Annotated in this window: 53 protein-coding genes (1 of these 53 running past the window's edge); 20 read left to right on the top strand and 33 right to left on the bottom strand. The window is 68.4% G+C overall.

Annotation, left to right across the window (positions count from 1 at the left end; all coding sequences use genetic code 11):
* Both LFM09_RS21580 and LFM09_RS21575 read left to right on the top strand, forming a co-directional pair.
* On the top strand, window positions 1-984 hold the end of the coding sequence (locus LFM09_RS21580) for a S8 family serine peptidase (RefSeq protein ID WP_414098320.1). It extends 1,836 nt beyond the left edge of the window; 984 of the gene's 2,820 nt are visible here — the last part of the coding sequence; its start codon lies beyond the left edge, outside the window; the stop codon is at window positions 982-984.
* Between the two features lie 30 nt (window positions 985-1,014).
* A complete protein-coding gene (locus tag LFM09_RS21575) occupies window positions 1,015-2,169 on the top strand; it encodes a metallophosphoesterase (RefSeq protein ID WP_414098319.1) in 1,155 nt (384 codons plus the stop codon).
* On the opposite strand, the gene LFM09_RS21570 is transcribed toward LFM09_RS21575, so the two are convergent.
* Both LFM09_RS21570 and LFM09_RS21565 read right to left on the bottom strand, forming a co-directional pair.
* Entirely contained in the window at window positions 2,156-2,686 is a 531-nt protein-coding gene (locus LFM09_RS21570) for a histidine phosphatase family protein (protein WP_414098318.1), read from the bottom strand. The two genes, LFM09_RS21575 and LFM09_RS21570, sit on opposite strands and share 14 nt — an antisense overlap.
* Window positions 2,683-3,603, bottom strand: coding sequence for a hypothetical protein (locus LFM09_RS21565; protein WP_414098317.1), 921 nt, complete (start codon window positions 3,601-3,603; stop codon window positions 2,683-2,685). Before LFM09_RS21565 ends, LFM09_RS21570 begins: the two co-directional genes overlap by 4 nt.
* Window positions 3,604-3,784: 181 nt before the next feature.
* Here LFM09_RS21565 and LFM09_RS21560 point away from each other — a divergent pair, with 181 nt between their 5' ends.
* Entirely contained in the window at window positions 3,785-5,200 is a 1,416-nt protein-coding gene (locus LFM09_RS21560; RefSeq protein ID WP_414098316.1) for a BTAD domain-containing putative transcriptional regulator, read from the top strand.
* On the opposite strand, the gene LFM09_RS21555 is transcribed toward LFM09_RS21560, so the two are convergent.
* On the bottom strand, window positions 5,130-5,882 hold the full coding sequence (locus tag LFM09_RS21555; RefSeq protein ID WP_414098315.1) for an FHA domain-containing protein: 753 nt from the start codon (window positions 5,880-5,882) through the stop codon (window positions 5,130-5,132). The two genes, LFM09_RS21560 and LFM09_RS21555, sit on opposite strands and share 71 nt — an antisense overlap.
* An 87-nt stretch (window positions 5,883-5,969) precedes the next feature.
* Between LFM09_RS21555 and LFM09_RS21550 the strand changes: the two genes are divergently transcribed.
* Together LFM09_RS21550 and LFM09_RS21545 are read left to right on the top strand one after the other, a co-directional pair.
* Window positions 5,970-7,706, top strand: a complete 1,737-nt coding sequence (locus tag LFM09_RS21550) for a serine/threonine-protein kinase (RefSeq protein ID WP_414098314.1) — start codon at window positions 5,970-5,972, stop codon at window positions 7,704-7,706.
* Window positions 7,707-7,798: 92 nt separating this feature from the next.
* On the top strand, window positions 7,799-8,911 hold the full coding sequence (locus tag LFM09_RS21545) for a hypothetical protein (protein WP_414098313.1): 1,113 nt from the start codon (window positions 7,799-7,801) through the stop codon (window positions 8,909-8,911).
* Here the strand turns inward: LFM09_RS21545 and LFM09_RS21540 are convergent.
* The 5 genes from LFM09_RS21540 to LFM09_RS21520 all read right to left on the bottom strand — a co-directional run bounded on the left by LFM09_RS21540 (window position 8,889) and on the right by LFM09_RS21520 (window position 13,452).
* Window positions 8,889-10,067 (bottom strand): MFS transporter, encoded by a 1,179-nt coding sequence (locus LFM09_RS21540; protein ID WP_414098312.1) that lies wholly within the window; start codon window positions 10,065-10,067, stop codon window positions 8,889-8,891. The genes LFM09_RS21545 and LFM09_RS21540 overlap by 23 nt on opposite strands.
* Before the next feature lie 64 nt (window positions 10,068-10,131).
* Window positions 10,132-11,484: a gamma-glutamyltransferase gene (locus LFM09_RS21535; RefSeq protein ID WP_414098311.1), complete on the bottom strand. Its 1,353-nt coding sequence runs from the start codon at window positions 11,482-11,484 to the stop codon at window positions 10,132-10,134.
* Window positions 11,485-11,554: 70 nt separating this feature from the next.
* Window positions 11,555-12,343, bottom strand: a complete 789-nt coding sequence (locus LFM09_RS21530; RefSeq protein WP_414098310.1) for a hypothetical protein — start codon at window positions 12,341-12,343, stop codon at window positions 11,555-11,557.
* Between the two features lie 171 nt (window positions 12,344-12,514).
* The gene (locus LFM09_RS21525; RefSeq protein WP_414098309.1) at window positions 12,515-12,814 is read right to left on the bottom strand and encodes a response regulator transcription factor; all 300 of its coding nucleotides are present in this window, start codon (window positions 12,812-12,814) and stop codon (window positions 12,515-12,517) included.
* A gap of 23 nt (window positions 12,815-12,837) precedes the next feature.
* The gene (locus LFM09_RS21520; protein WP_414098308.1) at window positions 12,838-13,452 is read right to left on the bottom strand and encodes an RNA-guided endonuclease InsQ/TnpB family protein; all 615 of its coding nucleotides are present in this window, start codon (window positions 13,450-13,452) and stop codon (window positions 12,838-12,840) included.
* Window positions 13,453-13,632: 180 nt separating this feature from the next.
* On the opposite strand from LFM09_RS21520, the gene LFM09_RS21515 reads away from it, so the two are divergent.
* Entirely contained in the window at window positions 13,633-14,229 is a 597-nt protein-coding gene (locus LFM09_RS21515; protein WP_414098307.1) for a DedA family protein, read from the top strand.
* On the opposite strand, the gene LFM09_RS21510 is transcribed toward LFM09_RS21515, so the two are convergent.
* The 3 genes from LFM09_RS21510 to LFM09_RS21500 all read right to left on the bottom strand — a co-directional run bounded on the left by LFM09_RS21510 (window position 14,133) and on the right by LFM09_RS21500 (window position 17,645).
* Window positions 14,133-15,362 carry an MFS transporter gene (locus LFM09_RS21510; protein WP_414098306.1) on the bottom strand — a complete coding sequence of 410 codons (1,230 nt, stop codon included), beginning with the start codon at window positions 15,360-15,362 and terminating at the stop codon, window positions 14,133-14,135. The genes LFM09_RS21515 and LFM09_RS21510 overlap by 97 nt on opposite strands.
* A gap of 10 nt (window positions 15,363-15,372) precedes the next feature.
* Window positions 15,373-16,584 carry an MFS transporter gene (locus LFM09_RS21505; RefSeq protein ID WP_414098305.1) on the bottom strand — a complete coding sequence of 404 codons (1,212 nt, stop codon included), beginning with the start codon at window positions 16,582-16,584 and terminating at the stop codon, window positions 15,373-15,375.
* A 365-nt stretch (window positions 16,585-16,949) separates the two neighbouring features.
* Window positions 16,950-17,645 carry a carbonic anhydrase family protein gene (locus LFM09_RS21500; RefSeq protein ID WP_414098304.1) on the bottom strand — a complete coding sequence of 232 codons (696 nt, stop codon included), beginning with the start codon at window positions 17,643-17,645 and terminating at the stop codon, window positions 16,950-16,952.
* Window positions 17,646-18,028: 383 nt separating this feature from the next.
* Here LFM09_RS21500 and LFM09_RS21495 point away from each other — a divergent pair, with 383 nt between their 5' ends.
* On the top strand, window positions 18,029-18,379 hold the full coding sequence (locus tag LFM09_RS21495; protein ID WP_414098303.1) for an MmcQ/YjbR family DNA-binding protein: 351 nt from the start codon (window positions 18,029-18,031) through the stop codon (window positions 18,377-18,379).
* On the opposite strand, the gene LFM09_RS21490 is transcribed toward LFM09_RS21495, so the two are convergent.
* Both LFM09_RS21490 and LFM09_RS21485 read right to left on the bottom strand, forming a co-directional pair.
* Window positions 18,376-19,554 (bottom strand): YncE family protein, encoded by a 1,179-nt coding sequence (locus tag LFM09_RS21490; protein ID WP_414098302.1) that lies wholly within the window; start codon window positions 19,552-19,554, stop codon window positions 18,376-18,378. The genes LFM09_RS21495 and LFM09_RS21490 overlap by 4 nt on opposite strands.
* 11 nt (window positions 19,555-19,565) lie before the next feature.
* Window positions 19,566-20,429, bottom strand: a complete 864-nt coding sequence (locus LFM09_RS21485) for an MBL fold metallo-hydrolase (RefSeq protein WP_414098301.1) — start codon at window positions 20,427-20,429, stop codon at window positions 19,566-19,568.
* Between the two features lie 83 nt (window positions 20,430-20,512).
* On the opposite strand from LFM09_RS21485, the gene LFM09_RS21480 reads away from it, so the two are divergent.
* The 3 genes from LFM09_RS21480 (at window position 20,513) to LFM09_RS21470 (ending at window position 23,338) form a co-directional block, all read left to right on the top strand.
* Window positions 20,513-21,337 (top strand): LysR family transcriptional regulator, encoded by an 825-nt coding sequence (locus LFM09_RS21480; protein ID WP_414098300.1) that lies wholly within the window; start codon window positions 20,513-20,515, stop codon window positions 21,335-21,337.
* 64 nt (window positions 21,338-21,401) lie between these two features.
* On the top strand, window positions 21,402-22,790 hold the full coding sequence (locus LFM09_RS21475; protein WP_414098299.1) for a fatty acid desaturase: 1,389 nt from the start codon (window positions 21,402-21,404) through the stop codon (window positions 22,788-22,790).
* A complete protein-coding gene (locus LFM09_RS21470; RefSeq protein ID WP_414098298.1) occupies window positions 22,787-23,338 on the top strand; it encodes a TetR family transcriptional regulator in 552 nt (183 codons plus the stop codon). The genes LFM09_RS21475 and LFM09_RS21470 overlap by 4 nt, the downstream gene beginning before the upstream one ends.
* Here LFM09_RS21470 and LFM09_RS21465 read toward each other — a convergent pair.
* The 5 genes from LFM09_RS21465 to LFM09_RS21445 all read right to left on the bottom strand — a co-directional run bounded on the left by LFM09_RS21465 (window position 23,335) and on the right by LFM09_RS21445 (window position 26,502).
* Window positions 23,335-23,727: a hypothetical protein gene (locus tag LFM09_RS21465; protein ID WP_414098297.1), complete on the bottom strand. Its 393-nt coding sequence runs from the start codon at window positions 23,725-23,727 to the stop codon at window positions 23,335-23,337. The two genes, LFM09_RS21470 and LFM09_RS21465, sit on opposite strands and share 4 nt — an antisense overlap.
* A 41-nt stretch (window positions 23,728-23,768) precedes the next feature.
* Window positions 23,769-23,918 carry a hypothetical protein gene (locus LFM09_RS21460; protein ID WP_414098296.1) on the bottom strand — a complete coding sequence of 50 codons (150 nt, stop codon included), beginning with the start codon at window positions 23,916-23,918 and terminating at the stop codon, window positions 23,769-23,771.
* Window positions 23,866-24,192: a MarR family transcriptional regulator gene (locus tag LFM09_RS21455; RefSeq protein ID WP_414098295.1), complete on the bottom strand. Its 327-nt coding sequence runs from the start codon at window positions 24,190-24,192 to the stop codon at window positions 23,866-23,868. The genes LFM09_RS21460 and LFM09_RS21455 overlap by 53 nt, the downstream gene beginning before the upstream one ends.
* Before the next feature lie 10 nt (window positions 24,193-24,202).
* The gene (locus tag LFM09_RS21450) at window positions 24,203-25,900 is read right to left on the bottom strand and encodes a hypothetical protein (protein ID WP_414098294.1); all 1,698 of its coding nucleotides are present in this window, start codon (window positions 25,898-25,900) and stop codon (window positions 24,203-24,205) included.
* A gap of 71 nt (window positions 25,901-25,971) precedes the next feature.
* Window positions 25,972-26,502 carry a class I SAM-dependent methyltransferase gene (locus LFM09_RS21445; protein ID WP_414098293.1) on the bottom strand — a complete coding sequence of 177 codons (531 nt, stop codon included), beginning with the start codon at window positions 26,500-26,502 and terminating at the stop codon, window positions 25,972-25,974.
* 67 nt (window positions 26,503-26,569) lie between these two features.
* Here LFM09_RS21445 and LFM09_RS21440 point away from each other — a divergent pair, with 67 nt between their 5' ends.
* The 3 genes from LFM09_RS21440 to LFM09_RS21430 are packed head-to-tail and all read left to right on the top strand — an operon-like array spanning window position 26,570 to window position 28,782.
* Window positions 26,570-27,745: an SGNH/GDSL hydrolase family protein gene (locus LFM09_RS21440; RefSeq protein ID WP_414098292.1), complete on the top strand. Its 1,176-nt coding sequence runs from the start codon at window positions 26,570-26,572 to the stop codon at window positions 27,743-27,745.
* A complete protein-coding gene (locus tag LFM09_RS21435; protein ID WP_414098291.1) occupies window positions 27,742-28,200 on the top strand; it encodes a hypothetical protein in 459 nt (152 codons plus the stop codon). Before LFM09_RS21440 ends, LFM09_RS21435 begins: the two co-directional genes overlap by 4 nt.
* 36 nt (window positions 28,201-28,236) lie before the next feature.
* Entirely contained in the window at window positions 28,237-28,782 is a 546-nt protein-coding gene (locus LFM09_RS21430; protein ID WP_414098290.1) for a DUF4232 domain-containing protein, read from the top strand.
* Between the two features lie 20 nt (window positions 28,783-28,802).
* Here the strand turns inward: LFM09_RS21430 and LFM09_RS21425 are convergent, their stop codons facing one another.
* From LFM09_RS21425 to LFM09_RS21390, 8 genes are all read right to left on the bottom strand, one after another.
* Window positions 28,803-29,732 (bottom strand): hypothetical protein, encoded by a 930-nt coding sequence (locus LFM09_RS21425; RefSeq protein WP_414098289.1) that lies wholly within the window; start codon window positions 29,730-29,732, stop codon window positions 28,803-28,805.
* On the bottom strand, window positions 29,732-31,747 hold the full coding sequence (locus LFM09_RS21420; RefSeq protein WP_414098288.1) for a PQQ-dependent sugar dehydrogenase: 2,016 nt from the start codon (window positions 31,745-31,747) through the stop codon (window positions 29,732-29,734). Before LFM09_RS21420 ends, LFM09_RS21425 begins: the two co-directional genes overlap by 1 nt.
* A 142-nt stretch (window positions 31,748-31,889) precedes the next feature.
* Complete coding sequence (locus LFM09_RS21415) at window positions 31,890-32,828, bottom strand: LamG-like jellyroll fold domain-containing protein (protein ID WP_414098287.1); 939 nt, start codon at window positions 32,826-32,828, stop codon at window positions 31,890-31,892.
* Window positions 32,828-34,852 carry a PQQ-dependent sugar dehydrogenase gene (locus LFM09_RS21410; protein ID WP_414098286.1) on the bottom strand — a complete coding sequence of 675 codons (2,025 nt, stop codon included), beginning with the start codon at window positions 34,850-34,852 and terminating at the stop codon, window positions 32,828-32,830. The genes LFM09_RS21415 and LFM09_RS21410 overlap by 1 nt, the downstream gene beginning before the upstream one ends.
* An 86-nt stretch (window positions 34,853-34,938) precedes the next feature.
* Entirely contained in the window at window positions 34,939-36,687 is a 1,749-nt protein-coding gene (locus tag LFM09_RS21405; protein WP_414098285.1) for a toll/interleukin-1 receptor domain-containing protein, read from the bottom strand.
* Between the two features lie 4 nt (window positions 36,688-36,691).
* Window positions 36,692-37,483, bottom strand: a complete 792-nt coding sequence (locus LFM09_RS21400; RefSeq protein WP_414098284.1) for an ABC transporter ATP-binding protein — start codon at window positions 37,481-37,483, stop codon at window positions 36,692-36,694.
* Between the two features lie 11 nt (window positions 37,484-37,494).
* The gene (locus tag LFM09_RS21395; RefSeq protein ID WP_414098283.1) at window positions 37,495-38,502 is read right to left on the bottom strand and encodes an ABC transporter substrate-binding protein; all 1,008 of its coding nucleotides are present in this window, start codon (window positions 38,500-38,502) and stop codon (window positions 37,495-37,497) included.
* On the bottom strand, window positions 38,499-39,320 hold the full coding sequence (locus tag LFM09_RS21390) for an ABC transporter permease (RefSeq protein WP_414098282.1): 822 nt from the start codon (window positions 39,318-39,320) through the stop codon (window positions 38,499-38,501). The genes LFM09_RS21395 and LFM09_RS21390 overlap by 4 nt, the downstream gene beginning before the upstream one ends.
* A gap of 114 nt (window positions 39,321-39,434) precedes the next feature.
* Between LFM09_RS21390 and LFM09_RS21385 the strand changes: the two genes are divergently transcribed.
* Entirely contained in the window at window positions 39,435-40,571 is a 1,137-nt protein-coding gene (locus LFM09_RS21385) for a mandelate racemase/muconate lactonizing enzyme family protein (protein WP_414098281.1), read from the top strand.
* On the opposite strand, the gene LFM09_RS21380 is transcribed toward LFM09_RS21385, so the two are convergent.
* Genes LFM09_RS21380 through LFM09_RS21360 form a run of 5 tightly spaced genes read right to left on the bottom strand, consistent with a single transcriptional unit; the run spans window position 40,547 to window position 45,315 of the window.
* Window positions 40,547-41,239: a phytanoyl-CoA dioxygenase family protein gene (locus LFM09_RS21380; protein WP_414098280.1), complete on the bottom strand. Its 693-nt coding sequence runs from the start codon at window positions 41,237-41,239 to the stop codon at window positions 40,547-40,549. The two genes, LFM09_RS21385 and LFM09_RS21380, sit on opposite strands and share 25 nt — an antisense overlap.
* A gap of 6 nt (window positions 41,240-41,245) precedes the next feature.
* On the bottom strand, window positions 41,246-42,229 hold the full coding sequence (locus tag LFM09_RS21375; RefSeq protein ID WP_414098279.1) for an ABC transporter ATP-binding protein: 984 nt from the start codon (window positions 42,227-42,229) through the stop codon (window positions 41,246-41,248).
* Window positions 42,229-43,050 carry an ABC transporter permease subunit gene (locus LFM09_RS21370; RefSeq protein WP_414098278.1) on the bottom strand — a complete coding sequence of 274 codons (822 nt, stop codon included), beginning with the start codon at window positions 43,048-43,050 and terminating at the stop codon, window positions 42,229-42,231. The genes LFM09_RS21375 and LFM09_RS21370 overlap by 1 nt, the downstream gene beginning before the upstream one ends.
* Window positions 43,047-43,943 (bottom strand): carbohydrate ABC transporter permease, encoded by an 897-nt coding sequence (locus LFM09_RS21365; RefSeq protein ID WP_414098277.1) that lies wholly within the window; start codon window positions 43,941-43,943, stop codon window positions 43,047-43,049. The genes LFM09_RS21370 and LFM09_RS21365 overlap by 4 nt, the downstream gene beginning before the upstream one ends.
* Window positions 43,936-45,315, bottom strand: coding sequence for an ABC transporter substrate-binding protein (locus LFM09_RS21360; RefSeq protein WP_414098276.1), 1,380 nt, complete (start codon window positions 45,313-45,315; stop codon window positions 43,936-43,938). The genes LFM09_RS21365 and LFM09_RS21360 overlap by 8 nt, the downstream gene beginning before the upstream one ends.
* A 134-nt stretch (window positions 45,316-45,449) precedes the next feature.
* Here LFM09_RS21360 and LFM09_RS21355 point away from each other — a divergent pair, with 134 nt between their 5' ends.
* From LFM09_RS21355 to bla, 5 genes are all read left to right on the top strand, one after another.
* Window positions 45,450-46,568, top strand: a complete 1,119-nt coding sequence (locus LFM09_RS21355; protein ID WP_414098275.1) for an alpha/beta hydrolase family protein — start codon at window positions 45,450-45,452, stop codon at window positions 46,566-46,568.
* 18 nt (window positions 46,569-46,586) lie between these two features.
* Entirely contained in the window at window positions 46,587-50,096 is a 3,510-nt protein-coding gene (locus tag LFM09_RS21350) for a BTAD domain-containing putative transcriptional regulator (RefSeq protein WP_414098274.1), read from the top strand.
* Window positions 50,097-50,130: 34 nt separating this feature from the next.
* Entirely contained in the window at window positions 50,131-50,811 is a 681-nt protein-coding gene (locus tag LFM09_RS21345; RefSeq protein WP_414098273.1) for a GntR family transcriptional regulator, read from the top strand.
* A gap of 241 nt (window positions 50,812-51,052) precedes the next feature.
* Window positions 51,053-54,967: an amino acid adenylation domain-containing protein gene (locus tag LFM09_RS21340; protein WP_414098272.1), complete on the top strand. Its 3,915-nt coding sequence runs from the start codon at window positions 51,053-51,055 to the stop codon at window positions 54,965-54,967.
* Window positions 54,968-54,976: 9 nt separating this feature from the next.
* Window positions 54,977-55,870 (top strand): class A beta-lactamase, encoded by an 894-nt coding sequence (gene bla / locus LFM09_RS21335; protein WP_414098271.1) that lies wholly within the window; start codon window positions 54,977-54,979, stop codon window positions 55,868-55,870.
* On the opposite strand, the gene LFM09_RS21330 is transcribed toward bla, so the two are convergent.
* Together LFM09_RS21330 and LFM09_RS21325 are read right to left on the bottom strand one after the other, a co-directional pair.
* Entirely contained in the window at window positions 55,863-56,264 is a 402-nt protein-coding gene (locus tag LFM09_RS21330; protein ID WP_414098270.1) for an ATP-binding protein, read from the bottom strand. The two genes, bla and LFM09_RS21330, sit on opposite strands and share 8 nt — an antisense overlap.
* 82 nt (window positions 56,265-56,346) lie before the next feature.
* Complete coding sequence (locus LFM09_RS21325) at window positions 56,347-56,742, bottom strand: ATP-binding protein (RefSeq protein WP_414098269.1); 396 nt, start codon at window positions 56,740-56,742, stop codon at window positions 56,347-56,349.
* Window positions 56,743-56,826: 84 nt separating this feature from the next.
* Here LFM09_RS21325 and LFM09_RS21320 point away from each other — a divergent pair.
* Window positions 56,827-57,357 (top strand): 2'-5' RNA ligase family protein (locus tag LFM09_RS21320; protein ID WP_414098268.1); only part of this gene is annotated, 531 nt, incomplete at its 3' end.

Raw genomic sequence — 57,357 nt, 5'->3', positions numbered from 1 at the left:
GACGAGGTCTACGCGGCTCCCGGCAGCGCGGAAGGCATGATCTTCACCGCCGTCCACTTCGTCAGGAACGTCCCCGGCAGCACGACCTGCGGCGGAGACACGAGCCCGTGCGCGATCGCGGTCACCAGGGAGAACGGGCTGACCGCGACTTTCCCGGCCATCAAGGACGGCGACCTGGCCAAGGTCACGGCCACGATCGGCAAACCGGCCACGAGCGGTCAGTGGATCGTCTTCGCGGAACACCCGCTGTCCACCCCACCGTCGGGCGACGCCGCGGAGAACGTCCAGTTCCCCGGCAAGCACACGACCTACTACCACTCCAGCGGCGACGTCGAGTGGTGGTCGGGCCAGGTGCTGGACGGGGCAGTCGTGCAGGCGCAGACCTGGCGTCCCTACGCCAACAGCCAGTCGTACGAGGAGAAGTGGAGCCACGGCGCGCTCGGCCCGGCTGTCACCTCGACCCGGCACGACCGCCGCGGCAACGTGATCACGGTGGACCTGGCGTTGCTGACCGACTCGACACCAGGCCACTACGGCGCGGCCGAGGAGGGCCGGACCGAGTTGCGCCGCAACGGCAAGCTCGTCGACGGCACCCAGTACGCGGACGGCGGCACGTTCCAGGTGCCGCCGGAGAAGGCCCGCTACCGCCTGGAAGCCACCACCAAGACCGTCCAGACGGCCTGGGAGTTCGACTCGGCACACAGCACCGGAGCACTCCCCCTAACCGCAGTCCGCTTCGAGGACCGCAGCGGCACCAACATCCCGTTCCGACTCGACAAGACGCCCACGGCCGGTCGAACCAAGAAGCTGACCGTGGACGTGTCCTACGACGACGGAGCGACGTGGCAACCGGCGTCGTACGTGCTGCTCGGCGACCGCGGACTTCTGCTGAAAGTGAAATCCGGCCCGGTCTCGCTCAAAACACGTGTGATGGACGTCTACGGCAACTCGGGCGAACAAACCCTCATCCGTGCGTTGACATAAATTGGATGTGAGAACTCAGGAGGATGAGCGATGACGACCACCGCGACCCGACCCCGCATCACGGTACGGCGGGTGGTCTTCACGCTCGTCCTCCTGACGGTCACCACGCTGCTGTTCTGGGTGCCGTTCGAGGGCCTGTTCGCGGCCAGCGCGGAGTGGCCCGACCCGGTCCGCCCGATCGCCGCGGTGATCTTCGCCGGCGCAGCGATCGCGATGATCGTGTTGTTCACGCAGAGGAACAGCGACCGGGCCGCACGCATCTCCCAGTTCCTGCTCGGCTTCGTGTGGATCGCGTTCGTCTGGACGCTCATCACCGACGTCGTCAGGCTCGCCCTGGTCGTCGGCGGCGTGGAGAACCCGTTCCGCTCCCGCCTGATCGCCGTGATGCTGGCCCTCCTCATCGCCACGATCACCGCGTACGGCGTCTACGAGGCCATGCGCGTGCCGCGGATCAAGCGCCAGAACGTCACGATCCCGCGCCTCGACCCGGCGTTCGACGGCCTGACCGTCGCGGTCATCACCGACACCCACTACGGCGCCATCAACCGCGCGAAGTGGTCCAAGGGCATGGTCGACGCGGTCAACAAGCTCAACGCCGACGTCGCCGTGCACGTCGGTGACATCGCGGACGGCACCGCCGAGCAGCGCCTCGAACAGGCCACCCCGCTCGGCGACGTCAACACCGAGCACCGCTTCTACATCACCGGCAACCACGAGTACTACTCCAACGCGCAGGGCTGGATCGACCTGATGACCCGCCTGGGCTGGAAGGCGCTGCACAACGAGCACGTGACGCTGGAGCGCGGCGACGCTCGCCTGGTGTTCGCGGGCATCGACGACATCACCGCCGACCACTCCGGCGAGCCCGGCCACTCCGCCGACCTCGCCCAGGCGTTGCACGGCACCGATTCCACCGCACCGGTCGTGCTGCTCGCACACCAGCCGTCGGAGATCAAGAAGGCCATCGAGGCCGGCGTCGACCTGCAGCTGTCCGGCCACACGCACGGCGGCCAGATCTGGCCGTTCCACTATCTCGTGCGGCTGCAGCAGCCGGTGGTCGCCGGGCTGAGCCGCCACAGCGACCGCACGCAGCTCTACACCAGCCGCGGCGCCGGCTTCTGGGGTCCGCCGATGCGCGTGTTCGCGCCCAGCGAGATCACCTTGCTCACGCTCAAAGCGAGTTGAGGTGCCCGCTGTCGTTGAACCGCACCAAAGCCGGTGACTTGCCCGTCGTGTAGCGGATGACGGTCAACGCCGCGTTGTCGTGGTTCAGCGTCAGCCACCGCTCGGGCGGCGCGTCCAGCGCGTCCCGCACCAGCCAGCTGATCAGGAACGAGTGCGTCACGACCAGCACCGGACCGTCGCCGGGCCGGGCGAACCGCGTCTCGGCCTCGTGCGCCAGAGCCGGCCCGCGCGTGCGCTCGGACTCGGGGAACTGGTCGAAGAACTCGTCGTGATCAGGGACGAAGTGCGGCACGAAGTCGTCCGCGGCGGCTTCAGCCCGGCAGGGCACCTTCAACACCGACGCGATGATCGACGCGGTTTCCACGGCACGAGGTAGCGGACCGTGGTGCACCGCCGCGAAACCCGTGCCCCGCAAGCGTTCCGCGAGCAGCTCGGACTGCTTGCGGCCGCGTGCGGTCAACCTCGATTCGTCCTTCGTCGCCTCGCCGTGCCGGACCAGATGCAGTTCACGCGTCACGCCGTGCAGTCTGCCTTGATGGCGCTGGCGGCGTGATGGGCGTAGGTCGGTCCGCTGCTGTTCCAGTCCTGACCTCGGCTGACGAGCTGCACCGTGAGATTTCCGCTGGCCTTGAACTTGCCGGCGCTGACCCACTGACCGCGCTTGTCGACCTGCTTGATCGCGAACGACGCCATCGGGGTGCCGCCGACACCGTTGCGGTCGAAGACGAAGTACACGGTCGGGTTACCCCCGACCTCCTGGAGGTTGCCGTTGGGCACGTGCACCGACACGTCGCACGTGCCGGACGCGGCGAACGTGTAGAGGCCGTAGGCGGAGGTGTCGTCGCGGCGGGCGTCGCCGGACATCGGGATCGACACGTACGTCGAGCCGCACTTGCCGTCGCCGTGGTCGACCCAGCCCTTCTGGCCGTCGCGGTACGAGCCGACGCTGGAGTAGCTGCCGCAGCCGGGGCCCGCGGTGAACGACTTCGCACCGCCAGGTGGGTTGCCGTTGTTCGGCGGCTGCTGCTGCACCGGCTGAGTCGTCGTCGGCGGGATCAGACCGAGCGCGGACGACGCGAGCGTCGGGTTCATGCTGTTCGACGGCGCCGCCGACGACTCGTCCGGCAACGGTTCCGGCGGCGTGATGAGGCCGGGGATGTAGCTGTGCGAGGGCTGCGCGACGTCGGTGGTGTTCTCGCCGGACCCGCCGCTGAACGTCAGGACCGCGATTCCAGTGAGGGCGAGCAGTGCGGCGACGAGGGCGATCGCGGCGACGCGCGGCCTGATGGGGTGGCCCGGCGGCTTCTCCTCCGGAGCCGGTGCATCGCCCGCGCTCGCCCAGCGTTCGGCGCCCCTGGCGCGAGCAGCCGCCATCAACTCCGGGTCGGGAACCCGGATGCGGTCGGTCGGTTCGTCGGGGAACTGGGTCGGCACGGAGCGCAGTGTGCCAGCACGTCAGGACCACTCGAACGCGTGGTTCTTTCACGAACGTGTCGTTTGGACTCAATTAACCGCACGCCGTGTAGGCCGGTGCTCACTTTCGTCTACGTTCCGTCACGGGACCGGTCCCCACCGGCCCCCGCAATCCTGACCCGTGAGTCAGGGGAGGCGGGGCATGAGGTTCGGCGTGCTGGGCACCGTGGTGATGTGGCACGAGGGGCGCGAGATCTCGTTGAGCAGTGCCCATCAGCGAACAGTGTTAGCTGCGTTGTTGTTGCAGCACAACCGTGTTGTGCCGCTCGAGAAGTTGATCGACGCGCTGTGGGATTCCGCGCCGCCGCCGACCGCCCGCAACATCGTCCAGGGCTGCGTCTCGCACCTGCGCACACTGCTCGCGCCGGACCCGGAAATCAGGATCATGCACCGGCTTCCTGGTTACGTTTTGGAGACGCCTGCAGAACGCCTTGATCTCACGGCGTTTCGGACCCTCGCAACCGATCCAGAACACTTGCGAGAGGCACTCACGTTGTGGCGCAACGACCCTCTCGCCGACGTACCCGGTCTGCACGCGCAACGCGCCGCCCTGAACGAGGAACGACTAGGGGCGCTGGAACGCTGTCTCGATCACGAGATCCGGGCCGGCGCACACCGTGAGGCCATCCCCGAGCTCACGGCCTTGGTGCGCGCACATCCGTTGCGGGAAGGCCTGCACGGGCTGCTGATGCGCGCGTTGCACCGGGCGGGGCGCGGGAGCGAGGCGCTGCAGGCGTTCCACGACGCGCGCCGCGTGCTGGGCGACGAGACCGGTTCCGAGCCGGGGCCTGAGCTGCAGACGGTGTTCCAGCAGATCCTGCAGCCGGCCTGCCGGATCCTGCCGCGCCAGCTGCCCGCCGCACTGCCGGGATTCGTGGACCGGCGCGTCGATCTCGGCGACGGACCGGTCACGGTGATCACCGGCCAGCGAGGCCTCGGCAAGACGGCGCTGGCGTTGCACTGGGGGCATCGGCAGGTCTGCCCGGACGGACAGCTGTTCGCCGATCTCACATTGCGCAGCTCGTTCGAGTCGTTGCACGGCATGGTGTCCACGTTGATCGACAGTCCATTGCCGACTGATGAACACGCGCTCGCCGCGTTGTACCGGAGTCTGCTGGCGGGCAAGCGGATGGTGGTCGTGCTGGACAACGCCCAGTGCGCGGAGCAGGTGATCCCGTTGCTGCCGGGCACCCCCACGTGCCGGGTGCTGATCACCAGTCGCGATCGGATGGACGCCTTGGCGATCAGCCATCACGCGACGCGCGTGCGGCTCGGGCCGTGGTCGGACAGCGAGTCGCGTGACCTGCTGGTCGCCCGGCTCGGGCCCGACCTGGTCCGGTCGGAGCCGCGCGCGACGGCGGAGCTCATCCGGTTCTGCGCCGGAAACCCGCGGGCGCTGGCAACGGTGGCGAGCCGGGTGCGGCCGCACCTCCCGCGCACCGCCGCCTGCCGGGACGCGGAGAGGTGGGCGCTCAGGACCGTGACGATCAGGACAGGGCGTCGATCAACGCCAGATCTGGTGGGACCAGCGTCGTCGACAGCACAAGTTCCCGCATGAGGTTGTCGTTGAGCGCGTTGCCGACGGGCTCGCCGACCTCTTCGCGGACGAGCCCCGCCACGCCCTCGCGCGACAACCGCGCCCGCACCGCCGCGACCATGTGCTCGACCTTCTTGTGGCTCCACGCCTCCTCTGGCCGGAGCTCGGCCATCACCTCGGCGACGTGCTGGCGGGCCAACGGCTGAGGGTTCGCCTCGTGCATGAGGTAGCGCTGTCCGAGCACGACGAGGAGCAGCCGTTCGTCGTCGGTCAACCTCCAACGGCGCGGAGGCTCCGTCACGGCACCGTGCGGGACGGCGGGCTGGCCGCCATCGGGACCGGCCACGAACAGCTCCAGCAGGTGCTCGCGGTCGCGTGTGCCGCGGATGAACAACGGCGTGTAGCCGTCGGCCAGCGGTACCGCGTCCTCCTCCGGGAACAGCCACCGCGACTTCGGCAACCGGATCGGCAGCCGGCCGAGGTTGCTCACCCACCAGGCACCGTCGCGGCACGTCAACGCGCCGTGCCGGCGTGACACGCGCAGGTCGCTCTCGCCGACGCAGATGTCGACCTCTGGCCGGTTCCGGCCGAACACCACCGTGTGGCCGTCGACCGGAGCACTGTTGACCCGGCCCGTGACCGCCAGCGCGACGATCCCGCCGGGCACCGTCTTCGGCACCTGCCGTGCCAGGCTCTCGTACACCACGGCTCCCCTGGAACATTCTCGTCCGAACAAATTTCTCGCAGTGTGCACCCATCTGCCGGGGACCCGTCCCTAAGATCCCAGTTCGTGGTTGGGCGCACTATCGCGGAGCGATATCGGCTCGAGGAGCACCTCGGCTCGGGTGGCATGGGCGAGGTCTGGCGAGCGACGGATCTTCAGCTCGACGAAACAGTCGCGCTCAAGCGGCCCAGGGAGGGCGACGCACGGCACGAGGCCCGCATAGGCGCCGAGCTGAGCCATCCGAACGTGATCACGGTGCACGGCACGGTGACCGACGGCGCCGAGCAGTGGCTGGTGATGGAGTACCTGCCGTCGCGGTCGCTGTCGGAGATCATCGAGGCGGACGGCCCGATCACCCCGCAGCGCGCCGCGAAGATCGGCGCGCAGCTCGCGGACGCGCTGGCCGCCATGCACGAGAAGAACATGGTTCATCGCGACGTGAAGCCCGGCAACGTCCTGGTCGCCGACAACGACGTGACGAAGCTCAGCGACTTCGGCATCTCACGCTGGGCCGAGCAGACGCGCGTCGGTGGCGGTGACGTGGCGGGCACCGCCGCCTATCTGGCGCCGGAGGTCGCGGACGGACACGAGGCCCGGCCGGCGTCGGACGTCTTCGCGTTGGGCGCCACTCTCTTCGCCGCCGTCGAGGGCACTTCGCCGTGGGGCTCCCCGGACGCCGGGTCCTCGGAACAGCTGCGGCGTGCCAAGGCCTACGACATCACGCCCGCGCGGCACTCCGGGCCGTTCGGTGATCTGCTGGCGCAGCTGATGCGGCAGAACCCGCAGGAGCGCCCGGCCACCGAGAACGTGCGGGCGATGCTGGAGGGGGCCGAGCTCCCGAACCCCAAGCGCCGCAAGGCGATCATCATCGGCGCGGCACTCGTCACCGCGGCCGCCGTGGCCGTCGCGGCGGTGTTCTACCTGCAGCCCACCAGCGGCACCATGGGTGACGCGTACTCGATGAACGTGTGCGGGCTGGCGAGCAACGACGTCCTCGGGCGATTCAACGCGCACAAGGTCACCACCGACGAACTGGACTCGTACTACTTCGACAGCTGCATGACGTGGATGGCGTTCAGCGCCCAGGACGAGGACGACGCGGTCCGCGTGTCGTACGAGGTCAAGCTGTTCGCCCCGTTCGAGCCTCCCGAGCAACGGGGAGAGCTCGGCCAAGTCACGCGCACCGAGTCCACGGACACGATGTGCGCGAACAGGATCAAGCTCGTCGACGGCAACGCCGTCAACGTGTGGGCGGAGCACATCGGTGGTCCCTCCCGCCCGCTGTGCGACATCGCCGACGCCGCCGCCGCGAACGCCCGCGCCGTGCTGGCGGACGGACAGATCCCCCGGCGTGGCGAGCCGTGGCCTCGTGCGTCGCTGGGCGGCGTCAACGTGTGTCACCTGTTGGAGCGTTCTGACGTCGCGGACCAGCTCGGCGTCGAGGCGGCGCCCTATCCCTACGCGGAACGCCCGCTGGGCAGTTGCGGCTGGGACGCGAACCCTCGCCAGATCGTCGTGCAGTCCACCAGGGAAGGGCCGCTCGACCCGGCGAAGGACGGCGAACACGTCAACGTCGGCGGTGGCCGGCTGGCCTACTTCGAGACCAAGGCACGAGACGACGACAACTGGCCGAACAGCTGCGCGGTCGACATCGAGCAGCGGGTCGCCCGGGAGAAGGACCCGAAGAAGGTCGAGATCCTGACCGTGATCCTGTCCGACTCGAAGGTCATCGATCCGGAAGTGCTGTGCCCCGGCGCGATCAAGCTGGCGAACGCCGCAGCCTCCCGACTCCCCCAGCCCTGAGCCTTCTCGCCCCACGAACCCCGCCCCCGGCTCCCCGAGCCATAGGCCCCTGTGTCTTCCCTCTGCGCGGCGCCGCGCCTAGGGTGCCCGCCATGCCCTCAGGTAGACAGGCCGTCGTGCTGCTTGCCGCCCTCGTGGCGGGTTGTGGCACGACGATCGCTGGTTCCCCGGTAGCAGGACCGTCGTCACCGCAGACGTCGTCGTCTCAGACCGTGTCCGTCGTGACGACGACGCCACCGCCGTCGAGCAGCAGCGTTCCTCCGTCGAAGCCCGTGCAACCTCCGCCTGCTCCTCCCGCGTTGTTCGGCAACCCCAATGGCACCGCCGCGGTCCCACCGGAGGCCAAAGGCGAGGACACCTCCAAGCCCACCCGCGTGATCGGCACCGGCACGCCCGCCTCCTGCACCTCTCAGGCCGTCACGGACGCGCTCGCCGCCGGCGGGGTCATCACCTTCAACTGCGGGCCGCAGCCGCACACCATCCCGCTGGCCGCGACCGCCAAGGTCCGCACGCGGACGATCCTCGACGGCGGCGGCCGGATCACGTTGAGCGGCCAGGGACAGCGCCGCGTGCTCGACCAGAACGGGCCGCGGCTGGTGGTCCAGAACATCACGCTCGCCGACGGCAACTCGACCGGCGACGCCTCCGACGGCGGGGGCGGCGGCGCGATCATGGTGCGCGGCGGTCAGCTCAAGGTCGTGAACTCCCGTTTCGCCAACAACAAGTGCGACACCAACGGCCCCGACCTCGGCGGTGCGGCGATCCGCGTCACCGACTGGGCCCAGAAGGTGCCGATCTACGTCGTGAGCAGCACGTTCGAGGGTGGTGTGTGCTCCAACGGCGGAGCGCTCAGCAGCATCGGCGCGACGTGGGTCGTGCTCAACTGCCTGATGAAGGGCAACAAGGCCATCGGCAAGGGCGCCAACCCGGCGCGCCCAGGCACGCCGGGTGGTGGCAGCGGTGGCGCGATCTACAACGACGGCAACACGTTCACGCTGCGGATCGCCGGCTCGTTGATCGAGGACAACCAGGCCAACGAGGGCGGCGGCGCGGTGTTCTTCGTCAGCAACGACAAGTCGGGCTCGATGTCGGTCGAGGGCTCCACGCTGCGCCGCAACCCGAGCCTCGGTTTCGAGACCATCAAGGGGATCTTCTACCTCGGCACGGGCGAGAAGCCGAAGGTCACTGCCTCGACGATCCAGTGAGCCTGCCCGCCACGAGCAGCAGCACCAGCCCGAGCACACACATCGTGAAGCTGAAGCCGTAGACCCAGCGGAAACCCAGCTGCTGGGAGACGCCGAGCAGCGCTCCCGCGATCATGCCGCCGACGATCTGGGTGTTGCTGAACATCGTCGTGGCGTGGCCGGGGCGGCCGGGGTCGAGGCTCTGGAAGTAGGTGATGCCCACACCCATGATCAACGAGATGACGGTGGCGTGCAGCAGCTGCGCGGCCATCACCTGCCAAACGGAGTCGGTGAACACCATCAGGCCGTGGTAGCTCAACGAGATCGCAGCGCCGATGAGCACGAGCTTGTGCTGCGACATCCGGTTGGCCAGGGAGCCGAACCACAACATCATCGGGATCTCCAGCGCCGCGCACAGGCCCATCGCGAGGCCGGCGTCACCGGCGGTGCCGTGGAGTTCCGTCGTGATGAACAACGGCAGACCGCCGACGGCGAGAGAGATCGCGCCCTGCAGGAACGTGAACGCGACCGAGGCCACGTACATCTCGCCACGCGCGGACCCACCCGCTTCTTCTGTCTTCTCCTCTTCCGGCACCGCGGTGGGGACCGGCAGGGTGAGGGCGAGCACTGCGACGCCGAGCTGGAGCAAGGCCGTGGAGGCGAAGAGGCCCACCCAGCCGGTCTTCGCGACGAGCAGCGCGGCCACCGGCGGCCCGGCGACCCACGCGACGGAGAGCAGCGTGCGCAGGACGCTGACGACCATCGACGGGCCCTTGGAGACCTGCCGGCCGTACGCGAAGAGCTGCGGCAGCAACGATCCCGTGATCGCCACGAAGATCACCGCGGTGCCGAGCAGGAACCAGTAGTCGCGCAGCACGGTGAACAGGCCGTACCCGATCGCGCCCGCGACACCACCCGCGGCGAGCATGAACCGGCGCTGCACCCGGCCGTCGGACAGTCTGCCCATGATCGTGCTGGCGACCACCTGCGCGAGCGGGCTGACGATCAGGAAGAAGCCGAGCTGCAGCGGCGTGACCTTGACCTCGGACGTGAGGAACAGCGAGAAGAACGGCAACGCGAACGCCATCGACACGCCAGACACGACGCTGATGACGGAAAGCTGGAGGAAGGTGCGGGAAAGGAGTGGAGAGGAGGGTCTCTCCCGAAGTGCCGTCACCCGCTCATCGTGCTTGTTGACCGGTCAATCAGGAAACTAAATTTCCCATTATGCGGGCAACATCTCACACGATGACGACAGCGCCGTCCCTGCGGTGATCTCCACCACCCCTGAGCAGGCCGGATCCGGTCATCTCGACCACCTGGCAACCGCCGAAGAACATGCTCGGCGCGCGGAAATACGTCACCGGGAGTTCGCTTTCCGGTCGAATTCCCGGTTCGACGTGCAAATGATCTCCACCGAGGTGCAGCCGGGGTGCGTCGACGGCGTCCTGGGCGGGCATGCCGCGGTCGAGGACGTTCACGAGCACCTGCAGGATCGCGCCGCAGATCCGGCTGGAACCCGCGCTGCCGAGCACGAGCTCCGCGCCCCTGTTGTTCGTGACGATGGTCGGCGACATCATCGACGGCAGCCGGTCGCCGGGCACGTGGCTGAAGAACCCCTCGGGCGACAGGTCCTCCTCGCCCATCATGTTGTTCAGGTGCACGCCGGCGATCGAGATGCCCGAGCCCGCGCCGTTCGTCGTCGTGACCGAGCAGGCCGTGCCGTTCGCGTCGAGCACCGAGATGTGCGTGGTGGAGCCCAGCCGGTTCAGGTGCGTCTTCGGGGCGGCCATCGCGCGGATGAGGTCCTGCTGCGACGGGTTGTCCGGCAACGCTTCCAGCATCTGCGCGAGGAGCGCGCCGCCGGCCGCGGGTGGCGGGTTCGTGTGGATGTCGCGGCCGCGGTGCCGCACGTGCAGCGGTTCGCGTTCGACGACCTCGTAGGCGGCGAGGTCCGCGCGGGTGAGGTCGCCGCCGTTGCCGCGGATGGTGTCGGCGATCTCCGCCGCGATGTCGCCGGTGTAGAACGGGGCGGCGCCGTCCTGGCCGAGCCGTTCGAGCGCCTCGGCGACCTCGGGCTGGACGAGGAGATCGCCTTCCTCGAACGCGGTGAGGCCCGCGCTGTGGGCGAGCGGCAGCAGCAATGAGGTGACGTAGGCCTGGTAGCGGTTGATCCGGTGGCCTTCGCGGGCGTGTTTCGCCGCGATGGCCACGAGTTCGTGCAGCGGCGCGGTGCCGTAGGTGACGGCTTTCGCGGCACCGGCGGGCATGCCGAACGCGGCGACGGACGACGGTCCGACGTGGAACTCCTGCTGCGCGTCGCCGAAGTGGACGGTGATCGGGTCGAGCGGAGCCCTGTCACCGTTGGCGTCGCGACCCGGCGCCTCGGCGGAGAAGTCCAGCAGCACAGGGGTTTCGCCGGCCGGTGCGATGAGCATGTACCCGGCGGCGCCGAGACCGGTCAGCAGCGGCTCGGTGACGCACGACGTCAGCATCGCCGCGACGGCCGCGTCGACCGCGTTGCCCCCGGCGCGCAGCATCGCTGCGCCCGCCTGTGCGGTGAGCGGGTGGCCCGCCGCGATCGCGCCTCGCACCGTCGACCTCCATGAAGAGAAGGCAATCAACGGTAGACCTGCACACGATCAGCGGGCCACCCGGTACCACTTACTTCTTGGTCGCCGTGTAGTTCCTGAAGTTGATGTAGGTGTCGAGGATGTCCGACGACGCGCTCTCGACCGAGCGGTAGATGCCCCACTTCGGCCGGACGTAGTCGCCCTCGTCCGGGATTCGCACGCCGGAACGCTTGCCCTGCACCGCGATCGGCGCGCTCGCACCGGTGCCGTTGCGCAGCACGAAGCCGACCGTGCCGCTGGAGCCCGGCGTGATCGTCCACTCGACGGTGACCCACTTGTTGCGCAGCGGGGCCAGGTTCGTGGAGGCGATGTCGGGCGCACCGGACGTGGCGAACGCGCGCGCTCGGATCGTTTCGGTGCTACCGCTGCGGCTCAGGGACAGGGTCGTCCACGGGCCGCCGTTGGTGCTGGGCGTCTTGGTCTGGAAGATGTGCGTGAACTTGCTCGTGCCGTGCAGCGATGACGGCATGTACATCTCGTACGAGATGACCCACGTCTCGCCGTTCTTCATCTTGATGGCGCCGCCAGGGCCGACCATGCCCTTGGACTCGGTCCGCTGACGGTCGCCGCCACCGGTGGTGTCGCGGTCGTTCTTCCAGATGTTGAACCGGTAGTGGGTGCCGCCCTCGACGACGATGTACTTGCCCTTGCGTTCGGGGAACTTGTTGCCGCGGTCGACCTCGATGCCCTCGAACGCCTTGAGGCCGTCGGTCGCGGGGTTCGGTGACCACGCGGGGGCGAGGGCCGACGCGGGGTTCACGGTGATGAGCATCAGGGCAGCCGCGGTGAGTGCAGCCCTGCGGGTGATGCGCGATTCCATCGTTCGGCGCGTCCTTCCTGGCGGCGTAACGACAGGGGGAGCACATCGGGCGGCGGAGCGATGTCCTTACGTAGACGAAGGTAGGAGGTCTCGACCAGCGATGTCAACGAAAGTCACGCAACTTGACTTCCGTTTACATGATTCATCGGATTAGTTCGGCTGGAATCGCGATCATTCCTCATAACCCGTTCCCGTTCGGTTCCCGAGCGCGAGCCGGACCGCGTCCGCGCGGGAGTGCAGGCCGGCCTTGGCGAACAGGTTGTTGATGTGCGTCTTCACCGTGGCCTCGCTGATGAACAGCCGCCGGGCGATCTCGCCGTTGCGCAGACCCTCGCCGATCAGGTCGAGCACCTCGCGTTCGCGGGCGGTGAGGTCGAAGCCGGGTTGCTCGACGGGTTTGCGGCTCGCGAGGTCCAGCAACCGCAGCTGCACCGCGGGGTCGAGGATCGCGTTGCCCAGCACGATCGTCATGACCGTTTGACATCCTCTCCGTCCTAAAGGGCGGAGATTCCCTCCACGCTGCGCGTGGGCCGCGCGGCGTCCGGGCGGGTTACCGCTTCGCGGCGCGGTGCCGGCACACGTGCTGGTCTTACCTGCGCTCCACGGTCGTTTGAGTTGTCCGCCTGTCCGGCGGCCAACACGTTCCTGGCGGCGTTGATGTCCCGGTCATGGGCGCTGCCACATGGGCACGTCCACCACCGCACGGACAGCGGCTTCGGCCCGTCGATCCGTCCGCACTCCGAACAGGTCTGTGATGTGGGCGTGAACCGGTCGATCCGGGCGAAGGCGCGTCCGTATCGGGCCGCCTTGTACTCCAGCATGCCGGTGAAACCGGCCCAGCCCGCGTCGTGCACGGACTTCGCGAGCTTCGTACGGCCCAGGCCGGCTACGCACAGGTCCTCGACGTACACCGCTTGGTTGTCGCGGATGATCGCCGTGGACAGCTTGTGCTGCCAGTCCCGCCGCGTGTCGGCCACCTTCGCGTGCGCGCGGGCGACCTTGATGACGGCCTTCTTGCGGTTGTTCGAACCCTTGACCGTGCGACTGACCGACTTCTGCAATCGCCGCAGCCGGCGTGCCGCCTGGCGCAGGAACCTCGGCGCAGCCACCTATACCTGCTGCTGCTGAACTTCCCGCAAGGTCACGATCTCGAAGCTGGTCAACCCCCTCCGCACGGGCCTTCACCACCGGACTGAAGCCCGACGCACTGGCCCGCACTACAGGTAGCGGGGTGGAGATCCGTCTCCACCCGAGGGTTGAGGGCTGGGGCAAAACGGGTAGATCAGATCATGGACTGGATCACGCGGCTCATGGAGGCACTCGGCTCCCCCGGCGCGGGCCTCGCGGTCGCGCTGGAGAACGTGTTCCCACCGGTGCCGAGCGAGGTGATCCTGCCGCTGGCGGGGTTCACCGCCGGTCAGGGCAAGATCTCGCTGATCGCCGCGATCCTGTGGACCACCGCGGGTTCCGTCGTCGGCGCTCTGCTGCTGTACGGGCTGGGCGCGTGGCTCGGCCTGGAACGGATGCGCCGGATCGCCGACAAGCTGCCGTTCGTCACGGTGTCCGATGTGGACAAGGCGGACGAGTGGTTCGACAAGCACGGCACCAAGGCCGTGTTCGTCGGGCGGATGGTTCCGGTCGTGCGGAGCCTGATCTCCATCCCGGCCGGGGTGTCCGGGATGCCGATCGCGAAGTTCACCCTCTACACCGCGGCGGGCAGCCTGGTGTGGAACACCGCGCTGATCCTCGCCGGGTACGCGCTCGGCGAGAACTACCAGCTGGTCGACCGCTACCTGGGCTGGGTGTCGACCGTGGTGCTGGTGGCGCTGGCCATCGCCATCGGCTGGTTCGTGGTCTCCCGCGTCAAAGCGGCGCGCCGTTCGTAGAACACCGACGCCACCGCGATCGCCAGACCTGCCAGCGAAAGCCCCACGCCGACCCACGCCGTGGACGTGTAGCCCCACCCCGCCGCGATGGCGAGACCACCCAGCCACGCGCCCGCGCCGTTCGCGACGTTGAGCGACGAGTGGTTGGACGAGGACGCCAGCGACGGCGCGTCCGGGGAGGCGTCCATGAGCCGGATCTGCAGCGCTGCCGCCAGGATCTGCACGACGAACCCGAGCAAGAACAAGAAGACGAACATGAAGAACGGGATGCTCGCCGTCAGCCCGAACAGCACCAGGATCACGCAGACCGCGATCAGGCCGCCGAACACCGAGCCCATCGCGGAGCGGTCCACGAACCGGCCACCGAACGTCGCACCGAGGGTCATGCCGAGCCCGAACACCGCGAGCATCCACGGCACGATGCTCGCGGGCAGCCCGGCGACCTCGGTCGTCAGCGGGGCGACGTAGGAGTAGACGGCGAACATGCCGCCGAAGCCGATCATGCCGGTGAAGATCGCGAACCACACCGTCGGACGACCGAACGCGCGGACCTCGCCCTTCATCGACGCGCCCTCGACCTTCGGGACCCGCGGCACCCACGCCGCGATCGCCGCCGCCGTGATCAGCGCGATCACCGAGACCGCCAGGTACGCCGTGCGCCAGCCGATCTGCTGGCCCGCCGCCGTTGCCAGCGGTACGCCGACGAGGTTCGCCACAGTCAGTCCAACCATCACGCGCGCGACGGCTGTGCCCCGCCGTTCGGGAGCAACGAGCGTGGCGGCGACGACCGCCGCGATGCCGAAGAACGCGCCGTGCGGCAGTCCGGCGACGAACCGTGCGAGGAGCAGGAGGGTCTTGTCCTGGGCGGCCGCCGACAACCCGTTGCCCAACGCCACCGCGAGCATCAGGCCGATCAGCATGCCCTTGCGCGGAAGCTTCGCGCCGAGCACCGCGATCAGCGGCGCACCGACGACAACTCCGGCGGCGTAGAGGCTGATGGCGTGGCCGGCCTCGTAGTCCGGGATGCGGAAGGTCTCCGCGATCTGCGGCAGCAGGCCCATCGTCGCGAACTCGGTCGTACCGATGCCGAACCCGCCGAGCGCGAGCGCGGTCATGGCGCGGGTCGTGTTCAAGGCTCCCCCATCAGTTAGCGACAGGAACGATTTTACGGTCGTTCTGACGCGCTTCAGAAGCCTTCTGACCAGTGCGACTGCTCACACGCCGCTCCAGCAGCACGGACACGATCGCAACCACGAGGCCGCCGGTCGCCAGCAGGGCACCGATCCAGTTCGGGGCCGTGTAGCCGAGGCCGTTCTCAATGGCGAGCCCTCCGAGCCACGCACCACCGGCGTTGCCGAGGTTGAACGCCGCGATGTTCGCCGCCGAGGCCAGTGCCGGCGCGTTCTTCGCGGTCTGCATGACGCGCATCTGCAGCGGCGGCACCGTCGCGAACCCGGCCGCGCCGAACAGCACGATCGTGATGGCGGCCAGCGGCATCGAGTGCGCGGTGAACACGAACGCCGTCATGACCACGACCAGCGCCGTGAGGATGACCATCACGCTCTTCATCACCGACCGGTCGGCCGCCTTGCCGCCCACCAGGTTGCCCGCGAACAGCCCCACGCCGAACAGCACCAGCAGCCACGTCACCGCTCCCGACGAGAAGCCGGCAACCTCGGTCATCATCGGCGCGATGTAGGTGAACGACGCGAAGACTCCCGCAAACCCAAGAGCGGTCATCAGCAGTGCGAGCCACACCTGCGGGTTGCGGAACACGGCCAGTTCGCTGCGCACGTTGCTGGGCTGCTGTTCCTGCCGTGGCACTAGGAACAGGATGCCGAGCAGACCGATCACACCGAGCGCGGTGACAGCCCAGAACGTCGAACGCCAGCCCAGTTCCTGCCCGAGCGCCGTGCCCATCGGCACGCCCAGAACGTTCGCCACGGTCAGACCGGTGAACATCAACGCGATAGCACTCGCCTTGCGTTGCGGCGCAACGAGGTCCGCGGCGACGACCGATCCGACGCCGAAGAACGCACCGTGCGCCAGCGCCGCGACGACCCGGCCGCTCATCAGCACGCCGTACGTCTCGGCGAGGGCGGAGACCATGTTGCCCGCGATGAACAGGCCCATCAACGCCGTCAGCATCTTCTTGCGCGGCAGACGTCCACCGAGGACGGTCAGCAACGGCGCGCCGATGACGACACCGAGCGCGTAACCGGAGATCAGCAGGCCCGCACTGGGGATGGAAACGCCCAGGTCGTTGGCCACCTCGGGCAGCAGGCCCATGATCACGAACTCGGTCGTGCCGATGGCGAAGGCGCTGATCGCGAGGGCGAGCAGAGCGACAGGCATGTCACACAGTCCTTGAAGTCGTAGGTTGTCCGCGTGGGCAATAGTTGCATACGCGGGCAATTGCAAGCGACTCCTGAATCGGTGAAGCTCGTCACGCGCTTGGTTCGGCGACGCACGCGGCGAGGGACTGGCGGTCGTCGGCGCGCAGAGGCGCCGACCTCGCCGCAGCCCGGCGCACCCAAGGACGACGACGCAGCCGAGGACACAGGTGGTGAGGGATGGCCGGCCGCCAACGAGCAGTTCGCACCAGCCGTCGGTGGCACAGGGACGAGTCAGGCGACCTTCAACGACCCCTGCCGTCGCCCCGACATGCGCAAAAGGCCGGTCCCGTGGCGTCGGGACCGGCCTCCTTGCGTGGCGCTAGCTCAGATTCGCGGGACCTCGACGAAGGTCCGGCCGTTGAGCGGCTGCGTCGCGCGGGCATTGCCCGAGGTGAACAGCCCCTTGAAGCGCGCGATCGTCGCGGCCGTGACGTGCTGCTCGCCGGTGAGGTACCACTCGACACCCTCGGTGAACGGCGCCGTGGTGAGCGAGCCGGTGTAGTGCAGCGTGTGGTGGTTGAGCGGCAGCAACCGGTTGAGGCTGATGGGCTCGATGTCCACCGGGTCACCGCACTCGGGCGCGAGCTTCGCCAGGACGTCGTCCACGACGGAGTGCGAGCCGACGACCAGCGGCACGCCGACCACCAGCAGCTTGCCCGCCGCGCTGCGGTGCACGAGGTGCATCTCCAGCGGCGTGTTGCGACCGCCGAACTGGTGCTCGGACGGCGTGTGGAAGTGGAACTGCACCAGGTCGTACCTGGTGCCGGCGACGGTGACGTGGCCAGAACCGGGCTGGACCTCCGCCTCCTCGGTCTCCTCGTGGTCGCGGGTCGTGCAGCCGTCCGGCTTGTCCGTGTCCTTGCGGATGTACTTCAGTTCGAGCGCGGAGGTCCCGTACGTGACGTCCAGCTTGGGCGCGTTCGGGTCGAACCGGATCGCGTTGGCCGTGACGTTGACAGGGCTCTGCTTCGGTGTCCCCGACTCAGCCGTGCCGACCGCGAAGAAGGACGCGGTGAGCACCAGCGGAAGTAGAGCCGGAAGGGACCGTCTTAGGTTCATTGCTCCACTTTTCACCCGAACGAGTGAAATGGGGAAGTGGAGTGTGGTCGCGCTCTCACCTTACGAAATAATTCCCGCGTCTTGATTGGTTCACGACACCTATCAAACGTTCCGGAACTGAACCGCTCCAGCCGCGCGAGCTGCAGTAAGCGCAGGTCAGATCACCCTCATTCGACGCTTGCCCCAACAACAACTGACTGACCAATCAGGATTACCGGACTTGTACCGGGAATTGACGAACCTCCCCGCTTTTAACCCCCATTGTCCGATTCGCACCCATTGGCCGGATTCGAATGGAACGAATCGGACTCGACGACGATTACCGTCCGTGATCTACTCGCCCGATGGTCACCGTCGCCGACGTCCGCGCCGTGGCACTGTCGCTACCGCGCACCACCGAGCACCTGATCCGCGACCGCGTGAAGTTCCGCGTGGGCCAGATCGTCTACGCGGCGCTGTCCCGCGACGAGACCGTGCTGGGCTTCGGCTACCCGCGCGAGGAACGCGAGGCCCTGGTCGCCAGCGACCCGGTCAAGTTCGCCTTCCCCAGCCAGTCCGACATGCGCTTCCAGTGGGTGCACGCCTCGATGGCCGAGCTCGACGTCGAGGAGATGACCGAGCTCGTCATCGGCGCTTGGACGATGGTCGTGCCCAAGAAGGTCATCCGCGAGCACCTCGGTGAGGACTACCTTTAGTCAACACTGAAGCTATTGAGCACACCATCGCTGAGCGAGACGAACGTGCCGTCGCGGTGTGCGGTCGGCCGAAACCCCTGCACCAGACCGATTCGCGCACCGCGATCCGGATCCCAGACCTCGAACCCGTCCGCGCCGCTGACGTACAACAGTCCTTTGTGGCCCCACATCGGGCCGACCGGGCCCGCGAACGGTTCTCGCTTGCGCCCGCTCGGCACCTCGTGCAGTTCGACGCCGTCGAGCATCGCCTCGTCGTCCTCGCCGATGCGCTGGATCGCCACCAGGTCCGCCGACAGCCAGGCGACCGGCTGATCCCACGCGTACCAGCGCTGGCTCAGCGAGTGGCGGGGCGGTTCACCACCGTCCACGAGCCACGCCTCCAGGTCGAGGACGGACGGCAGGCCGGCAGGACTCCACGCCCAGCTGTCGTCCAGCACCCGGCGGCCACACGGGCTGAGCGTGAGACGTCCGTGGAACAGCACGCCCTCCGGCTCCCGCTCCGTCAGCACCGCGCCGGACAGCAGGTCGAAGACGTCGAGCCGGTTCCAAGCTGTCGCCGCGACCACCCGTTCATCTGGCAGGAACGCGATCGGGAACGGCGTCCACTCAACGTGATAGTTCCCGCGGTCCAGCTCCAGCACGACCGCTCCTGACCGCAGATCAACGATGACGGCCCGCTGCCCGTGGTCGACGACCACCGCCGCGTAGCAGCCATCGGCAGACGTGTGCAACGCGAGCAAGGGCGCCCGTCGGCCCGATCGTTCAACCTCAATCTCGATGGGCGCTTCACACACGAGACCCTTGTCCAGGTCCACAAGCCCGTCGGCAGTCAGCGCAAGCCAACCGTGCGGCAACGGCGCGAGGCACCTGTCGTTCAGCAGATGCACCCGGCAATGCCGTGATGTGAGGCTGCCCCGCACCTCGCCGTCCTCGTGCCGGACTTCGGGCGTGCCCTTCCACCCGAGCGCGTCGCCCGAGTCCGCGGCCCGCTCGACGCATCCCTCGCACACCGTCATCAGCACCGGCGCGTCGACGCACTCCTCGCACGCGAGGTCGAACCGCACCATCGACCCGGTGAGCAGTCGGTAGTACCCAGGCGGTTCCTCCGCCACCAGGTGCTCGCACATCCGCGACGCCCCGGCCTCGGCCGCGTGGCCGCACTCGAGCAGTCTCACGAAGATCGAGACTACTCAGCACACAGGCACCCCACCCCGCGTTCGATCCACTCCCGCCCGGCCCACTCGGGGTACCGCTCGATCAACACCGCCCGCACCTCCGCCACGACCTCGTCCAGAGCCATCGCGGAACGCCGCCGCCAGGTCTCGTCCCGCAGCTCCCGCAGGTAGTCCCGCACCCCCTGCAGCACCGCAAGATCCCCCACCGACCCGTGTCCCGGCACCACGACCCGAGGTGAGCCGGCGATCAACCGGTCCATCACCGAGATCCACTCCACCCCGGACACGTCGGTGTCGTGCGGCGGGAACCAGGGAAAGATCGCGAACTGGCCGGTCTCGGCCAGGTCCCCGGTGAACAGCACGCCGGCGTCCGGCACCTCGATCACCTGATCCCCCAACGTGTGCCCGCGCCCGGTCGGCCGCAGCACCACGGCCCGCCCACCGAGATCGAGCTCGCAGACCCCGTCGAACACCACGTCCGGCACGGGCACGGAGACGTCCGCCAGCCGATCAGCCACGAAACCACCGAACCCTCGGAACATCTCCAGATACCCGGCCCCCTTCCGCGACAGATCAGCAGCCTGAGCCCGGTTCACCACGTACGAGGGAAACACCGAGGCACCGAACGCGTGCTCCGGATGAAAGTGCGTCGTAGTCAGGTGAACACGCCGCCCAGCAGCCACCTCCAACGCGAACGCGAGCACCTCGGACGCGTTGGCGACACCCAGCCCGGTGTCCACGACCAGCACAGCGTCGCGCCCCAGGACAACACCGACGTTCGGCACCAGCCCGACGTCCCGGTTCGGGATCACCAGCACATCGGCGGCCACCTCGACGGCGCCGGAAACGTCCACAACGGGGTCAGGAAGGTTCATGCCCCCGACTCCACCGCCACACCACACAGCACGTCCAAGACCAACAAGGACTCGCCGATACCGGACGAGTATCGTCGCTGATCATGGAGCTGCGGACGCTGGGTTATTTCATCGCGGTCGCCGAAGAGCTGCACTTCGGGCGCGCCGCCAAACGACTCCACATGAGCCAGCCGCCGCTGAGCCGGGCGATCAAGCACCTCGAGAACGACCTCGGCGTGAGGCTGCTGCACCGCTCCCCCGCCGGCGTCACGCTCACCGAGGCCGGACAGACCCTGTTGCACGAAGCCAAAGCGCTGCTCGACCACGCCGACCGCATCCGCGCCAAGCTCGCCAGGACCACGATCACCGTCGGCATGCTCGCCGGCCACGGACCACCCCAGCTCGCCACGGCGTTCCGGCAGCAGCACCCGCACGTCGAGATCCGGATCCGCGAGACCGACCTGACCGACCCGACCTGCGGCCTGCGCACCAACCAGGTCGACGTGGCGCTGACGCGCGGGCCGTTCGACGAGACCGGCCTGAAGACCAGGATCCTGCGCCATGATCCGGTCGGCGCGGTCCTGAGAGCCGACGATCCGCTCGCACGAAGAGACCACCTCACCACCGAAGACCTCGACGACCGGGTCTGGTTCCAGTTCCCGGAAGGCACCGACGAGATCTGGCGGAGCTACTGGAACGGCGGCAGACCGCGCAAAGGCCCGACCGTTCGCGGCGTTCAGGAGTGCGTGCAGTCCGTGCTGTGGAACGGCACCGTCGGCCTGGCACCGCTGGGCCACGACCTCGGCGACGAGCTCACGGTCGTGCCGCTCGTGGACCTGCCACCGAGCCCGGTCGTGATCGCGTGGACCAAGGACGATCCGCTGACCAGGGCGTTCGTCGAAGCGGCAGTCAGAGCACTTTACATCTAGCCGCCACTTGTCAAATGGCTTTACAACTCCTACCGTTTTGTAAAGCCCGACGAGAGGAGCGACGATGACCGGCACCGTCACACCCGGCTCGACCGAGCAGTGGAAGGACAGCAAGCGCTACCTGTGGCTGATCGGCCTGGTGGTCCCGTCGCTGGCCTTCGTCGCACTGGGCCTGCACGACCTGACCGGCTGGGGCGTCTGGCTGTGGATCGGGCCGATCGTCGTGCTGGTGATCGTTCCGGCCATCGACCTGATGGCGGGCCTGGACCGCTCGAACCCGCCCGACGAGCTCATCGAGGCGCTGGAGCAGGACCGCTACTACCGGTGGATCACGTTCCTGTTCCTGCCGATCCAGTACGCGGGCTTCGCGCTGGCGTTTTACGTGATCGCGACCGGCGATCTGTCCGTTGTGGACAAGATCGGGCTCGCCATCTCCATCGGTGCCATCGGCGGGATCGGCATCAACACCGCGCACGAGCTGGGGCACAAGAAGGAGAGCCACGAGCGCTGGTTGTCCAAGATCGCGCTGGCGCAGAGCTTCTACGGCCACTTCTACATCGAGCACAACCGCGGTCACCACGTCCGCGTCGCGACGCCGGAGGACCCGGCCAGCGCACGGGTCGGTGAGAGCTTCTACCGGTTCTGGCCGCGCACCGTCGGCGGGTCGATCAAGAGCGCGTGGCACCTGGAGAAGAAGCGGTACGGCCGGCGCGACAGGCATCCGTACCGCATCGGCAACGACGTGCTCAACGCGTGGCTGATGTCGGCGGTGCTGTGGGGAGCGATGATCTGGTGGCTCGGCGCCGGCATCCTGCCGTACCTCGTCCTGCAGGCCGTGGTCGGCTTCTCGCTGCTGGAAGTCGTGAACTACATGGAGCACTACGGGATGCTGCGGCAGAAGGTCGGGGTGCCCGGCCGGGTCCGGTACGAGCGGGTGAACCCCAGCCACAGCTGGAACTCCAACAACATCGCCACGAACGTCCTGCTGTACCACCTGCAGCGGCACAGCGACCACCACGCCAACCCGGTGCGGCGCTACCAGACCCTGCGGGACTTCGAGGAGTCTCCGGTGCTGCCCACCGGGTACGCGGGGATGATCCTGCTCGCGCTGGTGCCGCCGGTGTGGCGCCGCGTGATGGATCCCCGCGTCCTCAAGCACTTCGGCGGCGACATCAGCCTGGCGAACATCCACCCGCCGAAGCGAGAACGTGTGCTGGCCCGCTACCCACTACCAGCAGCAGCCGAGCACCACACCGCTGCGGAAGCGACCCTCGAACAGGACGCCACCGGTGGCCGTTGCCCGGGCTGCGGCTACGTTTACGACGCCGCGCTCGGCGCTCCCCGCGAGGGGTTCCCGGCCGGAACCCCGTGGTCGGCCGTCCCCGACTCCTGGTGCTGCCCGGACTGCGGGGTGCGGGAAAAGGTCGACTTCGTCTCCATCGGAGCCACATGACGCCACTGCGCGACGCGATCCTGGCGGTCACCGCCAAGCTCATCACGGACCAGGGCTGGCAGGCGGTCACCATGTCGCGGCTGGCCGCCGAGCTGAACGTGAGCCGGCAGACCGTCTACAACGAGGTCGGCGCCAAGCCCCAGCTGGCGGAGGCGGTCGTGCTCGCCGAGCTCGACCGCTTCCTGAAACTGGTGACCGACGCGTTCGACGAGCACCCCGGCGACCTGCTCGCCGCGATCCACGCCGCCGTCCGGAACGTGCTGGAGTTCGCGCAGGACAACACCTTGCTGCACGCCGTGGTCTCCGCGACGCACGGGGCGAACACGGAGCTGCTGCCGCTGCTCACCACCCACACCGACGGCCTGCTGGACACCGCGAAGACCGCGGTGTCGCGCTGCCTGCAGGCCTACGAGCTGCCGATCTCCGAGCTCGACATCGTGGTCGACCTGCTCGTCCGGCACGTGCTCAGCCACGTGATGCAGCCGTCGGGCACGCCCGCGGACACCGCCGACGCCGTGACGTGGGCAGCGGCCAAGCTGCTGGCCTAGAAGTCGTCGCCGCTGGTCAGCTCGTGCTCGATGGCGTCCGCGCGGGCGACCAGCAGGGCGAGCGGGCGCTCGAACTCCTCCCGGATGTCCATGTCCTCCAGCGGCGCCAGGTGCTTGAGCAGCGCGAGGCCGTCCACGACCGCCGCGCCGCCGATCTCCGGCGCGCCGCACAGTTCGAGCAGGCGCTGCAGATCGATCTCGGCAGCCCGGCCGACGGGTGAGGAGATCTCGACCCAGGCCTTGCCGTCCAGGTCCGGCAGGTGGTGCACGGAGACCTGCTGCGTCCGCTCGCCCGCGGTGGCGAGCCGGAAACGCAGCCAGTCGCCGGTCTCCTCCAGCACCTCGTGCCGGACCCGGACATAGTTGATCACTTCGGTCCACGACGTCACGCCGGACACCGTAGCGTTGAGAACCGCCGGAAGCGCGGCTTTCAGCGTGCGGCACGACCGCCTGTCGACAAGGCGAGCGACCGCAGGAACGGCGCCCGGTCGGCCTGCGGCAACCGGCCGAGCACCTCGTCGAACAGTTCACCGAGCACCTCCGAGGTGGCGGCGACCAGCTCGCGGCCCTCGTCGGTCACGTTGACGACCTGGGCGCGACGGTCCTTTTGCGACGGACTGCGTCGCCAGGCCGTCCTTCTCCAGCGCGTCGACGAGGTGGACCATTGCGGACTTGTCGAGGCAGGCGCGGCCGGCGATCTCGCCCTGCGTCTTCTCGCCCTCGTCGGCGCACGTCAGCACTGTCACGGCCCGTGGTGTGGTGCCCTCCAGCCGCTGAGCCGCCAGCAGTTCGACGTCGCGGCTCAGCAGCTGGAGTTGGACGACCAGATCACCGGTGGTGCGGGCAGTGCTCATGCCCCGAGCGCTAGCCGCGGCTGTAACCCCACCTGGTGCGGCTCAGTGCGTCCTCGACGCCGGTGAAGCCCTCGTTCGGCACGAAGTGGTCCTCGCCGAAGTCCATGTCGGTGTCGTCGGCGTTGCCCCCGATGCCGTCCGCGCCGACCGCGAACATCGCCGCCGGGTTGCCACCCTGGTCCATCAACGTGTCGTGCTCGTTGAACTGGTGCTGGTGCCACGAACCGGAAAGGTGCCCCAGCTCGTGCGCCGCGATGTTGCCCAGCGCCCGGCCGACGAAGCGGACCTTGTCGCTGCCCGGCTTGACGTACGTGTTGAGCGAGACGGGCGAGCCCGCGGGTGAGCTCAGCAGGTCGAGCTGCACCAACCCGGTCTCCTCGTGCCCGAAGTTGCCGGGGTCGATGGACTGGGCGATGGCCACGGTCTCCACGCCGGACTCGGCGATCGTGCCGCCGATGACGAGACGGCTGACGTTCTTCTGGCCCCACGGGTCGGCGTGGTCGCGGCTGTTGAGCAGCTTCACCCCGTACTTCCCGTGCAGCGCCAGGTTCTCCCGCACGGTCTCGAACGCGACGGACACGACCGCGTTCTCGTCGGCCGCGGAAAGTCCCCAGTTCGCCAGGAACTTCGAGAGCGGCGACAGCTGCTTCTCCCCCGGCACACCCCACACGCTCGTGTCGACGAGAGCACCGTTGAAATCCACGAACACCGTCTGCAGACCGGCCTTCTCGCTGCCGGGCCGGAACGCCTTGACCGTCAGCTCGTAGCGGCCCGCGCCGTCCTCGACGCCCACCGAGTAGCGACCGTCGCGCGGCGCCACGAAGTCCGCGACCGCGTTGCCGCCGCCGGGCAACGGGCTCTCCTTCGGGTACACGCCGGAGAAGTCCTGCTGGGAGCCCATCACCAGGCGTCCCCTGGTGTCGTGCACGACGACCTTCCGCGCCGCACCGGCGACGGATGCGCCGATCACGTCGCCCGCCTTGAGGTCGACGGCGAAGAAGTCCTTGTCCCCCTTGCCTTCGCCGGCCGCGAGCGTCAGTTCGTAGGTGCCTGACGTGTTCTGCGTGCCGGTGACGCGCACGTAGAAGTCGGCGCCCGCGGTCAGCTCGACGTCGAGCCGCGCGTCGGTGCTCACGCCGACCGTGTCGTTGGCCGCGATCTCCTTGCCGGCGGCGTCGAACACCGTGAGAACGGTGTCGAGGTCACTGCCGTCGGTGCGGGTCGCGATCGTCGTCAGCCCTGCGCCGCGCAGCTTGTAGTAGTCCTGGTCTGCGCCGGCGATCTTGCCGGTCGTGCGGATCGCCCGGTGCGTGGTGCCGACCCCGGAGTCGCTCGCGGTCGCTGCGCTGTCGTTGGGTTCCGCGAACTCGGCGACGTTCGGCATGGTCGGGTCCGCGAGCAGCGATCCCGTGAAGACAGCGCTGCGGTGCTTGCGGAAGTCCGTCGACTCCGCGAGCCATGGGTTGTCGTTGCGACCGCGCTGGGCCGCCGGTTCCCGTTCCGCGTAGGTGTATCCGGGCGCGGCGGCGCTCAAGACCCGCGCCCTGGCCTTGGCTTCCCGCGCCTGTGCGGCCTTCGCCAGGTCGACCCTGCCCGGATCCGCCAGGAACGCGAGCAACGGGTCGGGCTGGACCGGTGCCGGCGCGGCGACTGCGGTCTGCCCGCTCAGCACCAGCGCGGTGACGGCGATCGCTGACAGTAAACGCATGCATCCCCCTGGTAGTAGATCAAGCTAGACCTACACCGTCAGAAGGACGCAAGACCAGGGTTCTGGCCCAATCAAGACAGGTGGACGGACACCGCGTAGTCGCCGTCCCGGAACTCTTCCCGGTCCCAGGTCGCGAACCGTTCGACGAGCTTCAGCCCGGCTTTGGCGCAGTGCTCGTCGTACTCCTCGACCGTGTACCCGCGGTTGAGGCTGAAGCCGGCGATGAGCACCTTGCCGACGTGCCGGGCAACGCCCGCGACCAGCCTGTCCTGCGTGCCGGGTGCGGTGAACAGCGGCACGTTGCCCGCCATGACCACGACGTCGAACGTGCGCTGCAGATCCAGTTCGGCCAGGTCAGACCGCACCCAGGTGATCTCCGGAGCCTGCTCCCGCGCGTACGCGAGCATCGACTCGTCCAGGTCCGCACCGACGACCTCGATCCCGTGCCGGGCCAGCTCGATGGCGACCCGCCCGGTGCCGCACCCGGCGTCCAGCACGGTCTTCGGCGCGTAGGCCCGCACGAAGGCGGCCTCGCCGTGCACGTCCACTCCCGACTCGGCGAGCGAGTCGAACCTGCGCTGGTACTCGGCCCCGTTCCACATGTCCCGGAGCATAGATCCGAAGATCGGCGGATACCGCCTGGGTGAGAGCGCTGCCAAGGTCGAGTTCATGACGCGCTTTCTGCTGGCAGTGGCGTTGCTCGTGGCCGCGGCCTCACCCGCGCAGGCCGCACCCGCCCGCTGGGTCGGCACCTGGGCCACCGCGCCGTCCTCGGCCGTGCCCGGCACCGAGAACGGCTATCCGAACTTCTCGATGCGCAACATCGTGCACGTCAGCGCGGGCGGCCGCGAGATCCGCGTCCGCCTCTCGAACGCCTACGGCACCACCCCGGTGACGTTCGGCCAGGTGACCGTGGCCCGCGCGGCAGGCCCGGACACGCCTCTAGCCCTGCCCGGCACCATGCGCACGCTGACGTTCGGCGGCGCACAGTCGATCACCGCCCCTCCCGGCGCCGACGTGATCAGCGACGGCGTGGCGCTGACCGTGCCCGCCGACTCCGACCTGCTGGTCAGCGTCTTCACGCCGTCGCCCGGCGGCCCGGTCACGCGCCACGAGCTGACCATGCAGAACTCGTACTTCACCCGCGACGGGAACTTCACGGCCGACGAGTCCGCCGCGGCGTTCCGCGAACGCACCACCAACTGGCACTTCGTCTCCGGCGTGGACGTCCGCTCGTCTTCCTTGCGCGGCAGCGTCGTGGCACTCGGCGACTCGATCACCGACGGCGCGAACTCGACCTGGGGCGCGAACCTCCGCTGGCCCGACCAGCTCGCCGACCGCATCAACACCCGCCTGGGCGTCCTGAACGCGGGCATCAGCGGCAACCGCCTGCTGCTGGACGGCGGCTGGGCGGGCCCGAACGCGCTGTCCCGCCTGAACCGCGACGTGCTGACCCAGTCCGGCGTCCGCACGGTCATCGTGTTCGAGGGCATCAACGACATCCAGCAAACCCCGCACCAGACCGACCCCGCGAAGATCATCGCCGCACTGAAGCAGATCGCGTCCCGCTCGCACGACCGCGGGCTGCGCGTGATCGGCGCGACGATCACGCCGTTCAAGGGCTGGTTCAGCTACACCGACGAGCTGGAGTCGGTGCGCCAGGCCGTGAACGCGTTCATCCGCACCAGCCCGGACTTCGACGCCGTCGTCGACTTCGACGCGGTGATCCGGGATCCGGCGGACCCGCAGCGGATCAGGCCAGACTACGACCAGGGCGACCACCTGCACCCCGGCGACAAGGGGTTCGAGGCGATGGCTCGCGCGGTCAGGATCGCCACCCTGTGATGACCTACGAGGCGTCCGTGCCGGTGTACTTCCAGCGCGTGTTCCTGGGGAACTACCCGATGCCGCTGACCGACCTCCCGCACGACAACCACGACTTCGAGTCGACCGCGGTGTCGGCCGGAGACGCCATCGGACTCAACAGCGTCACCAGCAACCACACCGCGCACGTGACGATCGAGGTGTTCGACTCCGCCGCCGAGGTACCGGCCGAGGTCCGGGCACAACGCCCGCTGCACTGGTTCATCAGTTCGGCGAGGGAGATCGCCCTGACCGACATGGAGGGCATGCCCGCTTTGGTGCTGCCCGCTCTGCCCGCGGGTCGGGTGCACTGCGCGGTGACGTGCACCGGGCGCGAGGAAACCTATGCCGCGAGGCACTTCGAGCACCGCGAGGACGTGCGGAACGTCGAACGGTGGCACGTCGCGATCTGGCCGGACACACGATCGGGCGGTTGATGTTCGGCGCGCGCCGGGTTCCGGCTAACCGGGCGCATGCGTGTCATGATCCTCGCCGTTGTTCTCACGGCCGGCGTGACGGCCTGCGGAACGCCGGCGCCCCAGAGCCAGCCGCAGTCCCAGTCCAGCCCCGCGCCCACCTCTGCCGCCGACAAGCAGCAGCCCACGGTCAAGGCGGAGCTGACCGTGCAGGGCAAGCCCGGCCTGGGCCTGCTCGCCGCGACGAACCAGGGCTCGGCGCCGATCACGTTCCAGGGCTGGCCGAAGCTCTCCTTCACCAACCTCGCGAACGAGCCCGCCGCGATCCCGGTGGAGCAGAAGCTGGTGCCCGGTGAGGGCCCGTCGATCACCCTGCAACCGGGTCAGACGGCGTTCGCCGGTGTCCAGCTCGACACCGAGGACGACGCCAACGCCTTCGCCATCGGCTCAATCACGGCGGAAGTTCCGGGCACGGAACCGACGAAGGTCACGATCATCGGCACCGACGGCCAGAACATCACCGACATCAGCAAGATGAAGGTGAGCGAGGCGAAGGTCGGCACGATGCAGCCGGCCACGCAGGGCGTCCTGGTGTTCGACTGACCCCAGGACGCCCCGGTGCGTCAGCCCTTCATCCAGTGGTACTGCAGGTGCACCTCCCACGGCTTCGCGACCCGGTCGAGGAACATCAGGCTGTCCATCCGGCAGTTGCAGGCGTTGCCCTCGCGGTTGTTCTGCGGGTAGCTGCCGCCGATCTTGATGCCGCGCGGGTTCGTCGCCGACGCGACGTCGGGTTCGGGTTCGCCCTCCAGCTTCCACGGGTCACCGGCCACGACGTACTTGCCGGTCAACGGCTTTCCGTTGCGGTACAGGGCCATCGCGCCGGTGTCGAAGTCGAACGTCGCCGCGAGGAACACCCACTCGTTCTGCGGCAACAGCTTCTGCCAGTCCTCGATGGCCGCGAACGTTTGCGACTCGCCGCCGTCGACGCGCCTGGCCAGTGCGACCAGTTTCAGCTCACCGTCGACCCCGATCAGCTCCAGCAACGCGCGGACGGCGTGACCGTTGGAGTCACCCGAGAGCACGCCGGCCAGGCCGATCGCGCCGTAGAAGTCGTTCGGGTTGGCGGAGTTCGAGTTCGGGGCCGGGTTCTGGCCCGTCATCTTCACCCAGCCCATGATCGACGCCTGGCGCGTGCCGTTGAACGCCTTCAGCGAGGGCACACCGGCTTCGGTGTAGAGGCCGGCCTTCCAGTCGTCGTTGCCGGCGACCGTCGGGTTGACCTGCTTGAGCTGCAACGAGTTGCGACTGCGCCAGAACGCGCCGTCCCGCACGCGCATGTCGCCGCCGCCGTTGATCAGCTGTAGCGACGTGCCCGAGCGGCCGCGGTCCTGTTCCAGGGCCTTGTTGCCGCGCACCGGGTGTTCGAAGTCGTAGTACGACACCAGGTTGCGGGACAAGGTCGGCAGGACGGTGCCGAACGTGGCCTGGGCGGGGGCGGCGAGGCCGACGCAGAACGCGACGGCCGCACCGAGAACGAGCAGACGTCTCATCACCGAACTCCCTTGCCGTGCACGCGGAGGTCGCGCAGACGGCCGATGTTGTCGAACGAGCCGAAGCCGACGCGGCCCGACGCGAAGGTCTTGTCCACGGCGGTCATCAAGGGGAACCGTGAGCCGTCCATGTAGACCGCGATCTCGCCGGTGTCAGCGCAGTGTTTGACGCGCACGCGGTGCCACGCGGTGTCGGTCACGGCCGGCGCGGCGCCCACCGATCTGGCCTCGTCCCATTGGAGGTCAAGGCGTTTCCGGTCGGCGTTGTTGACGACGAAGATCCCGTTGTGCGGGTAGATCTTGTTGTCCGACGACAGATGCGCATAGTAGAACTCGGTGTCGGACTTGTAGCCGAACACGATGATCACGTCCCGGTTCGACTCGGCCACCGGGGTGTCCAGCCGCACCTGCGCGTCGATCTGCACCGAACCGAACTCCGGCCCCTTCTTGAGCACCGCGTACTCGAACGGCCGCCGCGGGCCAGGACGTGCGACACCGGGCTGGGCCAGCACGACCTCACGTCCGGGGAACTGCCACAGAGCGGGCGTCACCGGCTGCCACGAACGTGCCGAGGTGGCGCCGGAAACGTGGTCGTGGCCTGACCTGCAGGCGGCGAAGGTGCGAGCACCCGTCACCTTCCAGATCTTGCCGTTCGCCTTGGCCAGCACGTAAAGCTCGCCATCTGCGTCCTGCCCGAACCGCAGATCGACACGATTGGGATCGTTGACCAAAGCCTTCAACGTCGTGAGCTGACCGCCCGAGTAGACCATCATCTCGCGCGTGGTGGCCATCGGCTTGCCCGCGCGCATGTCGCGTTCTTCGGCGTAGTAGATGAGACCCTTCACGCCCTCGCCGTAGATGTACTTGCCGCGCAACGAGGGGATCTTCGAGCCGCGGTAGACGAAGCCGCCCATCAACGCGTTGCCGCTGTCCGCGCACGGCCGTGAGGAGGCGAGCCGGTTGTGGTCGAACGCCGCGACCGGGTAGGTGTAGCCGTACTTGGCGTCATCGGCGGGCAGCGGGAACACGCCGCACGACGGGTCGCCCTTGCGGTAGGCCCAGTTGCCCTCGCGTTCGCTCCAGCCCAGGTTGGCGCCCTTGCGCACCTCGTACACGGAGTCGACGGCCTTCTCGCCGATGTGGCCGAGGAACATCTTGTGCGAGCCGCGGGAGTCCCAGCTGAAGCGGTACGGGTCGCGCATGCCGTACGCGTAGATCTCACCGAGCTTGCCGGCCTGGCCGACGAACGGGTTGGAGCGCGGGATCCCCCACCTGCCGTTGACACCGTTGGTGCCGGCCGGGTCGACGCGCAGGATCTTGCCCTGCGGCAACGAGAGGTCCTGCGGCAGCGTCGTCGTGAGGCCGATGCCGCCGTCGCCGGAGGCGATGTAGAGCAGGCCGTAGTCCTCGTCCCACCAACGGGCGTTGGGGTTGAACCCGATCTCCTGGAAGCCGTGGATGAACGACGCGTAGCCGACGCGCATGAGCTCGCGGTGCGTGCCGGAGAAGACGTCGGCGCGGGGATCGGTCGCGGTCCACTCGGTGATCACGCCGTGCACCACCGAGTTCGCGGACGGCAGGTCCGGCGTCTTGCCGGTCAGCGCCGACCCGGTCTCGGTGTGCACGGTGTAGAACTTGCCGTTACGGGCGAACTTCGGGTGGAACGCGGTGAACCCGAAGCCGCTGCCCAGGCCGCGGTGGCTGTGGAAGTCGGGCCCGACCACGGCACCCAGGTCCAGGTAGGCGTGCTGCACGCCGTGGTCGAGCAGGTAGAGCTTGCCGTTCATGTCCGGCACGAACAGCCGGCCGGAGCCGTCGGGCACCTCGCCGAGGTAGTTGATCCGGTTGTGGCGGCGCAGCCTGGCATCGGTCGGCGGCGGCACCGGCTTGGACTCCGGCAGCTGCGCGACCTCGGTCAGCTCCAGCCCGAGGCCGGACGCACCCGGCGTGGGCAACGGATCTGCGACAGGCAGGTCTTGGGCGGAAGCGGTCGGCACGAACAACGCTGAGAGCACGAATGTTGTGACAGCCAAACGACATAACCGTCTGTACATCCCCACCACCCTGTGGGCCAGGCCGTGGTTCACGGCAGCGGAAAGCGCTTTCCCTGCGGCGGCCACCGGAATCTACCTAGCGGACAGGGTGGTTACAACCCCTTCACCTCCGAGGTTTGGTGACCCACTCGTACTGCGCGCGCACCTCGTCGGCGGTCAGCGCGCGGTCCAGGAACATCAGCCCGTCGAGCCTGCAGTTGCAGGCGTTCGTCTCGCGGTTGTTCTGCGGGTGACTGCCGCCGATCTTGATTCCGCGCGGGTTCGTCGCCGACGAGAAGTCCGGCTCGGGAGGTCCGATGACCTTCCACGGGTCGCCCTTGACCGCGTAGGCGCCTTCGACCGGCTTCCCATCCACGTACAGGCCGACCGTGTTGTTGTCGAAGTCGAACGTTCCGGCCAGGAACACCCACTTCCCAGGCGGCACCAGCGTCTTCCACTCGGCCTTCGACACCCAGAACTGCTTGTCGCTGCCGTCCACGCGGCGGGCGAGCGCGATCAGCTTCATCGAGCCGCCGTGGTTCTCCGTCTCCAGCAACGCCCGCGCGGCGTGCCCGTCCGAGTTGCCGGTCAGCACGCCGGCGAACCCGATGGCTCCGTAGAAGTCACCGGTGCCGGACGAGTTCGAGTTGCGGGCTGGAGCCTCACCGGTGATCTTCACCCACGTCATGATCGACAGGGCCTTCACCTTGTTGAACGCCTTCATCGACGCGACGCCCTTGGAGTCGTAGACCCCGGCCTTCCAGTCGTCGTTGCTCGACTTGTTCGGCTGCACCTGCTTGAGCTGCATCGACGTCTTCGAGCCGGGGAACGCGCCGTCGGCCGTCCGCATGGCCGCCCCGCCGTTGATCAACGTGATCGGGGTGCGCGAGTCCGCCCGGCCGATGTCGTCCTCCTTCTTCGCGTCACCCGCCAGCGGGTGTTCGAAGTCGTAGTGGTGCACCACGGCCGACGCGATGCCGGGGAACACGTCGGATGGAGGCTGGGCCTGCGCCGGTGCGGCCAGCGCGAACACCAGGCACAGTCCCGGCAGAGCTTTCCTCATCACTGGCCCTTCCCACTGATCCGGAGGTCGGCGACGCGGCCGATGTTGTCGAACGAGCCGAACCCGACCCGGCCGGACTTCAGCACCGAGTTCGTCGCCGTCATCAACGGCTGCGAGGAGCCGTCCACGTAGACCGCGATCGCCCCGGTGTCCACGCAATGCGTGACCCGGATCCGGTGCCACTTCATGTCCGTCACGGCGGGTGGCGCGCCGACCGAGCCGTTCCACTGGTCGTCGATGCGCAGCCGATCGGCGTTGTCCACGAGGAAGATCCCGTTGTGCGGGTAGATCTTGTTGTCACTCGACAGGTGCACGTAGTAGAAGCGGTTGTCGGACTGGTGGCCGAACACGATCACGACGTCGCGGTCCTTCTGCGAGACCGGAGTGTCCAGCCGCACCTGAGCATCGATGGTGACGTTGCCGAACGCCGGACCCTTGGTGACGACCGCGTACTCGTTGGGGCGCCGTGGTCCTGGACGCGTGGTGCCCGCCTTCGACAGCACGACCTCGTTACCGGGGAAGCGCCAGCGCGAGGTGGTGATGGGCTTCCAGTCCTTCGCGGTGGTGACGCCGCTGACGACGTCGCTGCCGGGGTCGCAGGCCTGCAGGGTCTGGATCGTGCCGGTGACCTTCCAGATCTTGCCGTTCGCCTTGGCCAGCACGTAGAGCTCACCGGCCGCGTCCGTGCCGAGCCGCAGGTCGACGCGGTTCTTGCCGGCCAGTGTGCGCATCGTCGTGCGCTTGCCCGCCGAGTCGAACACCGCGAGCTCGAACGACTTCGCGATCGGCGCGCCGGCCCGCATGTCCTTCTCCTCGGCGTAGTACAGCAGGCCCTTCACGCCTTCGCCGTAGACGTACTTGCCCTGCAACTGGGGAATGGCGTTGCCGCGGTAGACGAACCCGCCGATCAACGCGTTGCCGCTGTCCCCGCAGCCGCCGTTGGGCCGGTTGTGGTCGAAGCCCGCGACCGGGTAGGTGTAGCCGAACTTCGCGTCATCGGCCGGCAACGGGTAGAGCTGGCACTTGGGGTCGTTGCGCCGGTAGGTGAGGTGGCCTTCCCGTTGTCCCCAGCCGAGGTTCGCGCCGGGCTTCACCTCGTACACCGACTCGACGACCTTCTCGCCGATGTGGCCGAGGAACATCCTGCCGTTGTCCCAGCTGAACCTGTACGGGTCGCGCAGGCCGATCGCGTACAGCTCGGCCAGCGGCGATCCGGGCTTGCCCAGGTACGGGTTCGTCGGCGGGATGCCGTACTTCTTGTTGCCGGAGTTGGTTCCGGCCGGGTCGATGCGCAGGATCTTGCCCTGCGGCACCTTCACGTCCTGCGGCACGTCCGACCGGTAGCCGATGCCGCCGTCGCCGACGGCCAGGTAGAGCAGACCGTCCGGGCCGAACCCGATCTCCTGGAAACCGTGGAGGTACATGGCAAAACCGATGCGCAGGAGTTCGCGCTTGGATCCCGCGAACGCGGCGGCCTTCGGGTTGGTGGCCGTCCACTCGGTGATGACACCGTGCACCACCGCGTTCGACGGTGACGGAAGATCCGGTTTGCGGTTCTTCAGCGCGTCTTTGGCTTCGGTGTGCGCGGTGTAGAACTTGCCGTTCGTCGCGAACTGCGGGTGGAACGCCACGAACCCGAACCCGCTGCCGAGTCCCTGGTGGTTGTGGAAGTTCCCGCCGATGGTGGCGCGGACGTCGAGGTACGTGCGCTGCCCGCTGCCGTCGCGGTTGAGCGTGTACATCTTGCCGTTCATGTCCGGCACGAAGAACCGGCCGGAGCCGTCCGGGATCTCGCCGAGGTAGTTGACCCGGTTGTACTGCTTCAGCCTGCTGTCCCCGGCGGTGGGCGTCGTCGACGACTGCGGCAACCGCGCGATCTCCTGCAGCTTCACGCCGATGCCGGACGGTGCGGGCGTCGGGAGTGGATCGGAGACGGGGCCGGGCTGCGCGGCTGCTTGTGGCACCAGGGAAGCCGCTGTGAGCGCCAGCGCCGCGAACAGCACCGAGAACGATCGTCTGGACACGTCCACCACCTCGTGGGTCAGCTGGAAAGCGCTTACCACGCGGCGGCGTGCCAGACTTTACCCACGGGTGACCGCAGTCACAAGCGTCAGGCGCCGACGGCCCAGAAGTAGCCGGTCGCGAACACCAGCGACATCAGCGGCAGCGAGAAGCCCGACACCGGCGGAAGCACGGCGGCGGCCTGCTGCTTGATCTCGTCCTGCGGCAACCAGAGCCCGAGCACGGCGTTCTTCCGGAAGAACAGACCCGTCACGACGAACACGACGAGGAAGACGCGGTTGATCGGCGGGATGAACGGCAAGGCCGGCGCCAGGAACAGCCACGCGACGAACAACCCGAGCACCAGCACCGTCCTGCCGAACCACCAGACCTGGTCGATCGACCGGGCCGCCGTGCCCCGCATCAACCAGATCACCGCCGCCCCCAGCGCGACGGTGACCAGGAGCAACGCGACGCGGAACTCACCGGCGAGGAGCGAGCCGAGCGCGGGAGCAGCGGCGAACCCGAGCAGCACCCTGCCGAACAGCAGGTAGTCGGTGACGGGGGTGGGCGCGCGGAACGTGTCGACGCCCATCGGCGGGGCCACCACCCCGCGCCGCGCCGGTTGCCTGGTGATCGCCATGCGCAGGAACTCGTACAGCCCCTCCGGGTTCTGCTCGCGGAAGTCGAGCCACTGCCGTCGCCGCAGCTCGTCGTCCGCCAGGCGCAGGCTCGTGGCCAGCACGAACACCACGCGGTCCCCGTGGATCCCGGTCGCGTTGCGGAGCACCGTCTCGGACGTGCCCGCGGTGACGATGACGAACAGCCAGCCGGGGTCGACCTCGTCCTCCACGAACCCCGCGGCCGTGCAGGCGTGGCTCACCAGGTGCGCGAGCGGTTCGTCGTCCGGCCGGCACCAGATCCGGTAGCTACTGGAGCCGGGCAGCGCGTTCTTCAGCTCCGCGAACTTCGGCTCGTAGGCGGCCCAGAGCGGGCCGAAGCGGCGCAGCCTGCGGCGGCCGGGCTCGCCCCTGACCCGCAGCCGCAGGTGGTCGTGGCCCTTGCCGGTCGGCATCGCGAGGTGCACGTTGCGGGAGTAGCGCAACAGCAGCATGCCGAGCACGGCCAACGCGGCGCCGAAGAGATAGGGCCACGCCGGGTCCGGCCGTCCTCTCGACGGCAGGGTGATGATCACGCAGCACACCATGCAGAGCTCGATCACGAAGAAGCCCTCGCGCAACGACGTGGGCGACGCCGAACGCCGGTGGAGGCGCACCATCACGTACACCAGCGCGGCCACGCCGACGCCGTTCATGAGAGTGAAGGCCAGTCCGGCCCGTGACACGCCCGCGTGCACGTCCAGATAGGCCTCGTGGATGTTCCAGACGAGCGTGGCTCCCACCCCCGCGGCTGCCGTGCCGTACCCGAACGCCAGCCACAGCAACACCATCTGCACGGAGATCGGGAACCGGCGGCGTTGCGGTGCCGGCCTGCCGTTGAGCACGTCAGCGAGTCCGCGCGCCTGCTGGAAGAACCTGCCGCGAAGGTCGTGCACCCGGCTCAGCCCAGGCGGCAGTTCCGTGGCGCGCAGGAGCGCCACGTGCACCGGTTTGCCGTGGCGCAGTGCCCGTTGCCACTCCTCCGTCACCCACCTGGACGCCATCGCGTCCGGCGACGCCAGCAGCACCACGGCGTCCGACCGGTCGATCGCGCCGTTGATCGCGATCTCCCAGTCGGTACCGGGTCTGAGCTGCTCGACGTCGAGCCAGGTGTCGAACCCGGCGTCGGTCAGCACCGAGGTCAACGCCTCGGCCGCGTGGAAGTCCCTTCGCGAGTAGCTGACGAAGATCTTCTGCACACGATCAATCGTGCCCTGTGACCGCCCCCAACAGGTCCCGAATGTGCGCAGTCGCCGACGCGAACTCCGGGCGGGCCATCGTCTCGGAGTAGTCGCGGGTCTCCGGCAGGTCGACCTCGATGACCTCCTTCACCACCGCGGGCCGTTGCGTCAGCACGATCACCCGGTTCGCCAGGTACACCGACTCCGCGATCGAGTGCGTCACGAGCAGCACCGTCGTGCCGGTCTCCCGCCACACCCGGTGCAGCTCGACGTTCATCTGCTCGCGCGTCAACGCGTCGAGCGCACCGAACGGTTCGTCCATCAGCAGCACCCGCGGCTGATGCAGCAGCGCGCGGCACAACGCCACGCGCTGCTGCATGCCACCGGACAGCTCATGCGGCAGGGCGTTCTCGAACCCCGAGAGTCCGGTCATTTCAATGAGCTCATCAGCACGCTTGCCCGCCGCGGCCGAGTTCATGCCGCGCATCTCGGCCTGCAGCAGGATGTTCCTCCTGGCCGAACGCCACTCGAGCAACGCCGCCCGCTGGAACACGAACCCGATGTCGTGCCGCGGGCCGCGCACCTCCTCGCCCAGCAACCGCACCGAACCCGCACTCGGTTGCAGGAGCCCGGAAACCAGCTTGAGCAGAGTCGACTTGCCGCACCCCGACGGCCCGACGATGGACACGAACTCGCCGGGCGCGACGTCGAGCGAGACCTGCTCGATCGCGGTGACCTCCGTGCGCTTCGACTGGAAGCGCACGGCGACCCCGTTGATCTCGACCGCGGCGGTGACTGTCGGACTAGTGGTCATCCCTGCTGTGCTCATCCTTTCGGGGCAACGCTTTCTTCCCAGTACGCCGACGGCTCGGACGCAGCCTTGATGATGCCGGTCTTCTGGAACGTGTCGATGGTCTTCTTCCAGTCGTCCACGGTGTTGACGCCCGGCGCCTTGTCCTTCGTCGCGTCGGTGTGCAGCAACGTCAGCGTCGTCTTGAACTGCTCCAGCACGACCGTCGGCGAAGGGAGCTGCTCCGCCGCACCCTTCATCGACTCGGCCGCCGCTTCCGGTGCCTTCTCGGCCGCCGCCCAAGCCTCCTGGGTGGCGGTGACCATCTTCTTCACCAGCTCAGGATCCTTCTGCAGCATGGACTTCGACGTGAGGAGGCCGTTGCTGAAGTAGTTCAACCCGAACTCGGAGAACCGCAGGTAGCCGACGTCCTTGCCGGCCTTCTCCTTGATCGTCGGCCCCTGGTCGGACGCGAAGCCCAGCAACACGTCCGTGCGCCCGGAGATGACCGCGGCCATCTTGCCCGCGGGGTCGATGTTCTGGATGGAGACGTCGGACTCCTGCATGCCGTTCTGCTTGAGGAACGCCGGGAACGTCTTCGTCAGCGCGTCACCCGCGGTGGTCGCGACCGACTTGCCCTTGAGGTCCTCGGGCTTCTTGATGTTCTTCTCCGCGAAGAACTGCACGGACGCGGGCGTGGTCTGCAGGAACACCCCGACGCTCTTCACCGGCACGCCCTGCTCCACGGCGGTGGCGAGCGCGGACGTGTCCGCCCAGCCGAAGTCGGTCTGCCCCGCACCCGTCGCCTGCACGGTCTTGCCGGAGCCCTGACCCGCCTGGATCTTCAGCTTGATGCCGTGCTTCTCGAAGATGCCCTGCTTCACCCCGTAGTAGAACGGCGCGTGCTCGCCGTACGGGTACCAGTTGAGCGTGAGCGTGACTTCTTTGGCCTCACCGCCCTGTGCCGGCGTTTCGCTGCCGCCACCACCGCAGGCGGCAACCACCAGCATCGCGGGGAGAAGGCCTGCGAGCAGTTTCTTCATGATCCGCCTTTCGCGAGAAGGGTTGTGACGGCGGCGCCTCGCCGGCTGGCGTGCCAGGGCAGCATCAGCTGTTCGGCGAGGTCGAGCAGGAGGAAGAGGAGAACGCCGACGAACGAGGTGACGATCAGGCCGGCGAACAGCATCGGGGTGTCCATGTTGCCGTTGGCCTGCAGGATCACGTACCCGAGGCCTTCGTTGGAGCCGACGAACTCGCCGACCACCGCACCGGTCACGGCGAGCGTGACGGCGACTTTCAGGCCGGCGAACAGGTGCGGCAGCGCGGCCGGGAAGCGGATCTTCACGAACGTCTTGATCGGGCCACCGCCCATCGTGGCCGCGAGCTCCAGCATCTCGGTGTCGACCGATTTGAGACCGGTGACCGTCGAGATGACCACGGGGAAGAACGCCATCAGCACGGCCACGATCACCTTGGGCTCGAAACCGAAGCCGAGCCACACGACGAACAGCGGCGCGATCGCGATCTTGGGGATGACCTGCGCGAACAGCAGGATCGGGTACGCCGTGCTCTCGATCGTCCTCGAGTAGACCATCGCGACCGCGACGAGGACGCCGAGGATGCCCGCGATGACGAACCCGAGGATCGTCTCGTAGGTCGTCACCCACGTGTGGCCCCAAAGGTAGGACCACTTGTCCACGAGCAGGTCGAAGGTCTTGCCCGGTGACGGCACGAGATAGGCCTCGACCATGCCTGTGACGGTGATGAGGTGCCAGATCGCGAGGCAGGCGGCGAGCAGCGCGACCGGACGCCACGATCGCTCGATGACGCCGCGCCAGCGGTCCCCCGAAACCGGTTTCACGAAGCTCCCTAGGTCGGAAAGCGCTTTCCCGTACGCTATGTCCGGCTCACTGACCGGTCAAGATGGAGGATCGATGGAGTTGGCAGCTCACGTGGTCCGAACCATGGCGGATCGATGCAGCTGAGCTCGCTCGTCATCGAGCGCGTCGACGCGTACGCGGTCGCACTGCCCACGATCCGCTCCTTCGGCGTGTCCGGCGGGTCGGTCACCGTCGCGGGTCATCCGACCATTCGGATCCTGGTGAAGGTAACCGCCGATGGTGTGCACGGCTGGGGCGAGGCCACGCCGATTCCCGCGTGGACGTACGAGACGGCTGAATCGATCTTCACGACCATCACCCGCTATCTGGCGCCGGCGATCGTCGGGCTGCCGGCGTGGCAGTTGGACGGCGTCAGCAAAGTGTTCGACCGCACCATCAACCGCGGCTTCTCCATCGGCGCGCCGCTCGCCAAGTCCGCCGTGGACGTCGCGCTGCACGATCTGCTGGGCCGTGCGTCGGGCGTGCCGGTCGGCGTGTTGTGGGGGCAGCGACGCGTACAAGAGATCGAACTGGCGTGGATCGTCTCCGGCCAAACACCCGATGAGGTCGCGGACTGCGTCGCGGAGGGGCTGACGGAGGGTTACCGGGCGTTCAAGGTGAAGATCGGGCTGCACGACCAACGCACGGACCTGGACGTCGTCAGAACCGTCCGTGAAGCCGCTCCGGATGCGCCGCTGTGGGTGGACGCGAACCAGGCCTACACCGTCCACGAGGCGCTCCGCATCGCCAAAGAGCTCGAAGACTTGGACGTGTTCGCGTTCGAACAACCGCTGCCCGCCAACGATGTCGCCGGTCAGCGACGGCTGCGCGCGGCCTCACCCCTGCCGGTTGCGCTGGACGAGAGCCTGCGCCACCCCAGCGATCTCGCGACGTTCGTGAAGCTGGATGCCATCGATGTCGCGGTGGCGAAGGTGCAGCGGTCGGGCGGGCTCACGCTCAGCCACAGAATGTGCCAGCTCGCCGAAGACTGCGGAGTAAGACTCCTCGGCTCCGGTCTCACCGACTCCGACATCGGGCTGGCCGCCTCGCTGCACCTGTTCGCCGCGCACGGAATCAGCGGACCGGCGGACCTCAACGGCCGTCAGTTCATCACTTCGCCTTACGCCACCGGCATCACCGTGAAGAACGGCATGGCGCAGGTGCCGAGCACGCCGGGCCTCGGCGTTGAGGTCGACGAAACCGTCGTTCAGGAGCTGGAGATCGAGCTGTAGGTGTTGCCGGCGTGGTCACGGCCGCGCGCCAGGTAGATCTTGTGCGATTCGGGCTTCAGGAAGCGGACGGTCGTCGGCATGTACCGCATGGTGTAGCCGCAGCGCCGCAGCGTGCTGCGGTTCGGCGGGCTGCCGTGCACCAGCATGGCGGAGTGGATGCTGCACGCGCCGCGGTCCAGTTCGACGTCGACGGCGAGCGACTCGTCTACCGACGTCTCCTGGTTGAAGAACGAGTCGGAGTTCCCGTGGTGCGAGACCTCGGAGAGGTGGCTGCCGGGGATCACGCGCAGGCAGCCGTTCTCGACGGTAGACGGGTCGATGGCCAGCCAGACCGTGATCGCGTCGCCAGCGGGAGAGATGCTGTCGCGCCAGAAGTGCGCGTCCTGGTGCCACGGCACGGGTTGGCCATCACCGGCCGGTTTGCAGATGAAGTGCGACGAGAACAGCGCGATGTCCGGGCCGATCAACGACTCCACGAGGTCCAACACGTCGGCGTCCAGCAAATACGAGAAGAGCGCCGGATCGGTCAGGTGCGGCACGTCCATGTGCTCGGGCCGCTCTCCAGGAGGTAGAGCCGCCAGCTTCGCCTCGAAGTGCGCCGCCAGGGCCTCGAACTTCGAGGGAGCGAGCAGGCTGGAGTGCGTCGTGTAGCCGTCGGTCTGGAACATCAGCGGTCACCTCACGAGTAGGCCGGTCTCCTTGTCGTAGCGCAGAACGCGGGCAGCGGGGGCATCCACGGTCACCACAGTGCCGACAGCGGGCTCGTCGTCCTCGGGCACGATGTAGCCGATCTGGTCCTCACCGCAGTCCAACGTCACCAAAGAAGTCACACCGAGGTTCTCCACAATGGACACCGACCCGGTGAACAGCCCGGAAGAAGCAGGCGCCAAGTACTCGGGCCGGACACCAACGACCACGTCGTCACGCGGCACCAGGTTCATGGGCGTCGAGCCGATGAAGTTCGCGACGAACGTGTCCGCAGGCCGCTGAAAGACCTCACGCGGCGTGCCGAGCTGCCGAATCCGGCCCGCGTCCATCACCGCGATCCGATCGGCCAACGCCAGCGCCTCCGCCTGGTCGTGCGTCACGAACACGGTCGTCAGCTCCAACTCGCGCTGCAGCTTCTTCAGGAACGTCCGCGCCTCCAACCGCAACCGGGCGTCCAGATTGGACAAAGGCTCGTCCAGCAGCAACACCTCGGCCGAAGCCGCCACCGCACGCGCCAACGCCGCCCGTTGCTGCTGACCGCCCGAAAGCTGCCCAGGACGACGATCCAGCAACGCCCCGAGACTCAGCCCGCCGGCCGTGCGCACCGCGGTCTCCTGCTGCACCGACCGGGCAACGCCCCGCACCCGCAACGGATAGGCGATGTTCTCGGCCACGGTCATGTGCGGGAACAACGCGTAGTCCTGGAACACCATCGCGACCCGGCGGTCGCCGGGCTGCAGCCGCGTGACGTCCCGCGAGCCGATCGACACCGCGCCCTCAGCAGCACCCTCCAAACCCGCGATCGTGCGCAGCAAGGTCGTTTTGCCGCAGCCGGAAGGCCCGAGCAGGGCGAACAGCTCGCCGTCGTGAATCGAGAGGTCCAGCGCGTCCACCGCCCGCACCCCGTTGGGGTAGACGGTGGAGAGACCTTCGACAGTGATGCCCGCCATCAGCTCTTGATGCCTCCGTGGAATCGGAACCCGTACCGCTTGCTCACGAACAGGTACAGCACGACCACCGGGATCGAGTACAGCAGCGAGAACACCGGGATCACCGTCAGGTTGGCGCTGCCGCCCTCGTCGTACAGGGTCCGCAACAGCACCGCCGCCGGCTGCTGGCCGACATCGCGCAGCAGCAGGAACGGCAACAGGAAGTTGCCCCAGGCGTTGACGAACGCCCAGACGAAGATCGTCGCGACACCGGGCCGCGCGACCGGCAGCACGACGTGACCCAGCACCTGCCACGGCGAGGCGCCGAACACCCGCGCCGACTCCTCGTACGAGCGCGGCACGGCGTCCACGAAGTCCTTCAGGATGAAGATCGCGGCGGGCAACATGCCGCCCGCGATCACCAGCGCCGTGCCGAACTGCGAGTTGATCAGCCCGAGCTGCAGCATCATCACGAAGATCGGCACCATCGCGGCCGTGCCGGTCACCACCGAGGACAACAGCAAAAGCAGGTACAGCAGCAGATCGCGGCCAGGAATCCGCACCCGCGACAACGCATAGGCCGCCAACGCCGCCAGAACCGTCGTCACCACGGTCGCCACAGAGCACAGGATCAACGAGTTGATCAACGACGACAGCGTGTACGGGTGGTCGAAGGTCGCGGAGACGTTCGACAGCGTCCAGTCCGGCCACCGCAACCCGAGACCGGGCTTCGAGTCGAACGGCGCGGAGGCCAGCCACAGGATCGGCACCGCGAAGAACGCCAGCACCACCGTGATCAGCACGTAGAAACCGATCCGCCGAACCATCCACAGAGGACTCACGCGCGCCTCCGCAGCAGTCGGAGGTACACCAGCGCAACAGCCAGGTTGCCGAGCAACAGCAGCAACGACATCGCCGAGGCGTACCCGAGCTCGCCACCCTCCAAAGCCTGCCGGTAGATCAGCACCGGCAGCACCTCGGACTGGTGGTTCGGCCCGCCGGACGTCAGCAGGAACGGCGTGAAGTCGTTGGCCGTCCACAGACTGATCAGCAGCGTGTTCGTCAGCACGTGCCCGCGGATGTGCGGGAACACCACGTCCCGCACGGTCTGCCAGCCCGACGCCCCCACCAGCCGCGCGGTTTCGAGCTGCGACGGCGGCACCGCGGCCAAAGCTGATGTGTAAAGGAGCATCGAGAACGCCGTGCCGCGCCAGATGTTGAAGATGATCAGGCAGGTCATCGGATACTCGACCAGCCACGACGTCTGCGGCGACCCGAGCAGCAGCCCCAGCGTGCCGGTGTCGCGGCTCAGCACCGCGAACCACAGGAACGCCACGACCGTGCTCGGCAGGATCCACGAGAGCAGCACCAGGCCTTCGGTCGTGCGCCGCAGCCACGGGCTCACCGACCGCAGCAGCCACGCCAGCGCGAAGCCGAGGAAGTTCTGCCCGATCACCGCGGAGAACAGCACGAACAACGCCGTCAGCCACACCGAGTTCGTGAACAACGGGTCGCGGACGGCCTCGACCACGTTGTCCAGCCCGACGACCTGCGGGTTCGCCGCCGCAGGTCCGGTGAGCTGGTAGTTCGTGATGCCGATGTAGAGCGTCCACAGCGCCGGGAAGACCAGGAAGATCCCGATCAACAACAGCGCCGGCGCGACGAACCCGACGGCGCGCCGGACACCCAAACCGGAACTGTCGAGGCCGGAGGTGTCGAGCTTCGGGCTAGCCAATGTTCTCCTCGCCGACCGCCTTCACCAGCGCCTCGCGGTAAGAACGCGCCACGTCGTCAGGGCTCTTGCCGGACACGATGTCCGCGGTCGCCTGCTGCAACGCCGCCGACACCTTGGGGTAGTTGGCGAGGCCCGGCCGGTAGCGGGTGATCGGCAGGACCTTCTCCGCGATGAAGGACAGCATCGGATCACCCGAGAGCACCTGGTCGTTCACGTCCTGGCGCTGGGTGAGCTGCGCGGTGCCGGCCAGCGACTCCTTGACGGCCTCGGCGGAGTTGAGGAACTGCATGAACTCCCAGGCCTGCTTCGGGTACTGGGTGTTCGGGTTGATCACCCGCACGCCACCACCGGACATGCTCACGAAGTCCTGCCCGCCAACGCCCGCACCAGAAGACTTCGCCGGAACCAGCGCCCAGCCCACGGCCGCGTCGCGATCAGCCATCTTCGCGACACCGTTCTTCGGCTCCACGACCGAACGCCAGAAGTAGTCGCTCTCCAGCAAAATGCCGATCTTGTTCTCGCTGAACAGCGTGAACGACCGCTGCCTGCCGTTGGCCTCCTGCTGCAGCACCGGATCGCCCAGGCCGCCGGAGTAGACCTTCTGGTAGAGCCCAAGAACGTCCTTGAGCTGAGCCGAATCCCCTTGCCACTTCCCGTTGTCGTAGATGGGCTTGCCGGTGCCGACCAACGCGGGCAGCACGCCCTGCATGGTCGTGGCCTCACCCATCGCGGTACCGCCGTTGAGCTGAAGAGGCGTGACACCAGGCAGAGTCTTCAACCGAGCGCCCGCGTCCAACACGTCCTGCCACGACCTGGGCTGCCAGTCGGAAGGAAGGCCGGCCTGCGCGAAGAGCTTCTTGTTGAAGAACAGCACGCGCCCGTCCGTACCCATCGGCACGCCGTACCGCTTGCCCTCGAACTCACCGAGCCCCTGCACGGCCTTGGGAATCTGGTTCCAGCCGTCCCAGCCGGTGTTGCCGACGACCTCGTCGAGCGGCTTGATCCCCCCGGCCTGCGCGAACTCGCCGAGCCAGATGCCGTCGATCTCGATGATGTCGCCACCACCGCCGGTCTTCAGGTCCAGGGCGACCTTGGTCTTGAAGTCCTCGTCCCCGGTGCCGTTCTGCTCGAACTTGATCGTCGCGGTGACGCCCTTGGCCTTCTGCAGTTCGGTGAACTTCGGGATCACCCAGTTCTGGATCCAGTTCGCCCCGCGCGCGTTCTTCCCGCCCAGTGCCGCGTTGGCGACGATCGTCAGCGTGATCTCCTTGGCGTCGGCGTTGCGCGCCTGATCACCCTCCTGCGTCTGCCCCAGGCAGCCTGCGAGCAGACCGCACACCGCCAGCAGCCCGAACATCCTCGTTCGTCGCATCCGTGATCTCCCCACCCAGATGACCAGCTGGTACGTCAACCTCCAACTTGGCACTGGATCACTCCGGCCACAAGCTCTCAGCCCCCTCTCAGTGGGCGCCTGGGAGGCTCACGCGCGGAGGGGGTTAGATCAACATGCAATTGCTTCTCGCGGCCGTCCTGGCAGCCTCAACCCTGGTGTCACCGCAGCTCAGCGGCCCGTTCGGAGTCGGCACACACGACGCCCACCTGGTCGATTCCACGCGGCTCGGCCCGTTCCAACCGTCAAAGAACCGGGAACTGATGGTCACCATCAGCTACCCGGCCCAGCGCCACGGACACAGAGCGCCGTGGCTCAGTCCCGGCTTCGCGGCCGCCACCGACCCGATCATCTCCAGCCCGGCCTTCCTCGACGTTCCGGCGGGGACGGTCGACTGGTCCGGCACGCTCCGACAGGCCCGTGTGGACGCTCCACCGATCAAGAAGAGGTGGCCGGTCGTCCTGTTCTCGCCGGGACTTCAGGCGCCGCGCGAGTTCTACACCTCGACGGCCGACGACCTCGCGAGCCGTGGCTACGTCGTGGTGACCGTGAGCCACACGTACGAGTCGCTCGCCGTGGAGTTCCCCGGCAACCGCGTCGTGTACGGCGGCATCGACGGCAGCCCGGAGACGATGAAGAAGGTCATCGACACACGGGTCGCCGACATGCGGTTCGTGCTCGACAAGCTGCCGAGCCTGCACAAGTGGGCCGACACGAGCCGGGTCGGGATCGCCGGGCACTCGTCCGGCGGCTACACGGCGGGCGAGACCATGGTGCACGACCGCAGGTTCGACGCGGGCATCAACATCGACGGCGGGATGGAGCACACCGGCGACGGCGGCACCCATGCACCCGGCCGCGTCGTCACCGAGGGGCTCGACCGGCCGTTCCTGCTGTTCGGCGGCGACACCGACACGCGCGAGCTCTCGCACGTCGACACGAGCCTGACCAGGACGTGGGCCGACTTCTGGCCGAACCAGCGCGGCTGGAAGCGGGACGTGCACCTGGACGACGGCGCGCACCTCGGGTTCAGCACCGACCTGCAGTGGGCGGTGCCGCAGATCGCGGCGGTCAGCCCGGAACGCCGCGTCGGTCTAACAGGGACGATCGATCCGCGGGACGCTCTGAGGGCCCAGCACGACTACGTCGCCGCGTTCTTCGACCTGCACCTGAAGCGCCGCGGCACCGAGCTGTTCGACCGGCCGCGCCATCCGGGGGTCCGGCTGGTGGAGTGACGGTATGGTCCAAGCCAAATGTCTGTCGAGTTCAACGTCCTCGGGCCGCTGCAGGTCCGCGTGGACGGCCGGGAGCTCCAGCTCGGCGGGTTCACCCGCCGGGCCGCGCTGGGTTTCCTGCTGCTCAACGCGGGCCGCGTCGTGTCGATCAGCGAGCTGACCGAGGCGTTGTGGCCCGACGGGCACCCGCCGACCGCGCGCGGGATCCTGCTCAACGTCGTGTCGGCGCTGCGGAAAGCCGAGCTCGACCTGGTCACCCGCAAGCCCGGCTACCTGCTGCGCGCGGAACCGGATCGCGTTGACCTGCACCGGTTCCGCGCCGCACTGGCCCGTGCGGCCACCGCGCCCGGACCGGAGCAGAAAGCCACAATCCTCAGGGACGCACTGGCGTTGTGGCGTGGTCCGGTGCTCGCGGATCTGGTGGCGGACGGCGTCACCTGGCCCGCACTGGTCGAGATCGAGCACCTGCGCGAGATCACGGTCGAGGACAGGTTCGACGCCGAGCTGGGCTGCGGGCGGCACCGCGAGGTGATCGCGGAGCTCGAAGCGCTCGTGCGCGACCACCCGTTGCGGGAACGTTTGCAGGGCCAGCTGATGCTCGCCCTCTACCGGTCCGGCAGGCAGGCCGACGCGCTGGCGGCCTTCCGCACGGCGCGCGAGCGGTTCGCGGCGGAGCTCGGCATCGACCCCGGCCGCGACCTGGTCGCGCTGGAACAGGCGATCCTCACCCAGGAGCCGTCGCTCGCGCTCACGGCCGCGCAGAACCCCGTTGTGCTGGAGCGCAAGAAGGTCAGCGTGCTGGTGGCCCGGCTGGAGCTGGACGGCGCCGGCGAGGCCGCGGACGAGCTGCTGGAGACCTCCGTGGCCGCCGTCAGCGAGAAGATCGAAGACCTCGGGGGCGTGATCGTCACGACGCTCGGGTCGACCGTTTGCGCGGCGTTCGGCGCCCCGGCCAACAGGGAGGACGACGCGGCACGAGCGGTGCGCGCGGCCTTCGAGATCACCAGCGGCCACCCGGCTGCTGCGGCCGTGTGCACGGGTCCGGCACTCGTCACGTCCGGCGACCGGCTGGAGGTCGGCGGCACGCTTCTCGACGCGGGCCTGAAGCTGGTCGCGCAGGCCGCACCGGGCGAGGTCAGGACCTGTCCCACGACCGACCGGTCGCTCACCCCCGCCGGCGACGACACGCCGTTCGTCGGCCGGTCGAGCGAGCTGGCCAGGGTGGCGGAGGCGTACGAACAGGTCCAGCGCGCGAGACGGCCGCGGCTGGTCACGCTGGTCGGTGAGCCGGGCACGGGCAAGTCCAGGCTCGTCCGGGAGTTCGCTGCGGGCCGCCGGACGCTGATCGGCCGCACTCCCCCGTTCGGCCGCGACGACGTGTTCGCACCGCTCGCCGAGATCGTGCGCGGCCACGCCGGGATCCTCGACTCCGACCCGCCCGACGTCGTCACGGACAAGATCAAGGCGATCAGCGACGACCCGTGGCTGGTCACGCAGCTGTGCGCGCTCGTCGGCGTGACCGGGCAGGGCAGCGACGTGCTGATGGCGTGGCGCAGGCTGGTCGAGCAGATCGCAGCCGAGCCGCTCGTGGTGGTCGTCGAGGACCTGCACTGGGCGGACGACCTGCTGCTGGAGTATCTGCACGGCCTGCCGGACACCGCGGACGACGTGCCGTTGCTGGTCCTCGCCACCGCACGGCCGGAGCTGCTGGAACGCCGTCCGGCCTGGGGCGAGGTCGTCACGCTCGACGCACTGTCCGAAGAGGACACCACGCTGCTGCTCAAGATGCTCACGACCCGGCACGAGGTGACGGCCGACCTGGCGGCGCTGCTGCAGCGCTCGGCGGGCAATCCGCTGTTCGCGGGCGAGTACGTGCGCATGCTCCGCGACGGAAGCCAGGACACGTTGCCCGACACCGTGCAGACGGTGATCGGCGCGCGGCTCGACTCGTTGCCACCGCTGGAGAAGGTCGTGCTGCAGGACGCGGCCGTCATCGGCGTCACGGTGTGGCCGGGCGCGGTGGCGGCCGTCGCGGAAAGAGACCTCGCCGAGGTCACGCGATGCCTGGAGGTGTTGCGGCAGCGGGACTTCCTCAAGCGCAACGCCACCAGCAACGTGATCGGCGAGGCCGAGTACACGTTCAGCCACGTCCTCGTACGCGACGTCGCGTACGACCGGGTGCCGCGCACGACCAAGGCCATGAAGCACTACCACGCGGCGGAGTGGCTCAAGGCTTTGCCGCTGGAGCACGTTCCGTTGCTGGCGCACCACTTCCAGCAGGCGGTGTGGCTGGCAGAGGCCGCCGGACGCCCGTGCGACATCCTCGGCCAGAAGGCCCGCGCTGCACTCACCGAGGCAGGAAGGAAGGCGACCGGCCTGGCCGCCCGCGGCACGGCGGTGCGCTCCTTCCAGGCGGCGCTGGCGGTGTGCCCGCCGGGACACGAGGACCGGGCAGGACTGCTGACGTTGCTGGGATCCAGCCTGGCGTGGGACGGCGGCGGCATCGAGGAGCTCGCCGAGGCCGTGGAGCTCCACGTGGCGAAGCAGGACTTCACGAGCGCCGCAGAGGCCTCCCGGGCGATCTGGCGAGCCCGCTATCACCGAGGTGACCACCAGGAGGCACACCGCGCTCTCGACCGCACGCTGGCGTTCCTGGCCCAGGCAGAGCCCAGTGAGCAGGCGTACGGCGTCATGGCGTACGCCGCCCACTCGCTGACGCTGACGGGCAGGGCCGAGGAGGCGATCGCCACGGCGCGGGCGGCGCTGGTCGGCGCGACCGGAGCGGAACGGGCGGTCGCGCTGGAGACGTTGGGGCTGGCCAGGGTCAAGAAGGGCGAGGCCGCGGGGACCGACGACATCCGCGAGGCCGTGGCGGAACGGCGCAAGGCCGGGCTCTCGCCCAGTCTGGGCCTGTTCAACCTCGGTTCCGCGTACGCGACGCTCGGCGACGCCCGTGCGCGCAAGGCCGTCCGGGCGGAGTCACGGGTGGCGGCGCTGCGCCACGGCGACAAGTACACCCTGTCCTGGCTCGACTCGTCGCGCTACGTCGAGCTGTTCTGGGAAGGCCGCTACGACGAGGCGTTGCAGAACCTCGACGAGGCCATCGGCAACGCGCCGAACCAGCCCTACCTCTATTCCACCCGCGGCCGGATCAAGCTGCTGACCGGTGATCTCGACGGTGCCCGTGCGGACGCGGCCAAAGCACTCGAAACCGCGAGGACGAAAGCGCATCCGGGCGAACTGCAGCATCCGCTCGTGCTGCGGGCGCGGATCGCGTTGCTCGACGGGGAACCGGTCGACGTGGACGAGCTGCTCACCCTGCTGCCCGGCCAGCAGATCACCGGCCCGATCGGCGTCAGCCTGCCGATCGTGCTCGCGGCAGCCGGTCACGGGCCGGAATGCCTGGCCGGACTCTCGTGGTCGCGGTGGAAGGACGCCGCGGTGGCGTACCTTCACGGAAACAGAGAAGAAGCTTCTCTTGTTTACCAGGAGATCGGGTCGGTTCCGGACGCTGACGAGTCACGATGAGTCGCCAGTTATTGCCCGGAAATAGCGTCCGGGTGTGTCCGCCATTCCACGGTATTACCAGGCCAAGACCAAGCTGCTCGACCTGCTGAGCGAGCTGCCCGACAACACGCCGTTCCCGCCGGAGCGCGAGCTCGCGGAGCTGTTCGGCATGTCCCGCACCACGATCCGCAAGGCACTGGACGAGCTGGTGCTGGAGGGCAAGCTGATCCGCAAGGCCGGCCGGCAGGGCACCGCCGTCGCGCCGCGCAAGCAGGTCCACCGGCTGAGCCTCGACGCCCTCGTGCAGGACCTCGCGACCCGTGAGTCGATCGTCGTGCGCACTGTCGGCGCGCAGGACGTGATCAACGTCGAGTCGGTGCTCGTCCGAGGGGACGAGCCGATCGGCGTGCGATCGACGTATCTGCGCGCCTCCCAGTTCCCCGGCTTCGCCGAGCTCTACGACCGCAGCGCGTCGCTGCGGAAGTTCCTCATGGACAGGTACAAGATCCGGTTCGGCGAGCTGCACCCGTGGTGCACCACCGCCCTGGCCACGCCGCGCATCGCCGGGATGCTCGACGTCCGGCCCGCCACGCCGGTCCTGTCGGTGTCGTGGATGGCCCACGACTTCCGCGGTGTCCCGGTCGAACGATCATGGGTGGTCCTGCGGGGCGACCGTGCGCACCTCACGATGCACCTGCCGCGGACCGATCACGTCGTGCGCCGGTCGACCGCCTGAGACGGCGGCTCAGGCGGCCCACACCGAACACATGCACACGGGACAACTGTTGTGCCCCAACCCAGACCGGCCAGCCACTGACGTGTGCACACGTCGGTCTCCGTCCAGTCCGTGTTGGTCATGCCCAAAGCGTGCCACCGCGTCGCGCATCAGTCCCGCGTTGGGCTAGACCAGGGGATTCGAGGGATCCGCCCAGATTTCTGCCGTTAGCGTCGAAAACCGACTCGCAGCGGGAGGAACCGTGAACGACCACACCCGGCGCCGCATGTGGTTCCTCGATCAGCTCGACCCCGGCAACCCCGGGCAGCACGTCACGCTGATCACCACCCCTGCCGTCATCAGCGTGCCGGACACCCTCCTGGTCCGGTTCGACGACGACGGGCGGCCCGTCCCCGGTGGGCCGCCCGTCGTCGTGCGGTCGTTGCAGACTACCGATGTGCGCGCGGCAGTTCGCGCCGAGATCACGCAGCCGTTCGATCTCCGCAGTGGACCGGCGTTGCGGGCGGTGGAGATCAACTCCTCGTTGCTCGTGCTGACGATGCACGGGATTCTCGGCGACATCCGGGTGCTGTCGTCGGTGCTCGGCGGCGAGCTGCCGGAGCCTGCCTCGGGTTCGCCGGAGTACTGGCTGGAGCACCTGCGGGACCTGCCGGTGCTGGAGCTTCCGGCGGACCGGCCGCGGCCGCCGTTGCACCGGCCAGAAGCCGGTGTCGTGCCGTGGAGCACCGCCGTCGACTCCGATGCCTTGCTGGCGGCGTTGCAGGTGGTTCTGGGGCGGTACACGCGGTCTCTCGACGTACCGATCGGTGTGGTCGTCGCCGACGAACTGGTGGTGCTGCGCGGAGATCTGTCCGGCGATCCGTCGTTCGGCGAGCTGTGCGGGCTGACCGCCGAGCTGCTGGAGACGGCCTGCGCGGATCTCGTGTCGTTCGACCAGGTCGTCGATCTGCTCGCGCCGGAACGCGATCTGTCGCGGCACCCGCTGGTGCAGGTGCGGGTCGACCTGCGGCCGCGGCGCGATCTGTACGACCCCGAGGTGGCGTACAGCAGCTTCGACATCGAGATCCAGAACGGGCGGGTGCTCTACAACCGCGCGTTGTTCGACCGGCCGCGGATCGTGCGTTTCCTCGCGCACCTCGAACGGGTGCTGGGCGCGTCGCAGGACGAGCGGCTGTCCCGGATCTCGCTGATCAACGAGGACGAGTCGGCGCGGCTCGCCTCCTGGAACTCCACGTCCGAGTACCTGCCGGACGTCAGCATCCCCGACCTGTTCGCCGAGCAGGTGCTGACCACGCCCGACGCCGTGGCCGTGGAGCACTCGGAGGTCTCGCTGACGTACCGCGAGCTGGATCGGCGGTCGAACCAGTTCGCGCATCTGTTGCGGGAACGCGGAATCGGCGCCGATGACCGGGTCGGGCTGTGCCTGGACCGCGGTGCCGACCTGATCGTGTCGATCCTGGGTGTGCTCAAGGCCGGTGCGGCGTACGTGCCGATCGACCCCGAACACCCGTTGGACCGGATCCAGTTCCTGGTGGACGACGCACAGCTTTCCGTTGTGGTGAGCCGCAACCGCGTGCTGTTCCACCAGCCACTGTGTCCGTCCACAGCGGACTCCTGTCCGGATTCCCCGGTGACGCGAGTGGGTCCGGCGGACCCTGCGTACATGATCTACACGTCCGGGTCGGCCGGGCGTCCCAAGGGTGTGCTGATGCCCGGCCGGTGCGTGGTGAACCTGCTGCGCTGGCAGGAGAAGGCGCTCGACCGCGAGCCGGGCAGCCGGGTCGCGCAGTTCACCACGCCGACGTTCGACGTGTCGGTGCAGGAGATCTTCTCGGCGCTGTTGTTCGGTGGGACGTTGGTGATTCCGTCCGACGACGTCCGTCGTGACCCGGCCGCCCTCGCCGCCTGGTTGGACGCCTCGCGGATCACGCGGCTGCACGTGCCGGACTCGGTGCTGCGGGCGTTGCTCGACGAGGAACCGTCGTTCGCTTCGATGCGGCACGTGGTGCAGGCCGGCGAGCCGCTGACGCTGGACGTCCGGCTGCGCAACTTCTGCGCCTTGCGGCCGTGGCTGCGCGTGCACAACCACTACGGCCCGGCCGAGTCGCATGTGATCACGTCGTACACCCTGCCCGCCGACGTGCTGGACTGGCCTGCGGTCGCGCCGATCGGGCGGCCGATCGACAACACCCGCGTGCACCTGCTCGACGCCGACCTGCTCCCGGTCGCGATCGGGGTCGCCGGCCAGCTGTGCGTGTCGGGTGCCGGCCTGGCTTCCGGCTATCACGGACGGGCCGCGCTGACCGCGCGGAAGTTCGTGCCGAACCCGCACGAGCCCGGCTCGTCGATGTACCTGACCGGCGACCTCGCGTCGTGGACCGACGACGGGGTGCTGCTGTTCCACGGCCGGGTCGACGACCAGGTGAAGATCCGCGGCGTGCGGGTCGAGCCGGGCGAGGTCGAGGCCGTGCTGCGGGCCCATCCGTCGGTGTCCAGGGCCGTGGTCGTGGTGCGGGACAAGCAACTCGTCGCCTACGTCGTCGGCGAGACCGCCGAACTGCGTTCGCACTGCGCCTCTTTGCTGCCCGTGCAGCTGGTGCCAAGCGTGTTCGTACAGTTGGATTCGTTCCCCGTGCTGGCGAACGGCAAGATCGACCGTCGCGCACTGCCCGCTCCAACGCAGCGCTCACCGCACGTCCGGCCGCGCACGTCCGAGGAAACCGCGCTGTGCCAGGTGTTCGCGGACGTTCTCGGTGTCGAGGACGTGGGCGCGACCGACGACTTCTTCGCGCTGGGCGGGCACTCGCTCGTCGCCACCCGCGTGATCTCCCGGGTTCGCGCGGCGCTGGGCGTCGAGCTGCCGTTGCACGCGCTGTTCCACCACCGCACGCCGGAACGGCTGGCACATCTGCTTTCCGCCCCGCAGTCGTGGACCAAGCCGGTGACGGCTCGCGCGCACGGCCCGGTTCCGTTGTCGATCGCGCAGAACCAGGGCAACCGGTGGTTCGGCTCGGTGCTGGCGGCGGGCTTCTGGACCGTGCCGCTGGCGCTGCGGCTGGCCGGACCGCTGGATCTGAACCATCTACAGGCCGGGCTGGACCGCGCGGTGCGGCGGCACGAGGCGTTGCGCACGGCGTTCGTCGAACGGGACGGCGTTGTGGTGCAAGAGGTTCGACCGGCCCAGCCGGTTCCGTTGAAGGTCGTCGACGCGCCATCCGTGGAAGAGGCGGCGTACATCGCGGGCGACGAGATGACCGTGCCGTTCGACCTGGCGAGCGGATTGTTGTTGCGGGCACGGGTGTTGCGGCTCGCGCCGGACGACCACGTGCTGCTGCTGACGACGCACCACCTGGTCAGCGACGGGTGGTCGCAGGGCTTGCTGATCGAGGAGCTGAACGGCACCGCTGCCGCGCCTTCCGTGCAGTACTCCGACTTCACCTTGTGGGAACGGGAAACGCTGTCGCCGGAGCACACGAAGTACTGGCAGCAGCACCTGGAGGGGATCCGCCCGATCGAGCTCCCCACGCGAGCCGACCGCGATCTCAACCCGCTGGGCCCCGGCGAACTGCTGCCGTGGACTCCTTCGGCCTCGTTGTGGTCGTCGATCGCAGAGCTGGACGCGACGCCGTACGAGGTGCTGCTGGCGGCGTTCAAGGTCCTGCTGGCACGGACGACCGGCGCGACGGACGTCGTGGTCGGCGCACCGATGGCCAACCGGGTGCGGCCCGAGCTGGAGTCCGTGATCGGGCTGTTCGCGAAGGTGGTGGCGTTGCGGACCGACCTGTCCGGCGACCCGGACTTCCGCGAGGTGCTGCGGCGCGTGCGGGCGACCACGGCTGCGGCGCACGAGCACCAGGAGGTCCCGTTCCACGAGGTCGTGGAAGGCATTCCGCTGCGGCTGACGTTCGCGTTGGTGCCTGCGCTGCCCGAGCTGCGGCTGCCCGGGGTGACGGCGAGCGCGTTCGAGGCCCGGCAGCGCGGGCCGGTCATCGTGAAGGCCGAGGTGGCGTTCCACCTGCACGAGACCGGCGGGCACGTCGTCTACAACTCACTGCTGTTCACGCCGTCGCAGGCGGCGGGGCTGCTCGCGGGGTTCGAGGACGTGCTGCGCGCGGTGACCGCGGATCCGTCGCTGCGGATCTCGGAGATCAAATAACGTGGAAGAGTGACCGACCGACGCACAGTGTTGAAAACCTTCGCCCTGCTGCCGCTCGCCGGCTGCGCCACCGCCCAGCCCACCACCGCCTCGTCAACAACGACGCCGACCACCACCACGACCACTCCTGCACGCCACGACGCGCTCTTCGAGCTGGAACGGAAGTTCGACGCGCGGCTGGGCGTCTACGCGGTGGGCGCGGGCAAGACGATCGAGCACCGCGCCGACGAGCGGTTCGCGTTCTGCTCGACGTTCAAGGGCCTGGCCGCGGCCGCGGTCCTGCACCGCAACCCGATGACACACCTCGACACCCTCGTCACCTACGCCGAAGCCGACCTGATGAAGAGCTCGGCCATCACGAAGCAGCACGTCAGCACCTGCATGAAGCTCCGCGACCTGTGCGACGCGGCCGTCAGGTACAGCGACGGCACCGCCGGCAACCTGCTGCTGCGCGACCTCGGCGGCCCGGCCGAGTTGACCGAGTACCTGCGAGGCCTGAGCGACAGCGAAACCCGGATGGACCGGATCGAGCCCGCCATCACCGAGGCCACGCCCGGCGACCCGCGCGACACCACGACTCCGCGCGCGATCGGCACGGACTACCAACGGCTCGTGCTCGGCGACGCGCTGCCGTCGGACAAGCGCGACTTCCTCAAAGACCTGCTCGAACGCAGCGTCACCGGAGCCAAGCGCGTCCGCGCTGGTGTCCCGCAGGGCAGCAGGGTCGCGAGCAAGACCGGCACCGGCGACCACGGCACGATCAACGACATCGCGATCGTGTGGCCGCCGAACGCGGAACCGCTGCTCGTCTCCGTCATGTCGAGCAAGTCGGCTGCGGACGCCAAATACGACGAAGGCCTCATCGCTGAGGCCGCCGCCTACGTCGTGAAGACCCTCATCTGACGGACGACACGTCCGCCCACACGGTCTTCGAGTCGGGGTACCGGTTGTGCCCCCACACCTGCGCCAAGCCGTTGACCAGCAACAATCCCCTCTGTCGTCGCCCCAGGAACCCCATCCGTCCCAGCTGTGGGAACCGGCCGGGCGTTCCGTCGTCGACCTCGACCCTCACAACCTCGCGTTCCGGAAGGCAGAGAATGCGCGCACGACGCGGTGGGGCCGCGTGGTGGTAGGCGTTGCTCACCAGTTCGGTAGCCACCACCATCACGTCGACCACGACGTTCTGGTGCATCCCCCGCAGGAGGCGGCGCACCTCCGCCCGCACGTCCGCGAGCGGCAGCTTTCCCTCCGGTAGGACGAGGTCCAGGCGTTCGCCGGACCGTCCTGCAATACCCATCAGCATCTCCCCGTGCCCTGTTCATTCAAGGCAGGAGGATCCGTACCCAGCAGCGCACACATCGAAACCCACCGAACTTGAATCACGGCGACCTCGGCAGATCCGCCCAGACAACGGTGCCGCCGTGGGCGCGGTCCACACCCCACCGGTCCGACAGCCGCGCGACCAGGACCAGGCCGTACCCGCGCTGCGGCCGGGAGACCTTCCGCAGCGGAGGGTGGGCGCGGGCGTCGTGGGCGATCTCGACGCGGATCTTGGCCCGTTCGACGACCACTCGCAGGAACGAGGGCTCCGACGTGTACCGGTAGGCGTTGCTGACCAGCTCGTTCACCACCAGCAACACGTCCGACACGCAGTCCGGGTCCTCCCCCGTCAGTTCGAGGCGCACCCATCGCCGGACGGTCGCGAGACTTGGCCGTTGCCTGCCCAGTGGCAGGTGGGCCGCGTCGCCCGTCCTCGCTGTCTGGTCGCGCGCCAAACCACTCCTCGAGATCATTTTGGTCACTCAGGGCGCGGAGTACCCGACTGCATAGGCGGCCAAACCAAGCGCACAATCAGGCGCATGAGACTGTCCGTGGCGATCTGGCCACCGCCGGAGATCGTCGCGGTGCTCGGTGCGCTCCCCCGGACGCCGGACGTGCAGTGGTCCGCGCCCGAGCAGTGGCTCGTCAAGGTCCGGCCGCTGGGCACCGTGCCCGAACGGCTCGTGCCCGATCTCGTCGAGGCGCTCACCGACGAGCTCGACGGCGCGCCCGCGGCCCGCTGCCGGCTCGGCCCGAAGACCCGGCCGCTCGGCGGGTGGCTCGGGGTGCCGGTGTCCGGGCTCGACGACCTGGCGGCCGCCGTGTTCGACGCGACCGCGCCCATCGTGCCGGTGACGCATCCGCAACCGTTTCACGCGGACGTGATCATCGCGCGCGGCCACGCTCCCGCGTCCAGGGCGGGCCAGCCGATCAGTGGTGAATGGACCGCGGACAGGATCGCGTTGGTCGCGGACCGCAGCGCACCGGGCAGGCCTCGGTTCGAGGACCTGTGCGAGTTCGCGCTGGTCGTCCGGTCAACCGCTCGTGCCGAAATCGGCGAAGCCGATTTC

Source organism: Lentzea alba (assembly GCF_047445655.1).
GTDB classification, from domain to species: domain Bacteria; phylum Actinomycetota; class Actinomycetes; order Mycobacteriales; family Pseudonocardiaceae; genus Lentzea; species Lentzea alba_A.
Note: the sequence above shows the minus strand (reverse complement) of the source record. Positions and strands in the feature narration are given on the sequence as shown.

What these genes read in the sequence shown, in the direction of transcription:
- LFM09_RS21425 (WP_414098289.1), bottom strand. Translation starts at nt 29,732, where the DNA reads ATGAGACGTCTGCTCGTTCTCGGTGCGGCCGTCGCGTTCTGCGTCGGC.
- LFM09_RS21495 (WP_414098303.1), top strand. Translation starts at nt 18,029, where the DNA reads ATGGTCACCGTCGCCGACGTCCGCGCCGTGGCACTGTCGCTACCGCGC.
- LFM09_RS21455 (WP_414098295.1), bottom strand. Translation starts at nt 24,192, where the DNA reads ATGAGCACTGCCCGCACCACCGGTGATCTGGTCGTCCAACTCCAGCTG.
- LFM09_RS21430 (WP_414098290.1), top strand. Translation starts at nt 28,237, where the DNA reads ATGCGTGTCATGATCCTCGCCGTTGTTCTCACGGCCGGCGTGACGGCC.
- LFM09_RS21505 (WP_414098305.1), bottom strand. Translation starts at nt 16,584, where the DNA reads ATGCCTGTCGCTCTGCTCGCCCTCGCGATCAGCGCCTTCGCCATCGGC.
- LFM09_RS21395 (WP_414098283.1), bottom strand. Translation starts at nt 38,502, where the DNA reads ATGAAGAAACTGCTCGCAGGCCTTCTCCCCGCGATGCTGGTGGTTGCC.
- LFM09_RS21560 (WP_414098316.1), top strand. Translation starts at nt 3,785, where the DNA reads ATGAGGTTCGGCGTGCTGGGCACCGTGGTGATGTGGCACGAGGGGCGC.
- LFM09_RS21485 (WP_414098301.1), bottom strand. Translation starts at nt 20,429, where the DNA reads ATGAACCTTCCTGACCCCGTTGTGGACGTTTCCGGCGCCGTCGAGGTG.
- LFM09_RS21360 (WP_414098276.1), bottom strand. Translation starts at nt 45,315, where the DNA reads ATGCGACGAACGAGGATGTTCGGGCTGCTGGCGGTGTGCGGTCTGCTC.
- LFM09_RS21350 (WP_414098274.1), top strand. Translation starts at nt 46,587, where the DNA reads ATGTCTGTCGAGTTCAACGTCCTCGGGCCGCTGCAGGTCCGCGTGGAC.
- LFM09_RS21375 (WP_414098279.1), bottom strand. Translation starts at nt 42,229, where the DNA reads ATGGCGGGCATCACTGTCGAAGGTCTCTCCACCGTCTACCCCAACGGG.
- LFM09_RS21545 (WP_414098313.1), top strand. Translation starts at nt 7,799, where the DNA reads ATGCCCTCAGGTAGACAGGCCGTCGTGCTGCTTGCCGCCCTCGTGGCG.
- LFM09_RS21355 (WP_414098275.1), top strand. Translation starts at nt 45,450, where the DNA reads ATGCAATTGCTTCTCGCGGCCGTCCTGGCAGCCTCAACCCTGGTGTCA.
- LFM09_RS21525 (WP_414098309.1), bottom strand. Translation starts at nt 12,814, where the DNA reads ATGACGATCGTGCTGGGCAACGCGATCCTCGACCCCGCGGTGCAGCTG.
- LFM09_RS21400 (WP_414098284.1), bottom strand. Translation starts at nt 37,483, where the DNA reads ATGACCACTAGTCCGACAGTCACCGCCGCGGTCGAGATCAACGGGGTC.
- LFM09_RS21380 (WP_414098280.1), bottom strand. Translation starts at nt 41,239, where the DNA reads ATGTTCCAGACCGACGGCTACACGACGCACTCCAGCCTGCTCGCTCCC.
- LFM09_RS21470 (WP_414098298.1), top strand. Translation starts at nt 22,787, where the DNA reads ATGACGCCACTGCGCGACGCGATCCTGGCGGTCACCGCCAAGCTCATC.
- LFM09_RS21385 (WP_414098281.1), top strand. Translation starts at nt 39,435, where the DNA reads ATGCAGCTGAGCTCGCTCGTCATCGAGCGCGTCGACGCGTACGCGGTC.
- LFM09_RS21445 (WP_414098293.1), bottom strand. Translation starts at nt 26,502, where the DNA reads ATGTGGAACGGGGCCGAGTACCAGCGCAGGTTCGACTCGCTCGCCGAG.
- LFM09_RS21440 (WP_414098292.1), top strand. Translation starts at nt 26,570, where the DNA reads ATGACGCGCTTTCTGCTGGCAGTGGCGTTGCTCGTGGCCGCGGCCTCA.
- LFM09_RS21515 (WP_414098307.1), top strand. Translation starts at nt 13,633, where the DNA reads ATGGACTGGATCACGCGGCTCATGGAGGCACTCGGCTCCCCCGGCGCG.
- LFM09_RS21415 (WP_414098287.1), bottom strand. Translation starts at nt 32,828, where the DNA reads ATGAGGAAAGCTCTGCCGGGACTGTGCCTGGTGTTCGCGCTGGCCGCA.
- LFM09_RS21475 (WP_414098299.1), top strand. Translation starts at nt 21,402, where the DNA reads ATGACCGGCACCGTCACACCCGGCTCGACCGAGCAGTGGAAGGACAGC.
- LFM09_RS21330 (WP_414098270.1), bottom strand. Translation starts at nt 56,264, where the DNA reads ATGGGTATTGCAGGACGGTCCGGCGAACGCCTGGACCTCGTCCTACCG.
- LFM09_RS21450 (WP_414098294.1), bottom strand. Translation starts at nt 25,900, where the DNA reads ATGCGTTTACTGTCAGCGATCGCCGTCACCGCGCTGGTGCTGAGCGGG.
- LFM09_RS21530 (WP_414098310.1), bottom strand. Translation starts at nt 12,343, where the DNA reads ATGGAATCGCGCATCACCCGCAGGGCTGCACTCACCGCGGCTGCCCTG.
- LFM09_RS21575 (WP_414098319.1), top strand. Translation starts at nt 1,015, where the DNA reads ATGACGACCACCGCGACCCGACCCCGCATCACGGTACGGCGGGTGGTC.
- LFM09_RS21480 (WP_414098300.1), top strand. Translation starts at nt 20,513, where the DNA reads ATGGAGCTGCGGACGCTGGGTTATTTCATCGCGGTCGCCGAAGAGCTG.